Genomic DNA, 57,219 nt, shown 5'->3' on the forward strand with positions numbered 1-57,219 from the left:
CAGAATTTGCCTGGCGGCGAGAGCGCGGTGGTCCCACCTGACCCCATGCCGAACTCAGAAGTGAAACGCCGCAGCGCCGATGGTAGTGTGGGGCTTCCCCATGCGAGAGTAGGGAACTGCCAGGCATTAAATAAACGACGGAGCCTCAGCGAAAGCTGGGGCTTTTTCGTGTCTGGCGTTTGGCGTCGGCGCCCGTCAGACCTCCTCAGGAACGATCTTTCAGCCATTGCACAATAAAATTCGCAATCTGTGGCGGATCGTTCAGGTTTAACAGTGGTACAGAAACGTCAAATGAACGATCGCTGGCTACGGCGATAACGTGCTCATCCAATAATATTTTTATTTCTTCTTCGCTACGATCGCGACATAAAACAATGCGCGGGATTGGCTCATCTTTAAATCCCTCCACCAGAATGAGATCCAACGAACGTGCATCCATTCGGCTTATCAGGAAATTAAAATCTATCGCCTCGTTATCGGGGGTTTCAGTCATTAACGCCCAGCGCTGCTGACTGGCGACTAATACCTGATCGGCTCCCGCTTTGCGTAATTCATAACTATCTTTGCCTGGTATATCCACATCCATATCATGATGAGTATGCTTAATCAGCCCTGGACGTACTCCTTGCTCTTTTAATAAAGGGATAAGCTGCTTAAGCAGGGTGGTTTTCCCGGTTCCGCTCCAGGCGGCGATGGCCAGTATGGGCAACATTCAGCTATTCCTCTCATAACGCGCTAATTCTTCCGGCGTATTGATATTAACGAAGGCTTGCTCGTCATCATTAAACAGCACCGCATGGCCGCCAACCTGTTGTAAAAAATACATCACCCTGCGTTCGCCGCTAGCCAGATAAAGAGCCAGTTCCGGCATGATCTGACGATGAATTAATGCCAGCGCGGGATGGTCGCGTTCATGCGAGCGAACCCAAACCGCAGGCGCCTGCCGCTTTTGCTGCCAGAGACGCATAACGTAATCATTGGGGATAAACGGGGTATCACAGGCGGAAAAGGCGAGCCACGGGCTATCAATTTGCTGAAACGCGCTCAGCATACCGGCAAGCGGTCCGGGATAATCAGGCAATACATCATTGATGGTTCGCAGTTTGCTCTGTTGATAAAGCGTCAGGTTACGGTTTGCGCTAATGCTTACATCCTGTACCTGCGGAGCCAGCCGCTGCCAGACATGCTGCCATAAGGGTTTTCCCTGCAGCAGTAGCTGTGCTTTATCTTGCCCACCCATACGGCTACTACGCCCTCCGGCCAGAATAACGCCGGATATTATTTCCCGCTGTTCGCTCACGCTTAAGCCCTCTCTTTTATTGTGGGAATATCCCTGCTAACGTAGTAGCCCGTGCATCATTATGGATAATGTTATGAAATACCATCGACTAAATGAACTACTGGAACTGCTGCAGCCGGCCTGGCAAAGCGAGCCGGATCTTAATCTGCTGCAATTTTTGCAAAAACTGGCGGAAGAGTCAGGTTTCGATGGCCCGTTGTCTACGTTAACCGATGATATTCTGATCTATCACCTGAAAATGCGAGGTGCAGATAAGCAGGAAGCGATTCCCGGCATTAAAAAAGATTATGAAGAAGATTTCAAAACGGCGCTGCTGCGCGCGCGCGGCATAATTAAAGATTAATCCTCCACGTCTTCTATCGTGCTGACCGATTAGTGTTATTCTTACCCGCTTCTGGCACTGAGCAGAGATGCACGATGGAAAATACCGCCTTTCACTTTCACACCCTCAATCCCGATACCATTGTTGATGCACTCTGGGATACCGGCTTGCGCGTCGATTCCGGGCTGACCGCGCTTAACAGCTACGAAAACCGAGTCTATCAGTTCTCCGATGAGGAGCGGCGGCGCTATGTGGTTAAATTCTATCGTCCGCAGCGCTGGAGTCGTGCACAGATTGAAGAAGAGCATCAGTTTGCGCTGGAGCTCCAGCAGGATGAGGTGCCGCTTGCTGCGCCGCTGATGCTCAACGGCAGCACATTACATCAGCATGATGGCTTCTGGTTTGCCGTATTTCCCAGCCTTGGTGGGCGGCAGTACGAAACGGATAATGACGATCAGCTTGAGAGCGTAGGGCGTATTCTGGGACGCATTCATCAAACCGGTGAGCGAAGGCTGTTTACGGCACGCCCTGAGATTGGGCTACAGGAATATATCGAGGAGCCGGCGCAAATCCTGCGACAGTGCCGGCTGGTTCCTTCTGCGCTGCAGGATGAATTAAATGCAGGCATTTCGGAGCTAAGCAAAACCTTACAGGCGTGTTGGCATACCAACTGGACGCCGCTACGCCTGCATGGCGACTGTCATCCAGGCAATATCCTGTGGCGTGACGGGCCGCTTTTCGTTGATTTAGACGATGCGCGTAATGGGCCTGCGATTCAGGATCTCTGGATGTTGATAAGCGGCGATCGTCAGCAGCAGCGTATCCAGTGGGATATTTTGCTGGAGGCGTATAACGAATACAAAAACTTTAATATTAATGAATTGTCATTAATTGAACCTTTACGCGCTATGCGCATGGTTTATTATCTGGCGTGGATTGTTCGTCGCTGGCAGGATCCTGCTTTTCCGCGGAGCTTTCCGTGGATGACGGAAGAAGATTTCTGGCGCAGACAAATTGCGTCCTTCAAAGAGCAAAATACCTTATTACAGCAACCGCCGCTGCGGTTAATGCCTGAATATTGATGTTTGATTAAGGAGAGAGTCTCAAAATGAAAAAATTATGGCTTGCGCTGGTAGGTCTCGTACTGGCGTTCAGTGCCTCAGCTGCGCAGTTCACCGATGGTCAGCAGTACGTTACGCTGGATAAGCCGGTAGCCGGTAAGCCCCAGGTAATGGAGTTTTTCTCCTTTTTCTGTCCTCACTGCTATCAGTTTGAGGAGATTTATCACGTTGGCGACGCCGTAAAGAAAACGCTACCGGAAGGCGTTAAAGTAACTAAATATCACGTTGATTTCCTTGGCGGCGACCTGGGTCCAATCGTGACGCACGCCTGGGCGGTAGCGATGGCGCTGGGCGTCGAAGATCGGGTCACTGCGCCTATCTTTGATGGTATCCAGAAAACGCAAACCATCACCGATCCTGCCAGCCTGAAAGACGCCTTTGTGAAAGCGGCTGGCATTAAGCCGGAAGATTATGATGCTGCCTGGAACAGCTTTGCGGTAAAAGCGCTGGTTGCGCAGCAGCAGAAAGCGGCAGCGGATGTTGATTTGCGCGGTGTACCGGCAATGTTTGTTAATGGCAAATATATGGTTAACAACGGCGGTCTGGATACCAGCTCAATGGATAATTTCGTTCAGCAATATGCCAACGTCGTAAAATTCCTTATCGAAAAGCAGTAAAAACGATCTAAAAAAGACGCCGGGTTATCCCGGCGTTTTTTTATACATGCAGTATACTTTCCCTCAATGTTTGCTGAAAAAATAAGCAGGAAGGGGCGGGTGCTTCCGGGGCTAAATTAATAAGGATTTAGCGATCAAAAAAAGATCGCGGATATTTATATCCACATTTGATCTATTTTGACTTTGCCGATGGTACGATCGTTTACTTGATCCAACACATTGATTAAAAAAGAGTAATTTTAAGCTGGTATTGTATATTTACGTAAATAACAATACGTTAGCATTTTTGCACACAAAGTTATCCACAGACAGCAGGCCAAATATCTATTATTGTTTTCTGAGCCATCCCTAAACTTCCGCCCAGGTTATTTCATATTTGTCCACATCATGTGGCATCCTTATGCCATACCAACGATCATCCTGGAACGTGTAACTTATGGCTCAAATCGCAGAAAACCCTTTGATTCTGGTAGATGGATCTTCCTACCTTTATCGCGCTTACCATGCTTTTCCGCCACTCACCAACAGTGCTGGAGAACCAACCGGAGCGATGTACGGCGTACTGAATATGCTGCGTAGTTTGCTGCTGCAGTATCAACCGAGCCATGTTGCTGTGGTCTTCGATGCGAAGGGCAAAACGTTCCGTGACGAACTATTTGAGTACTATAAATCTCACCGTCCGCCAATGCCGGACGATCTTCGTGCGCAAATCGAGCCTTTGCATAATATGGTTCGTGCGATGGGCTTGCCGCTGTTGGCGGTATCTGGCGTAGAGGCTGACGATGTTATCGGCACGCTGGCTCTACAGGCGGAGAAGCAGGGACGTGCGGTATTAATCAGTACCGGTGATAAAGATATGGCGCAGCTGGTTACGCCGAATATCACGCTTATCAATACGATGAACAACGCGATACTTGGGCCGGATGAGGTAAAAGAGAAGTTCGGTGTTCCGCCTGAGCTGATTATTGATTTTCTGGCCCTGATGGGCGACTCATCCGATAATATTCCGGGCGTACCGGGCATCGGTGAAAAAACCGCGCAGGCGCTGCTGCAGGGATTAGGCAGCATTACAACGCTGTATGAAAACCTGGATAAAATCGCCGATCTCAGCTTCCGTGGCGCAAAAACGATGGCGGCTAAGCTGGAGCAGAATAAAGAAGTTGCGCTGCTTTCCTATCAGTTAGCGACGATCAAAACGGATGTAGAGCTTGATATTGGCTGTGAACAGCTGACCGTTAACGAGCCGGATAGAGAAACGCTGCTTGGCTTGTTCCGCCATTATGAGTTCCGCCGCTGGATTACCGATCTGCAAGAGGGTAAATGGTTGCAGGGTCGGAAAAATAATCGCGGCGCGCAAAAGGCGCTGGCAGAAGAGGCGGCACCGCAGCCGGAAAGCGTCAGCGTGCTTTCTTCGGATGGCTACGTCACGATCCTTGATCAGCAAACGTTCGACAGCTGGCTGGATAAGCTGAAACAGAACTCACTCTTTGCCTTCGATCTGGAAACGGATTCGCTGGATACCTTAACCGCCAATATTATCGGTTTATCCTTTGCCGTAACGCCAGGCGAAGCCGCCTATCTGCCGGTTGCGCATGATTATCTGGACGCCCCCGATCAGCTGGATCGTAATGCGGTACTGGCACAGCTGAAACCGCTGCTGGAAGATAAAAGCGTATTGAAGGTGGGTCAAAACCTTAAGTTCGATCGTAGCGTCCTGAAAAACTATGACATCGAGCTGGCCGGGATTAAATTCGATACCATGCTCGAATCCTATATGCTGAATACCGTTGTAGGTAAGCACGATATGGATAGCCTGGCAGCGCGCTGGCTCAACCACAAAACGGTCACCTTTACTGAAATCGCCGGGAAAGGAAAAAACCAGCTGACCTTCAACCAGATCGCGCTGGAACAGGCGGCGCACTATGCGGCGGAAGATGCGGACGTCACGCTGCAGCTGCATTTAAAAATGTGGCCGGAGCTGGAAAAAGAGGCGGGGCCGAGAAAGGTATTTGAAGAGATCGAAATGCCGCTGCTAACGGTGATCTCGCGTATCGAGCGTAACGGCGTATTAATCGATCGGCACATTCTGGCTAAGCATTCGCAGGAGCTAACCGCTCGCCTGAAAGAGCTGGAAGAAAAAGCGCACGAACTGGCGGGCGAACCATTCAACCTCTCCTCAACTAAACAGCTGCAAACTATTCTGTTTGAGAAACAGGGCATCAAGCCCACCAGGAAAACGCCCGGCGGCGCGCCATCGACCAGTGAAGAAGTGTTGGCGGAACTGGCGCTGGATTATCCGTTGCCCAAAGTTATTCTGGAGCATCGCGGGCTCTCCAAGCTGAAATCAACCTATACCGATAAGCTGCCGCAGATGATTAATCCGCGTACGGGGCGGGTGCATACTTCTTATCAACAGGCGGTGACGGCAACAGGCCGTCTTTCCTCTACCGATCCAAACCTGCAGAATATTCCGGTGCGTAACGACGAGGGTCGGCGTATTCGTCAGGCCTTTATCGCGCCTGCGGGCTGCCGTATCGTCGCGGCTGACTATTCACAGATCGAGCTGCGCATCATGGCGCATCTGTCTCAGGATAAAGGGCTGCTGGCCGCCTTTGCGGAAGGTCAGGATATTCACCGGGCCACGGCCGCAGAAGTATTTGGCGTCAGCGTTGATAAAGTTACCAACGAGCAGCGCCGCAGCGCGAAGGCGATCAACTTCGGTTTGATTTACGGTATGAGCGCATTTGGCCTGTCCCGACAGCTGAATATTGGTGCGGGCGAGGCGAAAGTGTATATGGACCGCTATTTTGAGCGCTATCCGGGCGTGCTGAAGTATATGGAAAACACGCGTCAGCAGGCTTCTGAGCAGGGCTATGTCGCTACGCTGGATGGACGTCGGCTGTGGCTGCCAGATATTAAATCCGCCAACGCGATTCGTCGTAAAGCGGCAGAACGCGCGGCGATTAACGCACCGATGCAGGGCACGGCGGCAGATATTATCAAACGGGCAATGATTGACGTCGATGCCTGGCTGCAGGAGCCCGATGCGCCGCAGGTCACTATGATTATGCAGGTTCACGATGAACTGGTGTTTGAAATCAGGGAGCAGGACGTGGAAAAGGCCAGCGTGAAAATCCGTCAGCTAATGGAAAACAGCATGAAACTGGATGTCCCGTTGCGCGTAGATATTGGCGTGGGTGATAACTGGGATCAGGCGCACTAAGCGTGTGGCGACGGGCTGGTGTTTTGGCGTAACGACGGCGCCAGTGGCCTGGCCCGTTTGCGCCATGCCGTTTGCTTAAATGCTAACGCTATGGCGCTTAAACACTTTTTTGGTAATTAAGCTACATATATGCGCTGTTTATGTGACGGCTGTTAAGAAAAAACGTCTGTTTTATGAAAATTAACTACAAAAAATCCTTTGTCGGTCAGAAAAAATCAGGTAAAGTTTACGGCGTAGGGTACAGAGGTAAGATGTTCTATCTTTCAGACCTTTTACTTCACGTAATCGGATTTGGCTGAATATTAGCCGCCCCAGTCATTTTGTGACTGGGGCGTTTTTTATTGGGCGCTCGATAAAATGGATGCGTAATCCGCTACGCATCCGTGAGGGTTATTCCCCATCTTCTGATAACGGCGCCTCATCCTGTGCGCTAAACCAGCTATCCAGCTTCAGCCGCAGTTTATCGACGCCAATTTTCTTCAGAGAAGAGAAAAGCTCTACCTGCACATCGCCCATAAAAGCCAGCGACGCTTCGCGCACCATATTCAGCTGACTTTTACGTGCGCCTGATGCCAGCTTATCGGCTTTGGTTAACAGTACCAGAACCGGTATTTGGCTCTGCACCGCCCATTCAATCATTTGCTGATCGAGATCTTTAAGCGGATGACGAATATCCATCAGCACCACCAGGCCTTTCAGGCACTCGCGTTTCTGCAAATATTCACCCAGCGCACGCTGCCATTTACGCTTCATCTCTTCCGGGACTTCAGCGTATCCATAACCCGGTAAATCGACCAGACGTATGCCTTCAGCAACCTGAAACAGGTTAATCAGCTGCGTACGGCCGGGCGTTTTACTGGTGCGCGCCAGGCTTTTTTGGTTAGTCAGCGTATTAAGGGCGCTGGATTTACCCGCATTAGAGCGGCCTGCAAATGCCACTTCAATCCCTACATCAGCCGGAAGGTGACGAATATCGGGGGCGCTGGTAACAAAATGGGTGACGTGATAATTCCAGCCAGACAAAATAGTGACTCCTGGAGAGTTCATTGAGTTGAATGGCGTGATTATACCCTTAAAGCGCGCAAAGCGCTTCCTGGTACGGTTGACTAAAAAATTTGTAAGATATTTGCCATAATTATTGCCAGTTATTGACGCTTTTAAGCGCCTTACAGATAGATATAATTATATAATTCAATTAGTTAAATAAATGACAATAAAAAACAGCATAAGAAATTATTTAGATACCTTGTTAGTTTTCCTTATTCGTCTAAAGTAATTCACAGAGTTTGGATGGCTCACTTCAGGATGAAGCGCTCAGGGATTAGTCAGGAAAACGCAGAGCTGGGAACAGGACAAGGTGCGTCGGAATGCGCCGTCACGGAAAAGGAAACGCTCAGGATGAGAGCGTAATGCACACGGAAAAACCGGGACGTTGACTGCTATAGGGATATAAAGGAAGGTTGTCCTTCTACGGAAGGTACGAAAAAAGGCGACAGGGTGACCTGCCGCCTTTTTTCTTTGTGCGCTTTCTGCTAGATTCCGCCGCAATTCTATACTAAAGAAAAACCCCGGATAAAAGATCATGAAACCTGCACGTAAGCCACAAAATAGCGCGGCGCCAAAAGTGAAACGCAAATCGCACGAAGATAAAAATCAGGAAGCGCGCGATCGTAAGCGCGATAAAAAGCGCCGCGGCCATGCAGCAGGTAGTCGCGCTAACCCCGTCATGCCGCAGAACGGCAAAAATAGCGCGGCTAAAGAAAAAGATCCGCGTATCGGCAGTAAAAAACCGGTGCCGTTATTAAAAGAAGGCGTAGCGGTCGCGAAGCCGATCAAAAAAGCACCCGTTGAGCAGAAGCCCTTAATGGAGCCGACAGATGAACTGGCGATGCTGGAAAATGATGAGCGCCTTGACGGGCTGCTGGATCGCCTGGAAAACGGCGAAGTCTTGTCGGCAGAAGATCAGGCGTGGCTCGATCAGACGCTGGATCGTATTGATGTTCTGATGGAGCAGCTCGGTATTGGCCTCGATGATGACGAAGAAGATGAAGCAGATGAAGATATGTATCGTCTGTTAAAAGGCGAGAAATAAGCTCGCTGGCTTAAATTGACGGGAACGGGCGCAGGCTTCTCTCCCGTCAGTTGGGTATTCGATTATGTTTTGGCCTGGATCAATCATCGCCATTTTATTAGCGTGTTATCTGTTTTGGCTGTTTGTTAAACTACGCCGCCTGACGCAGCTGAAATCCCGGTTGCGCCGTGCTACCGCTAACCGGCAGCGCCAGGCCTCCTTGCCCTTGACGCGGCCCGTAAGGCGCCGTAAATGGAAGGAGTAAACATGTCAATGCCGTTAACCGAGTGGGATCAGGCCCTGATCGAGAAATATAACTATGCCGGGCCGCGCTATACTTCTTATCCCACCGCGCTGGAGTTTACCGCAGGCTGGAGCGAAGCGGCATTTCAGCAGGCTGCTCAGCGCTATCCCACGCGTCCCCTTTCTCTTTATATTCATATTCCTTTCTGCCACCGCCTTTGTTATTTCTGCGGCTGCAACAAGCAGGTAACGCGCCAGCTGCATAAGGGCGATCGTTATCTGGATGTGCTGGAGCAGGAAATTCGCCAGCGCGCTGCGCTATTTCGCGACAGAAGCGTTACCCAGATGCACTGGGGTGGCGGAACGCCGACCTGGTTAAGCAAGGCGCAGCTGAGTCGCTTAATGGCGGTGCTGCGAGAATGCTTTCATTTCAACAGCGAAATGGAAATCTCCATTGAGGTTGACCCGCGCGAGTTAGAATTAGATGTCCTCGATCATCTGCGGGCGCTGGGCTTTAACCGCCTGAGTATGGGAGTGCAGGACTTTAATAAAGTGGTGCAGGAGCGCGTCAATCGCGTTCAGGATGAGGCCTTTATTTTTGCGTTGATCGAGCGGGCCCGTAAACTGGGTTTTACCTCCAGCAACATCGATCTTATTTACGGTTTGCCGATGCAAACGCCGGAAAGCTTCGACTATACGCTGCAGAAAGTCGCCACCTTACGGCCCGATCGCCTGAGCGTATTTAACTATGCGCACTTGCCAACGCTGTTTGCCGCGCAGCGAAAAATCAAAGATGAAGAGTTGCCCAGCCCGGCGCAAAAGCTGATTATCCTGCAGCAAACCATCGCCACCCTGACCGCGCAGGGATATCAATATATTGGCATGGATCATTTTGCCCGGCCGGACGATGAGCTGGCTATCGCCCAGCGCAATGGGAAACTCCATCGCAATTTCCAGGGCTATACCACGCAGGGCGAGACCGATCTGCTGGGAATGGGCGTCTCGGCTATCAGTATGCTTGGCGACTGCTACGCACAGAATCAAAAAGAGCTAAAGGCCTGGTATGCCAGCGTAGAGCAGCAGGGCAACGCTTTATGGCGTGGGTTGACGCTAAGCCAGGATGACTGCCTGCGCCGCGACGTTATTAAATCGCTTATCTGCAACTTTTCGCTCTCTTTTCGCGATACAGAAGCCGCCAGCGGCATAATATTTACTGATTATTTTGCTGAAGATTTGGCTTTGCTTGCGCCACTGGCCGCAGATGGGCTGGTGGAGATACAAAAGGATGGCATAGAGGTTACGCCGAAAGGACGTTTGCTGATTCGTAATATCTGCATGTGTTTTGATGTGTATATGCGGCACAGGGCACGGCAGCAGCAGTTTTCCCGCGTGATCTAACTATGCGGAACAGCAAAAAGGCCGGTGCATACCGGCCTTTTTATTAACTGAAAAAATTAACCATTACGGCACATAGCACCGCCGCTAAAGCGGTTTGCGGTGAATGGCCGATAGCTGCATCACCTGCAGCGCTCAACGAAACCAACAGCGATTCGAGCATGATAAGCCTCCCGATAACCGTTCAAAATGATACTGAACGGCATCGAGGTGTAAAGAGCAAAGCGCGAAAAATCGTGCAAAAAACACGCTTTTTTCGCTTATTCCATTCCCAGCTCTTTCAGCTTACGCGTTAACGTATTGCGTCCCCAGCCGAGTAAGCGCGCCGCCTCCTGCTTGTGTCCTTGCGTATGGCGTAGCGCCGTGGTCAGCAAGGTGCGCTCCATCTCCGGCTGCGCTTCAGACAGCAGATTTTGATGACCGGAACGCAGCGCCCGATCGGCCCACTGGGCTAACAGCGTGGCCCAGCTGTCGGGCAGTGACTGTACCGCCGTATCGCTGGTGGCGCTTTCAAACAGCTCAGGCGGCAGATCCTGGATCAGCACTTCCTGACCTGCGGCCATCACCGTTAGCCAGCGGCAGGTATTCTCCAGCTGACGCACGTTACCGGACCAGTGCAAACGCGTCAGCGCCGCTTCGGCCTCAGGATGCAGGATCTTGGCTTCCACGCCCAGCTCACGCGCGGCAACCTGCAGGAAATAACGTGCCAGCCGGGGAATATCCTCACGTCGCTCACGCAGCGGCGGCAAATGTACGCGGATCACATTCAGACGATGGAACAGATCCTCCCTGAATTTCCCTTCCTGCACGCGCAGCTCCAGATTCTGGTGCGTTGCCGCAATGATACGCACATCGACTTTTACCGGCGCATAGCCGCCGACGCGATAAAACTGCCCGTCCGCCAGCACACGCAGCAGACGGGTTTGTACATCCAGCGGCATGTCGCCGATTTCATCCAGAAACAGCGTACCGCCGTCCGCCTGTTCAAAGCGGCCCTGACGGATTTGATTCGCACCGGTAAAAGCGCCTTTTTCATGGCCGAACAGTTCAGACTCAATCAGGTCTTTAGGGATCGCCGCCATGTTCAGGGCAATAAAAGGGGCCTTCGCGCGGGGGCTGTGGCGGTGTAATGCATGCGCCACCAGCTCTTTGCCGGTACCGGACTCGCCATTAATCAGCACGCTAATCGAAGATCGCGAAAGCCGTCCGATAATACGGAATACATCCTGCATCGTCGGGGCTTCGCCAATAATATCGGTAGTCGGGCCGCTGACCGGCCTGTCGCGCGGCTGCTGCTGTTCCTGATAATGGCTGATCGCGCGTTCAACCAGGGCGACGGCCTCATCAATATCAAACGGTTTGGGTAAATAATCGAAAGCGCCCTGCTGATAAGCGCTCACCGCCGCATCCAGATCGGAATGAGCAGTCATAATGATGACCGGCAGCATCGGATGCCGCTGTTTAATTTGTTTTAGTAACGCCAGGCCATCCATTCCGGGCATACGAATATCTGACAGTAAAACGTCCGGGGTTTTGCTTGCCAGCGCTTCCAACACTTCATTGGCGTTGTCAAAGGTGGCACAGCTTAATCCAGCTCCGGTAAGTGCGCGTTCAAGTACCCAGCGGATGGAGCTATCGTCATCGACGATCCAAACTATCCCTCGTTGCATAGAAACCTCTACTTACGAATCGGCAGGTAAATCGAAAATTCGGTATGGCCTGGCCAACTGCTAAATTCTATTTTTCCGGAATGCTGATCGATCAGGCTGCGGGCAATGGAAAGCCCTAATCCCGTGCCGCCCTCTCTTCCGCTAACCATTGGATAAAACAGCGTATCCTGTAGCTGCGTAGGAATACCCGGCCCGTCATCTTCCACGTCAATCCGCGCCACCAGCCGGTAACGGGTGCCGTGCAGCGTAAGCTGGAAAGCGGTGCGGGTGCGCAAGGTAATAGTGCCGCCTTCCTCGCCCAGCGCCTGTAGCGCATTACGCACCACATTCAGTAAAACCTGTTCTATCTGGTCAGGATCGTGAGGCAGTTCCGGCAGGCTGGGATCGTAATCGCGTACCAGAGAGACATGCTCCGGCAGCTCCATATTGACCAGATTAACCACGCGCTCCGCAACCTGATGAATACTTTGCGTTACGTGCATACCGGGCTGCTGCGGCCCTAACAGACGGTCCACCAGATTACGCAGCCGATCGGCCTGTTCAATAATGACTTTGGTATATTCCGTCAGCGAGGGATCGGGTAACGCTTTAGCTAACAGCTGTGCTGCGCCACGCAGCCCGCCAAGCGGGTTTTTAATCTCATGGGCCAGACCACGTACCAGATCGCGGGCCGCAACCTGCTGCGCATGTTGGATCTGTTCCTGGCTGAGGCGGCGTTGATTATCCATCGGCGCCATTTCCAACAGGATAAGACCATCCGGCAGCCGCTGCGCCGTCAATGACATAATATGGGCGCGTCCATCCACCACCAGCGTAACTTCACTGTCGGTAAACCCCTGACCAGCGGCCAGGCTTTCCTGCATAACGGTGATATTCAGAGAGAAATAACCCATCAGCTCTGGCAGCGGCGTGCCGAAAAGCTTACGGGAACTTTGCGCTAACAGCTGCTGTGCCGCTGGGTTGGCATAATGAATAACCAGCTCGTTATCAACCAGCAGAATACTGTTAATCAGGGAATTGAGAATCTGCCCGGCATCGGGCAACAGGCCAGTTGCCATACAGCGTTCTCCTGCACCAAATTAGTGCATTATAGTTTCAGGTTTGATAACGCGACATTCCGACCGTTGGCGAGGTGGAGAAAAAAGCCCATCCGAAGATGGGCTGAAAGTTTCCACGGCAACAAAAAACTCAAACCAATTAAACGCTGTAGTAAAGCTCAAATTCTACCGGATGCGGCGTCATGCGCACGCGTTCCATTTCAGCCTTACGCAGTTCGATATAAGCGTCGATGGCATCATCAGTAAACACGCCGCCACGGGTCAGGAACTCGCGGTCTTCGTTCAGCGCGTTCAGCGCTTCTTCCAGCGAACCGGCCACTTTTGGAATTTCAGCTTCTTCTTCCGGCGGCAGGTCATACAGGTTTTTATCCATGGCATCGCCAGGGTGGATCTTGTTGATGATGCCGTCCAGGCCAGCCATCAGCAGCGCGGCGAACGCCAGGTACGGGTTAGCTGCCGGATCCGGGAAGCGAGCTTCGATACGGCGTGCTTTCGGGCTGGAGACCACCGGAATACGGATCGATGCTGAGCGGTTACGCGCAGAGTAAGCCAGCATAACCGGCGCTTCGTAACCCGGAACCAGACGTTTATAAGAGTTGGTGGTCGGGTTAGCCAGGGCGTTGATCGCTTTAGCGTGTTTGATTACGCCGCCAATGTAGAACAGCGCGGTTTCAGACAGGCCGCCGTATTTGTCGCCTGCGAACAGGTTAGTGCCGCCTTTCGACAGAGACATATGGCAGTGCATGCCAGAACCGTTATCGCCAAACATCGGCTTCGGCATAAAGGTCGCGGTTTTGCCCCAGGCATGCGCCACGTTATGCACCACATATTTGTAGATCTGAATTTCGTCCGCTTTCTTCACCATGGTGTTAAAGCGGGTCGCCACTTCGTTCTGACCTGCGGTAGCGACTTCGTGGTGATGCGCTTCAACAACCAGGCCCATCTGCTCCATGGTCAAACACATAGCAGAACGGATGTCCTGGGCGGAGTCAACCGGCGGTACCGGGAAATAGCCGCCTTTCAGGCCCGGACGGTGGCCTTTGTTGCCGCCTTCGTATTCTTTGCCGGTGTTCCAGGCCGCTTCAATATCATCGATAGCAACGTGAGAGCCGGAGGTGCTGCTGCCAAAACGGATGTCGTCGAACAGGAAGAATTCAGGTTCAGGTCCAAACAGAACGGTATCAGCGATGCCGGAAGAGCGCAGGAAATCTTCAGCGCGCTTGGCGATAGAGCGCGGGTCGCGGTCATAGCCCTGCATGGTGCCTGGCTCAAGGATGTCACAACGGATGATCAGCGTTGAATCTTCGAAGAACGGATCCAGTACTGCTGTGGTCGGGTCCGGCATCAGCACCATGTCTGATTCATTAATGCCTTTCCAGCCGCCGATGGAGGAACCATCGAACATTTTGCCGTCTTCGAAGAAGTCTGCGTTAACCTGATGCGCGGGGATGGTCACATGTTGTTCTTTACCTTTGGTATCGGTAAAACGCAGGTCAACAAACTTCACTTCGTGTTCGTTCATCATCGAGAGAACGTGTTCAGCAGACATACTCAACTCTCCTGGTAATTGTCATTGTCGTCGTGGAAAGAGAACTTCATCCGGCCAGGCGCGTAAAGATGAGCGTACAGCGGGCACCAAAGTTCTCAGACAAGCTATCAACCGTTGTGGAAACTGTCGTTTTGGCTTAAACAGATTAAAGCGAATTTTGTGCCAACTTTTTTATTCGGGCCAAAAAGCGCTATTATAGGTGCTCTCGTCAAACGAGGGATGCACCATGATGGGTATCGCGCACCATTATAGTGCAATGGAGTAGAGTTTGGGCACTGTTATGGTGCAGTTGATCAAGCGGGTGCATTTTTTTGCACTGAAAGCGGTGTTTAAGGCAAGCCTTGCAGCATTCTTTCTTTGATATTTGTGATCCTGTTCAGTCCTTCGATTAATCCGTGTACAATAGCGCGCTATTTCTAATGCCTGAGGCAAAGCTGTGATCGAAAATTTGCGTAACATCGCCATTATTGCGCACGTTGACCATGGGAAAACCACCCTGGTTGATAAACTGTTGCAACAGTCTGGTACTTTTGATACCCGTACTGAAGCAACTGAGCGTGTAATGGACTCCAACGATTTGGAGAAAGAGCGTGGGATTACCATCCTCGCGAAAAATACCGCCATCAAATGGAACGACTATCGTATCAACATCGTTGATACCCCAGGACACGCCGACTTCGGTGGTGAAGTTGAGCGCGTTATGTCCATGGTTGATTCAGTGCTGCTGGTTGTCGACGCGATGGACGGCCCCATGCCGCAGACGCGTTTCGTGACCAAAAAAGCCTTTGCTCATGGCCTGAAGCCGATTGTGGTTATCAACAAAATCGACCGTCCGGGCGCGCGTCCTGACTGGGTTGTTGATCAGGTGTTTGACCTGTTCGTAAACCTGGACGCTACCGACGAGCAGCTTGATTTCCCGATTATTTACGCTTCTGCGCTGCAGGGTATTGCTGGCGTTGAACATACCGATATGGCTGACGACATGACCCCGCTGTACCAGGCGATTGTTGAACATGTTCCGGCTCCGAATGTTGACCTGGACGGCCCGCTGCAGATGCAAATCTCTCAGCTGGACTACAACAACTACATGGGCGTAATCGGTATTGGCCGCATCAAACGCGGTAAAGTGAAGCCGAACCAGCAGGTTACGGTTGTCGATAGCGAAGGCAAAACGCGTAACGCGAAAGTCGGCAAGGTGCTGGGTCACCTCGGCCTGGAGCGTATCGATACCGATCTGGCTGAAGCGGGCGACATCATCGCTATCACCGGTCTTGGCGAGCTGAATATCTCCGATACGATTTGCGATACGCAGAACGTAGAAGCGCTGCCGGCGCTGAGCGTGGATGAGCCGACCGTAACCATGTTCTTTAACGTCAACACTTCTCCGTTCTGCGGTAAAGAAGGTAAATACGTTACTTCACGTCAGATCCTGGATCGTCTGAAGAAAGAGCTGGTACATAACGTTGCGCTGCGCGTTGAAGAAACCGAAGATGCGGATGCTTTCCGTGTTTCTGGCCGTGGCGAGCTGCACCTCTCCGTACTGATCGAAAACATGCGTCGTGAAGGCTTTGAGCTGGCGGTATCCCGTCCGAAAGTTATCTTCCGCGAAGTTGACGGCCGTAAGCAGGAACCGTTTGAAAACGTGACGCTGGATATTGAAGAACAGCATCAGGGCGCGGTTATGCAGGCGATGGGCGAACGTAAAGCCGACATGAAAAACATGGATCCGGATGGCAAAGGCCGCGTACGTCTTGACTACGTGATCCCAAGCCGTGGTCTGATCGGTTTCCGTAACGAATTCATGACTATGACTTCCGGTACCGGTCTGCTGTACTCCACCTTCAGCCATTACGACGACGTGCGTCCGGGCGAAGTGGGCCAGCGTCAGAACGGCGTGTTGATCTCCAATGGCCAGGGCAAGGCAGTTGCCTTTGCGCTCTTTGGTCTGCAGGATCGCGGCAAGCTGTTCCTGGGTCACGGTGCGGAAGTTTACGAAGGACAGATTATCGGCATTCACAGCCGTTCTAATGACCTGACCGTAAACTGTCTGACCGGTAAAAAACTGACCAACATGCGTGCATCCGGTACGGACGAAGCGACAACGCTGGTACCGCCGATCAAGATGACGCTGGAGCAGGCGATCGAGTTTATCGACGATGACGAACTGGTTGAAGTAACGCCGACCTCCGTACGTATTCGTAAACGTCACCTGACGGAAAACGATCGTAAACGTGCTTCACGCGGCAGCAAAGACGTTTAAGTAATTTCTGCTACGCATAAAAGCCCTGCCTGTAAAGGCAGGGCTTTTTTATATCTGACGCGCGCGAAAACCCACCTCCCATCCCAATAAGCAAAAAAGCTAACATCCTGGTTAATGAGAAATAGCCTTCACCCGCCTGCCAGCAGCATTAGCAGTACCAGGCCTGTCGACTGGAGCCGCGCCAGCGCTTTTGCGGGCGTTCAACTCTGCAATAATTTTTACAAAACGCTGCTCATTTAGCTTATAGAACAGTCCCATGGTGATGGCCGCAATAATGGCCAGACCGCATGGCCAGATAAAAATAAGCTGGCGCAGGCCGACCAGCGTGGCCTCGCTTTGTACCACATTAGGGATATAACCTATCTGGGTCAGCATAATGCCGGGCAGAAAGCCCGCCAGGGCGGCTGAGATTTTGCGCGAAAAGGTGTAGCCAGTGTAGACCGAGCCTTCGGCCCGCACGCCGGTTTTCCACTCGCCATAATCCACGGTATCCGGTACCAGCGCCCAGTTCAGGCTGTTGACGAAGGCGGTGCCGAAAAAGGCCATACAGGAGAAAAGAACGAATGAAACCGAACTGCTTCCCCAACCGTAATTGAGCAGATCGCCCGCTGCCCACAGCAGCAGCCCGCCCAGGTAAACCCGCTTTTTACCGAAGCGTTTAACCGCAGCGGGCACCATCAGTACGCCAATCAGAATGCAGCCCATACTGAAGAAGCCCATCCAGGAGAGCAGATGGATATCCTGCAAAACGTACTGCGTGTAATAGACCTGAATAGCGAGCTTGATATTAAACGCTGCCAGGGTGCAAAGATTGGCGATGCACAGCACCAGTAACGGCGGGTTGCGGAAGATAGCGCAGAATGACCGGGCAATGCCGGGCTTATGCCCTTCGGGCATGATCTCCACATAACGTTCTTTTACGCCGCTATAGCACCGCCACATACAGAATAACCCACAGATAGCGAATAACATGGCGGCAACCAGATAACCCAGCGACGGGTTATCCAGAAACAGCGTCTGAATGGGGATAAAGCCCACGGTACAGAGCAGCAGACCGAGCGTTGCTCCTCCCTGACGCCATGCCGCAAGCTGCGCGCGCTCATGGGGATTTTTCGTGATGGCTGGCACCATCGCGCCGTAAGAGCAGTTCATCAGGCTATAAAACAGCCCGAACAGCATAAAGAGCAGCATACTTAATGCCATCTTGAGCGTTAGCCCTAAACCGGTATCTAAAAACTGGGCGGTAGCCACCAGGGCCACTGGTACGGAGGCGTAAAAAATAAAGGGCCGGAATTTGCCTTTCGGACCGATACGGCGGCGAGAGTCGATCACCACGCCGGTCAGCATATCGGTAAAGGCGGTAAAGAATTTGGCGACCAGAAAAATCACGCCGCCGTAAAACGCCGGAAGCTCAAGAATATCCGTGTAAAACTTCAGCAAATAGAGCGTGCCGATGCACAGCATCAGATTTGAGCCGAAGTCGCCCATGCCATAGGCGAATTTCTCGCGCCAGCTTAGCTTTAGCGTCAGTGGATTTTGGATGTTGGATTCGGTCATGACAGGTCCTTATTGTTATGACCCGCCTGTTTCCCGGAAAACGGGTTTCCGAAGCCTGCCACAGGCGGGGTAGCGTAGAGAGGTGACTCAGGCCGACTGTGGCGGATTATGCTTGCGGCTCTCTATTTCACCGACGATCCGCACATACATTTTTTCGTTCAGATTGTAGAAACAGCCCATGGCCACGATGGTGATCACCGCCAGCACGCCCGGCCAGATAAAAATAAGCTGACGTAACCCCTCGATAGTGCTTTCCGACTGGGCAATGTTCGGTACATAGCCAATCTGGGTAAGCATCCAGCCGGGAAAGAACCCTGCCAGCGCCTGAGAGACTTTACGGAAGAAAGTGAAGCCGGTGTATACCGTCCCTTCTGAACGCACGCCGGTTCGCCACTCGCCATACTCTACGGTATCGGAAACCAGCGCCCAGTTCAGGCTGTTCACAAAGGCCGAGCCAAAGAAGGCGAGGCAGGAGAAAAGCACAAAGCTCACCGAGCTATCGCCCAGGGTGTAGTTGAGCAGATCGCCGATTACCCAAATCAGCAGTCCACCGATATAGACGGTCTTCTTACCGAAGCGACGTACGGCGATGGGCATCAAAAATACGCCGATAAAAATGCAGCCCATGCTGAAGAAGCCCATCCAGGAAAGCAGCATAGGATCGTTAAGTACGTACTGGGTGTAGTAGACCTGGATAGCCAGCTTGACGTTAAAAGCCCCCAGCGTACAGAGATTGGCGATGCAGAGAATAAACAGCGGACGATTGCCGCCAATGGCCCTGAATGACTGAAGCAGCCCCGGTTTCTGGCCCGGCTTAACGGGCTGAACTTCCACATAACGCTCTTTCACCCCGGCGTAGCACCACCACATAAAAAACAGCCCAAAAAGCGAGAAGAGCATTGCCGCCAAGATATAGCCCAGCTGGGGATTGTTATCTATCATATTCATCATCGGCACAAAGCCCACGGTACACAGCAGCAGGCCGAGCGTTGCGCCACCCTGACGCCACGCCGCCAGCGAAGCCCTCTCGTGCGGGTTTTTTGTAATGGCGGGCACCATTGCGCCATACGAGCAGTTCATTATGCTGAAAAACAGGCCATACAGCATAAACAGCGCCGTCGCCATAACGGTTTTGCCGGTGATGCTGAAGTCGGTGCCAACGAAGTTAGCCACGGCCAGCAGCGTGACCGGAAAGGCAGCATAAAGCACGAAGGGCCGGAATTTCCCCTTCGGACCAATTTTACGACGTGAATCAAGCATGATGCCGGTGCCCATATCGGTAAAGGCGGTAAAGAATTTGGCAATCAGAAAGATGACCCCGCCCCAGGTACCCGGCAGGCCCAGCACATCGGTATAAAATTTCAGCAGGTACAGGGTGCCGATATCCAGCAGAATATTGGAGCCGAGATCGCCCATACCGTAGGCGAGTTTTTCTTTAAACGGCAGGCGTAGCGTCGCCGGATCGGATGTATGGTGACTCATTATCTTTTCCTCTTCTGCCCGCAGATTCCCTGCGAGCGAGCCTTATCAGATGTGACGTAATGATCCAAACAACGCGGCCCAGTCACTGTCGGCGCGATAAAAGACCGGGGGTTTCCCGATGGGTGCCTCCACCGTCAGCTCGCCGCCGCCGCAATGCTGCTCGCCCGTCCAGGCATTTATCCAGCTATCCTGCGGTAGATAGAGCGCCCACTCCCGGCAATCTTCTGCGTACACCGGGGCGACCAGCAGATCCCGGCCGAACAGGTACTGATATTTCAACCTGTAGGTATGGGCGTCATCTTCATAATGCAGAAACAGCGGGCGCATAACCGGCAGCCCGGTTCTGGCATTCTGCGCCACCGCCTGCTTGATGTAGGGTTTAAGAGTGGTAAAGACGGTAGTCATACGGGCAAAGTGGGCGATGGTCTCCGCATCGCTATCAAACTGCCAGTTGTCGCCTGGTCGGTTCCCTTCGTGGGTGCGCATCATCGGGGTGAAGGCGCTGAAGTCGCACCAGCGCAGCAGCAGTTCTTTGCTGCGCTGCATGCCAAATAACGTGGTATAGCCGCCGATATCGCTGTGATGCAGGCCGTGACCGGTCATCGCCAGTGAGAGCGCCGCCGGGACCACCGAGGCCAGGCCGTCATCCAGACTCCAGTCTACGTTCTGGTCGCCGGCCCACATCATCACTGAATATTTTTGGCTGCCGGTGGAGCCTGCGCGCATAAAAAAGAGGATCTCGCCGAGCTTGCCGCTCTCCTCCAGCGCTTCGTAGTTGCACTTCGCCCACAGAGCTGGCCAGGCGTTGTGCATAATCTCTGCGCTGACGCCGTTATACAGCCTGGTGTCGGTCGGCAGATATTCGCCGAAATCCGCCATCCAGCCGTTGCATCCCAGTTCGATCAGGTTCTTTTTAATCACCTCTTTGAACCAGGCGTATGCTTCCGGGTTAGTCAGATCGACCACGCCGCCGTAAAACTCGCCGAACTCCACCAGATAGTCTTGTCCTGCCGCGTCTTTTGCCAGATAGCCGTGGCGTGCGGCCTCTTCACAAAGATCGCGGTCGCTGGCGACATAAGGATTGATATAGGAGAGGAACTGCACCCCTTCGCGATTCCACTGCCGGATGCGGTTTTTCAGATCGGGATAGAGCTCGCTGTTCCACTTCCAGTTCCACATCACACGCTTGCCGAAAGAGGTCATGCGGATACCGGACCAGTCCTGCGCCCAGACGCCGTTAACCTTCACTCCGCCGTTGCGCATGGTATCCAGTTTCTGTTGGCAAACCTCGGTGCCGCCCTGAATACCGAGCGTTACGCCGTCGTATACCCACTCCGGCAGCTCCGGCTGGCGGCCCAGCATCCCGGTGAGTTTTTCCAGTAAATCAATATAGGTTTCTGCACATTCGAAGCGCAGCGTGGCGTTATCTTCCCAGATAGCCAGTTCATGATAATCCGGCGCGCTGAAGTCGAAATTCATGTAGCAGCTGTTATCCACATGGCAGTAATACTTCTGGGTGCTGACGAACGTGGGCTGTGGAAAGAAGGTCCAGTAATAATCGCCGCCCGCGTTTTCTTTGCAATCGGCCTGCCAGGTGACGTAGGTCTGCTTGTTACGTCCCACGCCCTGTTCGCTGGTCCATAACGGGAAAGGCTTACCGCGCAGATCGAAGTAAGAAAACTGTTCGCCGCAGCCGTAAATATGATCTTCTGGCTGCGCCGCCAGCCGCAGCCAGATACGATTGTGGCTGGTGCTATCGTTCTTCACGTCGATCGCCAGGCGGCCATCGGCATCAACTCTGATGGTAAGCATGGCGTTTACCGCGTCGCCACGGGTAAAAAAGATGTCCCAGCCAGCGCCCTGTTGCGTTACCGAAGCTGTAGTAAGCGCAATCTTTTCGTTCAACCGATCTTTAATACTGAAGTTGCCGCGAAACATATCAATATCGGCTTCGCCTGCGCCTATCCACAGACAGGGGGCTTCTGCGCTGTGCCGCAGAATCAGACGCTGTTGCCAGCAGAGGGTAAATCCGTCCTGCAACAGAATAAGCTCTGGCGCAGATAAGTCAGATTGTAATGAAGTCATGATGATCTCCGTAGATGTAGGGTAATTCGGTTATTTTTTTCTTTTATTCGCCGCCGATTGCCAGCCACAGACGGTGCGTCTCCTGCGGAGCAAGAGAAATCAAATCTTGCGTCGAGTTAAACGCATTGGGCGGGCAGCTCATGGGCTCTACGGCCAGTCCGGTACGCGCTAATTTTTCGCCGCTATAAACCTGTATCCAGGGTTGGGTAGAGCAGAGAAAAACGGACATCTTCTGCTGCGGACTGGTCAGCACCACCTTCCACGGCCTCTCTGAGGAGGGGGCTTTAAAGGTGTGATCGATCCGCGACGCACCGAGAGTTCGCGGCGAGCGATAATCCAGTCCCGCTTCGCTGGTGGCGAGAAGATGCCGGGGGTTCAGCTGTGCATCCACGCAGAACGCCTGCTCAGCAGGGAGCCGTAGCGTACAGGTATCCACCGTTTCCAGATTGCAGGTTAAATAAGGGTGAATACCTGCACCGTAAGGTGCAGGCCGGTCACCGATGTTTTGCGTGGTGATGGTAATCTCCAGGCCTGACGCTGCATCAAGCCGGTAAACCGTTTCGCAAACCAATGCGAAGGGATAACCATAGGACGGCGGTAGAAATGCCGTCAGCGTCACCGCTGAAGCGGAACGGGCGCGAATTTGCCAGTCGCGCCAGGCTAACAGCCCATGTATGGCGGCGTGAGTTGCCCGATCGTTTAACGGAAGCAGGTACTCAACGTCTTGATACTGATAACAGCCGTTGGCAATGCGGTTAGGCCAGGGTACCAGCACTTTTCCCTGATGGGCTGGCGGCATCGTTTCCGGATGGTGGGGGACGACCAAATGTCGCCCGCTGCGGGTTAATTCAGCCAGCCCTGCGCCCACAGAGACGATTTTCGCCTGGTAGCGACCTGCGGTGAGTTCGATGGTTATTCCACTGCTGTGCATGTCCGGTGTCCTTGCGAGACGCTATTTCGCATTGCTGTCGAGAAGCCCGGCGGCCACGGCCGGAGCCAGGCCCGGAGCCAGCGGAAGCCGGGGGATGACCAGACAGTGCAGCAGGTGATAAATATCCTGTTTGCCGTCCCAAACCTTCGTCGTCACTTCGTTATGAGGATCCAGCTCCTGCCACCAGGAACCATTTTCATAGTCCATCAGGTACTTCATGCAGTAGTCCCACCATTTTTGATACCAGGCTTCATATTGCGCATCCCCCGTGACGGTATAGAGGGCGTAAGCGGTTCCCATCGCTTCCACGATGGGCCAGCGCACGCGTTCGCGGACAATAGGCGTTCCGTCCCAGTCTACGGAATAGACAAACCCATCCGCGCCGTCCGGTGCCCAGGCATCACGGATGGTAGCGTAGAACAGGCCTTTAGCATCCTCCAGCAGCCAGTCGGGCGGCGTCTCAAAGCGGGCCTCCAGCGCGGCGCGCAGATGCAGCATCAGGCGGCCCCATTCAATCCAGTGCCCCGGTGTGCCGCCATAGGCGCGAAAACGGTGTGCAGGATTCTCTTTGTTGTAATCGCGCATCGGGTTCCAGCTGGTGTCAAAGTGTTCATTAACGCGATAGTCACCTTTACGGGCGACGTCGTGAATAATCACTGAAGCGATACGCAGTGCCCGCTCGAGCCATTTGCGTTCGGAGGTGACGTCGTAGACGATCAGAAAAGCTTCCACCGCATGCATATTGGCGTTGCCGCCACGATAATCTTCCGTCTTGCTGAAGGCTTCATCCCAGGACTCCAGACACATCTGCTCCTGCTCGCTCCAGAAATACTTTTCAATCACCTCAATAGCGTAATCAAGCAGCGGCCGCGCGTCGGGATGACCGGTAGTAACCGCGCTGGCCGCCCCGAGCAGGACAAAGAAGTGCTGATAGCCCTGTTTGGAGGCATCCACCACGCCTTCATCGTTTACGCAGGCATACCAGCCGCCATACTGCTTATCACGCAGCGCGTCGTTCAGGGTAGTGATGCCATGCTCGACCAACGCGTACGCGCCAGGACGCCCCATGCAGGCAGCGACGGAATAGACATGCAGCATGCGCGCGGTGATCCACAGGTGCGTGCCCATATCTGCCCGTACCTGGCCGTTATTGCCCAGCCAGCCAAAACCTGTTGGTACCGCCGCGTTTTTGCCGAAGTTGAAAATTCGGTCGGTTTCCTGCTCAAGCCAGCGATTGTGGCTCAGGGTGTTAAACCATTTCATCGTTTTCTCTCCTCAACGGCGGGCCATCATTTCATCCACAATCTCGCCTAAACGCTGCAACTTAGGCACCGAGAGATCGCGCAGCATCATCTCTGTATCTGGCAGACCAATCACCGAGGACCAGACGGCGCGTCCGGCCAAAAAGCCGCTGGCGCCTGCGGTCATGGCAACGCTCACGGCGCGCGGGAAAAGTTTTTCATCTACGCCGGAAGAGAGGATGACCCAGGGCATATTGATGTGCTCGTTCAGGCGTCGGCATGCGCTGAGCAGCGCCTGCTGCAAGCCTTTCCCGGCCAGCGGCATCTCTACCTTGTAGAGATCGGCCCCGCTATCGCCCAGCTCTTTTGCGGCATGAATAATCGCCTCTTCGCGATCGAACGCGTCGCCGTGACGCGGCGGACGCACCACTGGCTCGATAATGCTGACCAGACCGTTGCTGTGGCATAGCTGGTTAAACGCCCTGACCATTTCAAGGCGCTGCTGCGGATCTTCATCGCTGCGCCAGAGCACCAGCAGCTTGAGCGCCTTGCCGCCGTCGCGCTTTACCTGCTGCGGGTCAACGTGTTGGTCAATCACCACGCTATCTACCGGAATGCCGTTGCCGGGAATAAACGCATCCGCCGCAACAATCATCGCGCAGTTGCTGGCGATCGCCTTCTGCTCAACGACCTGGCGATAGCAAAACTGCTGATCGACGAGGATCGCCGAGGCATAGGGCGAAAGAATACGGGCGGCGTTCACTTTAAAATCCGTTAATACCCCATCGGTAACGGGCGTGGTTGCGCCTGCGGCGGCAAACATTAAGCGCATGGCTTCCCGCTGATCGACCGCCAGCATGGCGAAACCGCCGGAAGGGCGAGTAATGTCTTTAATGGTGTAGCGATTCATGCTTAATCCTTTTTACCTGATCTACGTTAATGAGACAGCCCGGCACAGGTGCGTACCTGCTCAAGAATTGCGCTCCAGTCTTCGCGTCCCCGCCCGGCGGCGCGCGCCTGGTTATAAACTTCGCGAGAGGCGGCCCCCAGCGGCATTGGGACATGCAGTTGATTCGCCACATCCAGCGCAATGCCAAGATCTTTGTGAGCAAGGTCGATCATAAAGGCCGGAGAAAGATCGCCTTTCAGCACTTTATTCGGCCAGGAGGTGGTGAAGTGGCCTTTGCCCGCCGGGGTGCCGCTCATTACTTTCAACGCCACGTCGAACGACAGGCCGAGCGCTTCGCACAGGACGGCGGCTTCGGCGGAGAGGGCGTTCAAAGCGATGCTCATATAGTTGTTGATAAGCTTGACGCGAATACCCATGCCTGGGCCGCCAGCGTTTACCAACTCGCTGCCCATCGCCATCAGAATGGGCGTGGCGCGTTCCACCTGCTCCGATGTACCGCCTGCCAACAGCAGCAGGGTTCCGGCAATGGCGTGATCGGAGGTGCGGCCCACGGGAACATCCATCATGCTGAAGCCGCGCTGTTTCATATCGTGAATTAGGGCGTCGGTTTGCAGAGGGTGAATAGTGGACATATCGATAACCAGCGCCTGAGGGGATAACCCGTCACAAACCCCTTGTTCACCCAGCAACACCGAGCGAACCAGATCGCCGTTGGGCAGCATGGTGATAACAAACTCGGCATCAACGGCGGCCTGGGCTGGCGTGACCGCTGCCGTGGCTCCTTTTTCCACCAGTTGCTGTACCGCTGTCGGGTTAATATCAAATACCTTTAGCTGATGACCGTCCCGTAACAGATTGCTCCCCATCGGCGCGCCCATCTGGCCCAGCCCTATAAATGCAATGACCGCCATACCTTCTCCTCAAACGTGGTTCAGTGTTTCATTCTGTCAATAATTGAGCGTTTATGTCTATTGTTTGATCGTATTTGTAATTTAAAGTCAAAAAATTGACAGGTGTCACTTTTTAAACAATTCATAAAATTAAAATGAGGGAAACAGAAAAAAGGTAAGGAACAGCTATGACTCGCATCGCTTGTATAGGCATCACCGTGTTGGATCGCATCTGGTATCTTAATGATTTACCGCAGGAAGGAGGCAAGTACGTAGCGAAAAACTACACCGAGGTGGGGGGAGGCCCGGCGGCGACGGCGGCGGTGGCGGCAGCAAAACTGGGCGCTGCCGTTGATTTTATTGGTAGAGTGGGTGATGACGAGACCGGAAGTACCCTACTGACGGAGCTGGCATTCCTGGGCGTCAATACTCGCTATACCCGCGTGGTGAAAGGCGCGCGATCCTCACAGTCGGCGGTGCTGGTGGATGGTCACGGCGAACGCATTATTGCTAACTATCCCAGCCCGGATCTGCCTGCTGACGCCAGCTGGTTGTCCGATATCGACTTCAGCCAGTGGGATGCAGTGCTGGCGGATGTGCGCTGGCACGATGGGGCAAAATGCGCCTTTACCCTGGCTCGACAAGCGGGCGTACCGACTATCCTTGATGCAGACGTGACGCCGCAGGCGATCGGCGATCTGGTGGCATTGAGCGACCATGCCGCCTTCTCTGCGCCTGGCTTACAGCGCCTGACCGGGCTATATGAGCCAGCCGCCGCGCTAAAAGAAGCACAAATGCTCACCCGTGGCCATGTGTATGTCACGCAGGGAGCGCAGGGCTGTTTTTGGCTGGAAGAGGGCACGTTAAATCATCAGCCCGGATTTAGCGTCGATGTGGTGGATACTACCGGTGCGGGCGATGTTTTTCACGGCGCGCTGGCGATAAGTCTTGCCCAGCAGCACACCAGGGCAGAGGCGGTTCGCTTCGCCAGTGCTGTCGCCGCGCTGAAGTGTACTCGTGCTGGTGGGCGCGCCGGTATCCCCGACGGTGACCAAATCCGCTCTTTTATGTCACTTTTTGTATAAAATATGAAACCAGTTGGATTTTAGAGGAAAGCCAATGAGCGTTACCGAACTGACCGGTAATCCACGACACGATCGGCTGCTGACGCTGATTGCCGAGCGTGGCTATATGAATATTGATGAGCTGGCGCAGCTGCTGGATGTTTCCACACAGACGGTACGGCGCGATATTCGTAAACTGAGCGATCAGGGATTGATTACGCGTCATCACGGTGGGGCCGGGCGCGCCTCTAGCGTAGTGAATACCGCTTTTGAGCAGCGGGAGGTCTCCTTGACGCAGGAGAAGCGGGCGATTGCCGAAGCGATTGCTGACTATATTCCCGATGGCTGCACCATCTTTATTACTATCGGCACTACCGTCGAGCATGTGGCGCGAGCGCTGCTCAATCATAACCATCTACGCATCATCACCAACAGTCTGCGGGTTGCGCACATTCTTTATAAAAACCCCCGTTTTGAGGTTATGGTGCCTGGCGGAACGCTGCGCGCACATAACGGCGGAATTATTGGCCCCGCCGCGACAGCCTTTGTTTCAGGGTTTCGGGCGGACTATCTGGTCACCAGCATGGGGGCGATTGAGGGTGACGGCACATTGCTGGAATTTGACGTTAACGAGGCCAGCGTAGTGAAAACCATGATGGCCTATTCACGCCATATATTACTGGCCGCCGATCATACGAAATACCATGCATCCGCTGCCGTAGAGATTGGCAATGTGTCGCAAACCACGGCGTTATTTACTGACGCGCTGCCGGGACCGGCGCTACAGCATCTGCTGAAGTCCAGCCAGGTTGAAATTGTGCCTGTCACGACGTCAGCCAGTGAGGAATTAACCGAAACATAATCACGCTTTTCTGGCCGGTCAGACGATATTTTACCCGAAGCGGTTTTCTCGCGTTGTGTGCACATGATGCGTAATGCCGCATAGTCAAAGCTATGCTTTCCCGCTAAAGTTACTCCTCTATAACGGAAGGAGATGGCTATGCTGTATATCTTTGATTTAGGTAACGTCATTGTAGATATAGATTTTAGCCGGGTAACAGGCGTCTGGAGCGAACTGAGCCGCGTCCCGCTGGCGACATTAAAAAGCCGCTTTCAGATGGGCGAAAATTTTGCACAGCATGAGCGTGGCGAAATAAGCGATGAGCAATTTGCGGCCAGGCTCTGCGCCGAGCTGGATGTAGCGCTCAGCTATGAACAGTTTACGGCGGGCTGGCAGGCGCTGTTTGTCGGCCTGCGTTCTGAAGTTATTGCCCTGATGCAGCAGCTACGCAGCCGCGGCGAACGGGTGGTTATCCTGTCCAATACCAACCGACTGCATTGCGACTATTGGCCGTCGCAGTACCCGGAAGTGCGGCAGGCCGCCGATAAGCTTTATCTTTCGCAGGATTTAGGCATGCGCAAACCGGAAGCGCGCATTTTTCAGCGGGTGCTGCAAGAGGAAGGCTTTAGCGCCGACAACGCCGTATTCTTTGACGATAATCTGGAAAACATCGAGGCGGCGCGACAGTTGGGTATTACCGCCGTGCATGTTACCGATGCGCAGGTGGTGCCTGACTGGTTTGCTCACCGTGGTTAACTAATGGCGCCGCTTTCTTTACGTCCACGTATCCGCGCAGCGGGCGCCTGGTTCAAACTTCTCTGGCAGCGTATTGAACATGATGGCATGACGACTGAGGCGGGCAACCTGGCCTTTGTCTCCTTGCTGGCTCTGGTGCCGCTGGTGGCGGTGGTCTTTTCGTTGTTTGCCGCCTTTCCGGTGTTCTCCGAAATCAGCGTGCAGCTAAAGCACTTTATTTTCAATAATTTCGTCCCGGCAGCGGGCAATGTGGTGCAGGATTATCTCGATCGGTTTGTCGCCAACGTCAATAAAATGACCATCGTGGGCGCGGTTGGGCTGATTGTCACCTCGCTGCTGCTGATGCATTCCATCGACAGCGCGCTGAATGCCATCTGGCGCAGCCAGAAAAAACGCCCGTTGGTTTACTCTTTTGCCGTCTACTGGATGATCCTGACGCTGGGACCGCTGCTGGCCGGGGCCAGCCTGGCGATTAGTACCTGGCTTTTGTCGCTAAGATGGGTGGCCGTCAGCGGGATGACCGGGCTTATCGATCAGGCGCTGCGTATTTTCCCGCTCCTGCTTTCATGGCTGGCTTTCTGGCTGTTGTACAGTCTGGTGCCAACAACGCGGGTGCCGCAGCGTGACGCATTAATCGGGGCGCTGGTGGCAGGCTTGCTCTTTGAGCTGGGTAAAAAAGCGTTTGCGCTTTACATCACCACGTTCCCTTCTTACCAGCTGATTTATGGCGTGCTGGCAGTGATCCCGATCCTGTTTCTGTGGGTTTACTGGACGTGGTGTATCGTATTATTAGGGGCGGAGATAACCGTCACGCTGGGCGAGTATCGTCAGCGACAACAACAAGAAAAAGGCAGTGAGGAAGCATGATTGCATTAATTCAGCGGGTGCTGAGCGCCAGCGTTACGGTGGCCGACGAAACGGTGGGAAAGATTGGTCCCGGTTTGTTGATATTGCTGGGCGTGGAAAAAGAGGATGATGAACAGAAAGCGCAGCGCCTGTGCGAACGCGCGCTGGGCTATCGTATTTTTAGCGATGAAAACGGCAAAATGAACCTCAATGTCCAGCAGGCCGGCGGCAGCGTGTTAGTGGTTTCACAGTTTACGCTGGCCGCTGATACGCAAAAGGGAATGCGGCCCAGCTTTTCCCGCGGCGCTGAACCGCAGGAGGCGGAGCGCCTGTATCACTACTTCAGCGACTGCTGCCGACAAAAAAATCTGCCCGTGGAGAACGGGCGTTTTGCCGCAGATATGCAGGTCGCCTTAGTGAATGATGGACCGGTGACCTTCTGGCTACAGGTATGATGCCGGTAGCAGCAGCAGCCAGGAACAACCACGCCCACGCCGAACGAGAGAATCATTTTATGTATCATCTACGAGTGCCGGAAACTGCCGAAGAGCTGGAGATGTATTACCAGTTCCGCTGGGAAATGTTACGTAAGCCGCTGCGTCAGCCGCAGGGTTCAGAGCGGGACGCCTGGGATGCCATGGCGCATCATCAAATGGTGGTGGATGAGCAGGGTAAGCCTGTCGCCGCCGGTCGTCTTTATATCAATGCGGACAATGAAGCCTCTATTCGCTTTCTGGCGGTGCATCCCACGGTACAGGGCAAAGGATTAGGAACGCTGGTGGCGATGACGCTGGAATCGGTTGCCCGTCAGGAAGGCGTTAAGCGGGTGGTTTGTAGCGCGCGTGAGGATGCGGTCGAGTTCTTTGCCAAGCTGGGCTATGTCAACCAGGGGGAAATTACCGCGCCGCTCACTACGCCGGTACGCCACTTTTTAATGATTAAGCCGGTTATCACGCTGGATGACATCCTGCATCGTGCTGACTGGTGCGGGCAGCTGCAGCAGGCCTGGTATGAGCATATTCCGCTCAGTGAGAAAATGGGCGTGCGTATCACCCAGTATACCGGCCAGAAATTTATGACCACCATGCCGGAAACCGGCAATCAGAATCCGCACCATACGCTGTTCGCGGGCAGCCTGTTTTCCCTGGCCACGCTGACCGGCTGGGGATTGATCTGGCTGCTGCTGCGCGAGCGCCATTTAGGCGGCACTATTATTCTGGCCGATGCCCATATTCGCTACAGCCAGCCCATCAGCGGCAAGCCCAGCGCCGCCGCCGATCTCGGTTCGCTAAGCGGCGATCTCGATCGGCTGGCGCGCGGACGTAAAGCGCGAGTGCAGCTGGAGGTGGAGCTGTTCGGCAATGATGCGTGCGGGGCGGTATTTAACGGCGTCTATATCGTACTGCCCGCCGATCCCGACGGGCCGCTAGAGCCTCATGGATGATTGCTGACTTCACCCTGAACCATAGATTGTTGCAGGGTTTTCCCGTCTGAAGTCAGCGTTAATGTGCCGTTAGCGCTGTTTTTTAACGGCATTGCTGCCGCCAGGCTCGCATTCAGCTTCAGCTGTAGCGTGGCCTGACCGGTTAGCGGCGGCGCTGGCCAACCCCAGTTTTGCAGCACATCCGCCGGTACGGACCGGCCGTTCAGCGTTAACGACAGATTGCGCGCCGGCGTTTGATCCAGCGTTGCCAGACCTTCCAGCATACCTTTATCCGCAAACGCGCTCATTTCCGTCACCGCAATCTGTTCGGCATCGGCATTTAACGTCAGCGAAGGATGGCGAATATCGGTACGGTTGAAGGTAGCTTCCGCCGCATTCAGGTTAAGAGCGCCCTGCCAGATACCCCATTGACGATGACGCGCCAGCAGCAGGTCGGAACCACTGATGTCCAGCGCGGTTATCTGCAACGGATACTGAGGGTTTACATCGATAATCAGGTTGCGGTTGCCGCTTAGCTTTTTCACCAGTACGCCGTCAAGCCAGGCCGGCAGCGTTGCCATCCAGCGGTCGCGCCAGTTTTCCGGCAGCGTATATTCCAGCCCGGCCAATACCAGCTCATCCAGCGTAAGTTGCTTCGTCTGACGTTGCCAGTTGCCCTGCGCACGGATTAAGCCGTTAACCCAGCGTGAGCTAAAGCGCGCGTCCGCAATGCCTTGCGGAGAAAAGTCGAGATTCAGAATCGGATCGTTTAACGTCAGCTGACCGTTGATAAAGCTGTCGGCATTCAGAGCCAGCGAGCCGTCGTTGCTTTGCCAGTCGCCATTGCTTAGCGTCAGGTTTTTTAGCAGTAAATCGAGATCGGTTACTGCCCAGTCCGGCCCCTGCAGACGAGCGCCAGTCATATCCACGCGCGAAAAATGCACCGAAGGCAGGCTACGTAGCGGCTGTAAGAATGCGCTAAGCGATTTGTCCGTTTGCAGACGAATATCATTCAGGCGCAGCGCGGACACTTCCCATTTACCCTGTGCGTCACGTTGGGCGCTGCCGGTCACGGAGCCGCGCGCCAGATCGGCACCGAAATTATTAATCACCAGCTGCCGATCGCTTATTCTTCCCTGAACCAGGGCATTGGTAACCTCCAGCCCATGTAGCGTCACGCTGTTCGCACTGGCCTGAAAGCTGGCGTTATCACCTAAAATATTGCCCGCGCGCGGCTGCCAGGGAATTACGCCGCCGTTTAACGCTAGCGTGTTGATTGTCTGCCGGGGGCTATTCAGCGTCATATTGCGCAGCTGAAGGCGATCGGCCTGTAACGGCCAGGCCATATTCGTCGGCATATTGGCGACATTCAGCGTACCGTCCTGCAGCTCAATACGGGTAAAGTGCAGCGCATCGCTAAACAAAGAGAGCGTCAAACCGAGGTTAACGGTTTTTGCCACCATCACGGCGGGCTGGCCATCATGACCAAAACTCACATTACGTAAGGCCAGCAGCCCCGGACTGGAAAAGTTATGCTCTATTTTGCTGACGGAAAGATGCCAGGCCGTATCATCGCTTATTCGTCTGCTGGCCCATTCCGCGCCCCAGCGGGTTTGCAGCAAAAGATAGATCGCTACCAGCGTTAGCAGCAGTAGCAACAACAGCGAAAGCGTTAACTTTCCGACAAGTTTCATTTGCATCCTTCCGTATGAATTTCCGCTATCGCCTGTTATGCCCTAATTACTGGCATAGCTCAACCGCCTGGTTGTAAAGCCGGAATAAATACGCTGCAGAAGGCGGGTCACGGCCCGCCCCGCAAGGTTTACTTCTCGTGAGGGAAAAACAGATTCAGCACAATGGCGGTAATGCCGCCTGCGGCGATACCGGAAGAGAGCAGGGTTTTTAACCATTCCGGCGCAAACTGCAGGATCAGCGGCTGCTGCGACACGCCCAGACCCACCGCCAGCGAGAGCGCCATAATCATAATTGCCCGACGATTTAACGGTTCACGCGAGACAATACGCACCCCGGATGCGGCGATAGTGCCAAACATCACGATAGTCGCACCGCCCAACACCGGCTCCGGAATATGCTGTACAAAGCCGCTTACCGCAGGAAACAGGCCAAGCACAATCAGCATCAGCGCCACGACAAAGCCCACGTAACGGCTGGCGACGCCGGTCAGCTGGATAACGCCATTATTCTGGCCGAAACAGGAGTTAGGGAAGGTGTTAAACAGCGCGGAGACAAAAGAGTTAAGGCCGTTAGCCAGTACGCCGCCTTTCAGACGCTTCATATAAAGCGGCCCGCTAACCGGCTGCTCTGAGACGTCAGAGGTGGCGGTAATATCGCCGATGGTTTCCAGCGAGGTCACCATAAATACCAGCATCAGCGGAATAAGCAGGTTCCAGTCAAAGCCCAGGCCGTAATAGAGCGGCATCGGAACGGCCACCAGCGCGCTGTTTGACGGAGCGCTGTTTTCCGGCAGCATATCCAGCGCCCACGCCAGTAAATATCCCACGGCCATCGCAATCACCAGCGAGGCGACGCGCAGATAAGGGTTACGCTGACGGTTAAGAATAACGATCACCGCCAGCACCGCGCCTGCCAGCAACAGGTTTTTCGGCGCGCCGAAGGTGTGATCGTTCATCGCGGCAAAGCCACCGCCGATAGAGGTTAAGCCAACCTGAATCAGCGACAGGCCAATAATCATCACGACGATGCCGGAAACCAGTGGGGTGATAATACGGCGCGCCAGATGCAGCACGCGGGAAATAACCATCTCCGTACAGGAGGCGATCATTAGCGTGCCAAATAAAGCGGCCATCATCGTAGGCACATCGGCGCCGCCATTTTTTAACGCCAGGCCACCCATAATCAGCGGGCTAACAAAGTTAAAGCTGGTGCCCTGAATAGAAAGCAGCCCCGATCCTACCGGACCCCAGGTTTTAATTTGCAATATCGACGCGACGCCAGAGGCAAACAGCGACATGCTGATAATGTGTTGCGTATCCTGGGCGGGCAGGCCAAGCGCCTGACAAATCAGCAGAGCGGGGGTAATAACCGCCACGAACATAGCCAGCAGATGCTGACAGGCGGCAAAGAGCGTTTGCGGCAGCGGCGGGCGATCTTCCAGGCGATAAATAAGTTCGCTCTTCGGCGTCACGCCGGTAGCGGACGGGGCGATTTCATTAGGGTTGGCGGACATGATTAGGGTTCCCTGAGAAACAAAGTGGCGATTGTAATTCACTGCATCGCAAAAGCAATCGTTTGCTAAGCGGGTTTTACCTTAACGGGTTTATTTATTCTGGATCGGAAAAGAAAAAACAGACGTCAGGCGTTGGTGTAGCGATCGGTTTCCGGCAGCCAGCGTTCAATCAGCGCCTGCGCCTGTTGCGGATAGTGCTGGTGAATATGGCGCGCAATGCGTTGTACCTCAGGGATTAGCGCCTGATCGCGCAGCAGGTCAGCCACTTTAAACTCAGCGTTGCCGGTTTGCCGCGTACCCAGCAGTTCACCTGGCCCACGAATTTCCAGATCGCACTGGGCGATAACGAAACCGTCATTGCTGTCACGCAGCACCTGCAGGCGCTTTTGCGCCGTTTTGCTCAGCGGGGATTTATAGAGCAGTACACAGTGAGAGGCGACCGCGCCCCGGCCTACGCGTCCACGCAGCTGATGCAGCTGGGCAAGTCCCAGCCGTTCCGGGTTTTCGATAATCATCAGGCTGGCATTAGGAACATCCACGCCCACCTCAATGACCGTGGTGGCGATCAGCAGCTGAAGCGCTCCCTGTTTGAAAGCCTGCATAACGTCCTGCTTTTCCTGCGGCTTCATGCGGCCATGAACCAGACCTACCTGTAAATCGGGCAGCGCCAGCTTTAACTCTTCCCAGGTTGCTTCCGCCGCCTGCGCTTCCAGCAGATCGGACTCTTCAATCAGCGTGCATACCCAGTAAGCCTGGCGGCCTTCCGTCTGGCAGGCGTTTTTTACCCGCTCAATAATTTCTGCGCGCCGTGAGTCGGGGATCGCGACCGTGGTAACCGGCGTGCGTCCCGGAGGAAGTTCATCAATAACCGACGTATCCAGATCGGCATAGGCGGTCATCGCCAGCGTACGCGGGATCGGCGTCGCGGTCATGATTAACTGATGAGGATGGAAACCCTGCTCCTCGCCTTTTTCCCACAGGGCCAGGCGCTGGTGGACGCCGAAGCGGTGCTGTTCATCAATAATCACCAGCGCCAGGCCGTTAAACTGCACCTGTTCCTGGAAAATAGCGTGCGTGCCTACCACCATAGCAACCTGGCCGCTGGCAATCGCTTCCTGCTGAGCCAGCCGGGCTTTACCCTTCTGTTTGCCCGCCAGCCAGCCAACCTCAAGGCCCAGCGGCGCAAACCACTGGCGAAAATTGTTAGCATGCTGCTCGGCCAGTAACTCGGTCGGCGCCATCAGCGCAACCTGTTTACCGTGAGCGATAACATTCAACGCAGCCAGGGCGGCAACCAGCGTTTTGCCAGAGCCTACGTCGCCCTGAACCAGCCGCATCATGGGATAATCGTGGGTAAGATCCTGCTCAATCTCTTTAACCACCCGCTGCTGAGCGACGGTAGGTTTAAACGGCAACGCCGCCAGCAGCCGATCGCTTAGCGTATGACGCGGCGACATCGCCAGCGCATGATAGCGTTGGGCGCCAGCGCGCACCGCCAGCATACTCAGGTTATGGGCCAGCAGCTCTTCAAGGATTAGACGGCGCTGGGCCGGATGGCGTCCGCTTTCCAGATCGGCCAGCTGTATATCCGGCGGTGGACGATGCAGCGTGCGCAGCGCATCAGGCAGGCTAAGCAGGCCGCCGCTTAATTCCGCTGGCAGCAGCTCGGCAATCGGGCAGGTATCCAGTAGGTTAAGCGCCTGATCGGTCAGGCTACGCAGCGTGGCCTGACGAATCCCTTCCGTAGTGGGATAAACCGGGGTTAGCGTTTCCTGCAGCTCGGTAACGCTGTGCTCACCCTGAATGCGATATTCAGGATGGATCATCTCTGCGCCGCGCTGGCCCCGTTTGATCTCGCCGTAAGCCGTAACGCGTGCGCCGGGCGACAGCCCGTTTTTCATTCCGGCATTAAAGTTGAAAAAGCGCAGCGTTACCACGCCAGAGCCATCGCTAATCTGGCTGACCAGCATACGGCGGCGGCCAAAAGTTACGTCGGTATGCAGCACTTCGCCTTCAACCGTCGCCCAGATACCGGGCAACAGATCGTTAATACGGTAAAGCTGCGTGCGATCTTCATATCGCAGCGGCAGGTGCAGCAACAAATCCTGCACGGTATGCAGCCCGATCTTTGCCAGCTTTCCGGCCTGGCTGGCGCCTATGCCGGAAAGGGTGCTGAGCGGAACGGCATCCAGCAGGCGGCCTTTCATCGTTTAGCCGTTGACTGCATTGCGGCCCACCACCCGGCATCGGCAATCACTTCGCCGTTGTCGTCGATGGTAGGACGGGGCAGGCCTTTCTGTTTAGCCACGCGCGCCAATACCGGATAACCGCCTTCAAACAACAGGCGCTGCTGTTCTGAGTGCGGCAGCGTGCTGATGTCGCGCTGGTACATACCGGCGTTTTGCCGCTGGCGCTGCGCCTCATAAAGGATCAGCGCGGAGGCGACCGAAACGTTCAGTGACTGCACCATGCCTGCCATCGGAATAATAATGTCCCGATCGGCCAGCGCCAGCGCTTCCTGAGTGATGCCGGTTTTTTCCTGGCCCATCAGAATGCAGGTCGGGCGCGTATAGTCGATTTCACGAAAGTCGACGGCTTTGGCGGAAAGGTTGGTCGCCAGGATCTGCATATCCTGCTGCTTCAGATGGGTTACCGCATCAGCAATCGTACGGTGGGTTTTAACCTGCACCCAGCTATTGCTGCCGGCGGCAGAAGAAACCACGGTACGCATCCGGTTGGCGGGCCAGATTGCGTGGACTTCATGGACGCCCACCGCGTCCGCCGTACGAATAATGGCGGACACGTTGTGGGGTTTATGTACCTGCTCCATACATACGGTGAGATCGTGCTGGCGCGCGGCCAGCATCTCGCGTATACGAGCAAAACGTTGAGCATTCATGCGTTAGTTTCGGTTACGGTGAACTTTGATGACGTCCGGCATTACACGAATTTTGCGCATAATATTCGCCAAATGAACGCGATCGCGGGCCGTCAAACGAATAAAGGCGCTGTAAACGCGGCCGTCACGTTCTTCCGTGTTCAGGCTTTGAATATTCGATTTGGCCGTGTTAATCGCCGCCGTCAGGTTCGCCAGCGCGCCCTGATGATTAAACATATCGACTTTAATCTCAGCGACAAACTCCTGCTCGGTCACCTTATCCCATTCCACCGCCATAAATTTTTCGGGCTCTTTCTGATAGCCACGAATGTTACGGCACGACTCATGGTGAACCACCAGGCCCTTACCGGGACTGACGTGCGCCACAATCGGGTCGCCAGGAATCGGACGACAGCACTTCGCAAAGGTAATCAGCACGCCATCGGCGCCTTTAATCGGCAGCTTGCTGCGTGACGTGGCGCTGGTGGAAAGGCCGCCCGCCGTATCCAGCAGGTTTTTCGCTACCACGACGCTCATCGCGTTGCCCAGACCGATTTCCGCCAGCAGATCGTCCAGCGACGCCAGCTTCATCCGCTCCAGCTCTTGCTCAATGCTGGCCGGTGAAATCTCAGCCAGTTTACGGCTGCCGCCCAGCGCATGATTAAGCAGGCGACGTCCCAGGCTCACCGAGTCTTCGCGCTTGAGGTTTTTCAGCAGCTGACGGATCTTGGCGCGCGCTTTTGAACTGACGACAAAGTTAAGCCAGGCGGCATTGGGCCGGGCGCCGGGAGCGGTAATAATTTCCACCGTCTGGCCGCTGGCCAACGGCTGTGAAAGGGGATAGGGCTGCCGATCGACGCGTGCGCCCACGCAGGCATGACCAATATCGGTATGCACCGCATAGGCGAAGTCCACCGGCGTAGCGCCAGCGGGCAGTTCGACAATACGCCCTTCCGGCGTAAAAACGTAAATCTCATCCGGGAACAGATCGGATTTCACGCTTTCGATAAACTCAAAGGAGCTACCGGCGCTTTGCTGCAGTTCCAGCAGGCTTTGCAGCCAGCGCTGCGCACGAATCTGTGCGGTGGTGCCGCTCTCGCCCTGCTCTTTCTCTTTATAAGCCCAGTGCGCCGCAACCCCCATCTCCGCCATCTGATCCATATCTTCCGTACGGATCTGTACCTCAACCGGCACGCCATGTGGGCCAATCATTGAGGTATGCAGCGACTGATAGCCGTTCGCTTTCGGGATGGCGATATAATCCTTCACCCGGCCCGGACGCGGCTTATACAGGCTATGCATCTGACCCAGCACGCGATAGCAGGTATCCACATCGCGGACGATCACGCGAAACGCGTAAATATCCATAATGGAGTGGAAGCGCTGCTCTTTCAGATGCATTTTGCAGTAAATGGAATAGAGGTGTTTTTCGCGGCCAAATACGCGGCAGGAAATACCGGCCTCCTGCAAACGTCCTTCAATCTCCGCGAGGATTTTCTGGATCATCTCCTTACGGTTACCGCGCGCGGCCTTCACCACTTCTTTAATTACGCGATAACGGTTGGGATAGAGCGCTTCGAAGCCCAGCTCTTCCAGCTCGGTTTTCAGATGATGAATACCCAGGCGGTGCGCCAGCGGGCTATAGATTTCCAGCGTTTCACGCGCAATGCGCCGCCGTTTATCTGGCCGCAGCGAACCCAACGTGCGCATATTATGCGTACGGTCGGCCAGCTTGATCAGGATGACGCGAATATCCTGCACCATCGCCATGATCATCTTGCGGAAGTTCTCCGCCTGCGCCTCTTTTTTATCACGGAACTTCAGCTTATCCAGCTTGGATACGCCTTCAACCAGTTCGGCAACGCTTTTACCGAACAGCTGTTCCATGTCCTGATAGGTGGCGGGCGTGTCTTCAATCACGTCATGCAGCAGCGCGGCCATGAGCGTTTCATAGTCGAGCTTCATTTCCGCCAGGATACAGGCGACGGCGACGGGATGAGTGATATAGGGCTCACCGCTGGAGCGAGTCTGCCCCTCGTGAGCATCACGTGCGACAAGGTAAGCTTGCTTGAGGCGCTTAATCTGCTCCTCAGGCAAGTATTTTTCAATCAGCTGATTGAGACTTTCAAAAAGATACAAGGGCGAGCCTTCCGGCTAATTAACGACGACCTTCAGCGATAGCGGTAACAGCCTGCAACTCGGCGGCTTCTTGCTCATGCTGCTCCTGGCGCTCACGGACATCAAGGATCTGATTGGTGATCAGGCCTTCTTCGATTTCGCGCAGAGCGATAACGGTCGGTTTATCGTTCTCTTCCGGTACCAGCGGATCTTTACCGCTCACCTGCATCTGACGTGCGCGACGTGCAGCGACCAGAACCAGGTCAAAACGGTTACCAATTTTTTCTACTGCGTCCTGAACGGTTACGCGTGCCATAAATGTGCTACTCCACAGGTGAAGAAATGACTGGGCATAATACTGAAAGTGACTTCAGTCTGCCAATAGTTTGCTGATTAATGCATCATGCCGGGCTTTTTGACGGCCCATACGCAGACGCTCAGCGCGAATAATGGTTTTCAGATCCGACAGCGCCAGATCAAAATCATCATTAACGATTAAATAGTCGTACTCGGCATAGTGGCTCATTTCCGCAACGGCCTGAGCCATGCGGCGAGCGATAACCTCTTCGCTATCCTGACCACGACCGCGTAAGCGGCGATCCAGCTCCTCTTTCGAGGGCGGTAAAACAAAGATACTGCGCGCCGTGGGCAATTTCTGCCGAATCTGCTGCGCGCCCTGCCAGTCAATATCCAGGAAGACATCAACGCCGGTCGCCAGCACTTGATCAATGGCCTCGCGCGAAGTGCCGTAATAGTTACCAAACACTTCAGCATGCTCAAGAAAAGCATCCTGCTCAATCATCGCTTCAAAGCCTTGTTTAGAAACGAAGTAATAGTGCTCGCCGTGCTGCTCGCCGGGGCGCATTTCGCGCGTCGTATGCGAAATGGATACCTGTGTATCGTAGAGCGGCTGCGTTTTCAGCATAGCCTGAATCAGACTGGATTTGCCTGCGCCGCTGGGGGCGGAAATAATATAAAGCGTGCCTTGAGCCATGATAGTTCTTGAAGTGTGTAAAAGAGCGGAGTCTGTTTCCTGCACAGTATACACGGCTTGCCGCCGCCATGCAGCGTTTGCTCCGTTCCGCTGTGGTTTTTCTTCTTTTCTGGAAAGTAAACCGCGTGAGGCGTGGTGGTTTGCACGCTTTGCAAAAAAATTCGCGCATGGTTTTCCAGTTTAGCTCCGTGCTTCTCGCCGCGTCGCCTTTAATACGTTCTACTGCAGCGGCTGAGAACAAGGAGGAACTATGTCAGGAAAGACGGCCTTATGGTTGCTGTGTCTGTTTGCCGGGGCGGCGCAGGCGCTATGTCCACGCTGGACGCCGGTGCGGGCAACGGAAGAAATAGCTCATCTCCAGCGGCAGCTACGCAGCTGGGATAAAGCCTACTATCGTGATGGCCAGACGTTGATTGATGACGCGCTGTACGACAGCCTGCAACAACGGTTACGGCAATGGCAGCACTGTTTCCAGCCCACGGCGGCGCCAGATCGCCCGGCCTGGGCCGATAACGGTACGGCCAGTCATCCTGTTGCGCATACGGGCGTAAAAAAACTACCGGATAAGCTGGCGGTGGCGTACTGGATGCAAGGCAAAGGGCCGCTATGGATACAGCCGAAAGTTGATGGCGTCGCGGTGACGTTAGTTTATCGCCAGGGAGAACTGGTTGCGTTGATTAGCCGTGGCGATGGCCTTAAGGGGCAGAACTGGCTGGACAAAGCCGCTTATATTCCCGCACTTCCGCAACAAATCCCTGATAAAAGGCCCGTATTGGTATTACAGGGCGAACTGTTTTTAACCGTGACCGATCATCGGCAGGCGACAGATGGCGGAAGTAACGCGCGCGCTCAGGTAGCGGGCGCGCTAATGCGGCGACAGCCTTCGCCATTACTTTCACAGCTGGGTATCTTTATCTGGGCATGGCCCGATGGACCGCAAACTATGGCGCTGCGGCAAACGGCGCTTAAGCAGTTAGGCTTTGGTTTAGCCAGCGCCTGGACGCAGCCGGTAATTAATGAAGAAGAGGTTGCGCTGTGGCGCGCGCGTTGGTTCCGCTCGCCGCTGCCCTTTGTGACCGATGGCGTGGTGATTCATCAGGCGCGTCGTTCAGCCGGTAAGCAATGGCTGCCTGGCAGTAACGAAGAGGTCGCCGCCTGGAAATATAACCCACCGGTTATCAGCAGCGAAGTGCAGTCCATTGATTTTCCGATAGGGCGCACCGGGAAAATCGCGGTGGTGCTTAATGTCGCGCCCGTGCAGCTGGATGATAAAACCGTGCGTCGTGTCAGCCTGGGCTCTTTAGCGCGATGGCAGGCGTTGGATATTGTACCGGGCGATCAGGTGGCGATTGGTCTGGCAGGACAGGGTATTCCGCACCTTGAAAAGGTGATCTGGCGGGTTATACAGCGCAATCGACCTAAGCCACCCGACCCGCAAAATTATCATAGCCTGAGCTGCTTTTATAACAGCGCGGACTGCCGAAAACAGTTTCTTTCCCGTCTGAGTTGGCTAAGCCAGCGGGAGGTTCTCGATCTACCGGGGATTCAGCGCAGCACCTGGCAGCGCCTGCTTCAGCATCCTGATTTTTTGCATCTCTTTTCCTGGCTCAATATGGATAGCGAGCAGCTTTCAGCTTTGCCGGGCATAACTCCACTGCGGGCCAGGCAAATCGTGCATTATTTTAACCGGGTGCGGCATCAGCCTTTTCGCCGTTGGGTAAAGGCGCTTGGCGTTCCTTTACCTGCCGCCGCGCTCAATGCGCTACCGGATAATAATTGGGCTCAGCTGCTGGCGCGCAGCCTGCAAAGCTGGCAGCAGTTGCCTGGCGTAGGCGCGACTCTGGCACAGCGAATTGATGCCTGGCTAAAGGATCAACAGGTAAGAGAACTGGTTGATTTTATTCAGCAATGGCAAGCTGCACAAAAAGAAGAGCCATCGGCCTCGTCACCCTATCCCGATTCGCTGGCATCGCCGGAAAATAAGGCTATTACTGCTCCGGATGCGGATAGTTAAAAACAGGCAGCCCCAGTCGGAAACGCAGCGCTAACAAACGGGAAAGAAAGCCGAACAGTAAGGTAATAAGGATTACCGTTTCATGCGATAGCGGCGTTTTTAACAGCAAAATATAGAGCCAGCCTGCGGCAAAGGCGATCCCGGCATATAGCTCTTTCTGGAACACCAGCGGAATGCGATTGCAAAACATATCGCGCAGCACACCGCCGAATACACCGGTAATTACCGCGCTAATGGCGGCAATAACAGAGGCGTGTCCCATATCAAGCGCAACCTGAGCGCCAATAATGGAGAAAACCACTAATCCTAACGCATCCAGAACCAGAAAGACCTTGCGAAGATGAGTCATCAGAGGGGCAACAACCGTGGTGACTACGGCTGCGGCGGCGACAATCATGATGTATTCAGGATGTTTTACCCAGCCGAGCGGGTAGTGACCTAACAGCATGTCACGCACCGAACCGCCGCCAATGGCGGTTACCGATGCAATAATAATAACGCCAAAAAGATCCATTTTTCGTCGTCCGGCCGCAAGCGCGCCGGTCATCGCTTCGGCAGTAATGCCAATGATATAGAGTACGGTCAGTAACATAGCCAGCTCCAGGAAAACGGTGGCAAGCCTACAGCGCTTCTCTGAGTGTAGACGAGTGAAAATTTCTAAGGCATCCGCGTCCGGATTAGCTCTGTTTATGCGAAGCGGGAAACTGGTGAGCAAAAAACAATAAAAAAAGCGCGCTATAGCAGCGCGCTTAATAAAAATACCTGTTTACAGGTACTTATCCACCCATCAACAGCTTTTATTATTGTATTAATTTTTTTGTAATTTTTAACGTCACGGCAGGACGTATCTTACACAGCACAATTGGTTTGAGTTCGGGCGCCAGCGGATCCTGGCTACTCTGTAACGGCAGGTCCCTTATCAGGCCACCAGCGGCAATTTTTACCGTAAGCGCCCGTTTTCCTTTAATAAATCCCGGAAATTCTGTCCCTGAGAAGTAATAAAGGCAACAGATAGCGCTTCAATAAAGTCATTCAGCTCTGGCTGATGGAATAACTCGCTAATATGGTGACTGTTAAAACAGAAAACGACCACAACGGCCACGCCAATAAAAATTTCAGCTAGTATAAAAACCTGTTTCAGATAAAGTTTTTCGCTATATATCTGAACTGGATAACCTAAAATTAGCAAGCATATCAACCCGTGAAAAAATAACCAAAGTAATGGTCAGTAAAGTACACTGTTTCGGCTCGATCGCCCTGACAAGCAGCTAACTGTAAAATGCCAGGCACAATCGTTGTTGCTGATGAAACGACTGACCATTTTATGCCATTAATTGCTTTTTATTTCAATTGCATAATGCGTTATTGATGGTAAAAAATCGGTGTTGGCATAAGAGCGCCCTGACTATTATTCTTCTAATTTTTATAGCAGGGAAAGCAACTTTTATTATAAGGCAATAGCATGATAATCATCTCTGAAACAAGGAAGCCCATGCTGACCCCGCCAGGATTTTATCACGTCCACCATGCTTTGTGGCGTGGTGATATTAAAATCCTGCGGATATAAAATAAGATCGGTGCCAGCCGGATGGCCTGATAATAAAACGAATTCCGTTACTGCTTTCATTAATCCTTCGGTAGTCTCAAATTCAGCTAACAGTATTTTATGTGCGAAATTAATAAACTCTTGCTCGGTAAAGTCTTGTAGAGATATGCGTTCCATAGGAAATTCCTGGAATGTCTGATTATTAGAAATTGCTGTGTGCAGGAAAACTTATAACTTTTTTCCTCTTAAGAAGCACCATAAGAAATATCCGAAACTGCGGTTATAGTAATAAATGGATGTAAAAAATGAATGGATCAAAAAAAATAAAATCAACAAATGATAAATAAGCTGATGCTGACTTTATACCTTTATCAGCACGCTCAGAAATGTAAATTATTAACTTATTGATAAATAATTCTTTATCTGGCTGTTATTAAGAATTATCCGATTCAGAATAGATTAAATAAATTTATAAAACTCAACTTTTCCAAACGGAAACAGGTAAGCTTTCTGCATTGTTATCTCACACTAAATTTTTATTAGATCCGAACGTAGCTAAACGGGCTTTCGCTAAGGCTGCCCAGGAGCAAACGGCATTGCGTAACATTGTCGTCAGTACAGCGCAAAATTGCCGTCACTGCCGTTTACCGAGACGACCTGAGATTACGCCAGCAGGATAAGGGAGTCCGTTATCGCTGCTGACTATTCCGGTAAAACAGCACTACGCGGCTGCCTGTTTTCTGTACAGCGCAGAATAACCGGTGTCGGGGAAGTTCTCGCTGGCGCTACTGCATTCAGGTCGTTACCAGATGATAAAGCTGCTGCAGGTTCTGCTGTAATAATGCTAATTCCTGCTGAAATTTTTCATCCGAGGTAAACGGCTGACGGAAATGCGTCAGCAGCACCTGCGCGCCTTCCTGATTGGGAACAATCCGCATCGGCATATAAATTTCCTTACCGAAACCATTGTCAATCCAGTAATCCATAACCCCATAGCTATTGTGCCCGGAAAAGCGGACCTTTAACGTTCCATCCGTTCCTTTGGCTTTCCAGTAACTCCCTTCTGCCTGTAACGGTACCTCACCGAATTGGGAAACCCAGTTTGGAAAATATTCTGGCTTCCAGATAGTTTCATAGAGATCCAGCCAATGACGTGTAATGGTCAGACTCAGCGTGTGTGATGGCAACATATTACCTCCGGAGTTGGGCCTGAAATGATTTAAGCATTGCGCAACGCGTAAGGGAATGGGGCATCGGCGTAAAACCATGTGCAAAAAATGATACCGCTCGCCAGAGGCAATGCTTAATCTGCAAACGGTTAGTTTTTCATCAGTGATAAGATAATGTGTGATCAACAAGCGTAGTAGCAGAGCTCACCACCGGCGCAGTTGCCGGCCTTTTTCACCTGCTATGAACACGAAATTCAAAGTGAAGCCTTTCGCGGCTGTATGTTTATGAACGCCGTTCTGGAGTTTGGTCATCGCTTGCAGACGTTACTGGAGATAAACCGTAACCTGCGTGAAGCGCTTATGCGCTGCTCAGCCAGATAGTCAGCCAATGGGTTAACGTTGAGAGCGTCCGGCTCCTGGCCTGAACATTTAATATGTTAAACGATGGCGCCATTATGTCTGAAGTGGCATGGGGTAAGTATATCCCTGTTCGCCCGCTCAACAGGCATGATCCACCGCCAAAACGTTACTGAATGCTGAAGGTATTAACTTTTAACCTTCCTTTACTGAAAATATGCGCCATTCATTTATTATCGCTTAAGTGAAAACGCAGCTTTAATGAGCGGTTTATGTTATCCGCATGTGGCTATATGAGTAACTGATGTTGCGTTGTTTTATATTATAGCTTTACTGAAGAGGTAAGCCTTAAAAATATCGTGCTTGTTGGTATTATGCGTGAGAAGAGGGTTTATTTACCTGTGGTTTTTACTATTTTATTATTTTCTAAACGGTAGTTTCTACCATTATAAATAATGAACAGTACCTGGTTGTATTTAATCCTTTTCACAGAAAAAAGCAGTTTTTTATCTATGCATTTTTCATTGTTTTTTATATCATCGAAGCATCTTCTGTCATACTTTTCTTCTTTTTTATAACCTTCACCAAAATCCCAAAAATTCACCGTGAAACTTCCATAGGATGCAGGCTTAGGGATACCATAATCTTTTTTAAGCATATCTTTATTTTCAAGCCACTAGTTTAATTTCCCTTTGTCCGTAAAAGGGAAGTTTCGGACTAAAACAGAGCTAAAATTTTGATCCTCATGAACAGCAACTATCTCTACCGGTCGCAGAGAAAGCCATGAGAGGTAACCCAGCAGAGCGCATCCTGACAGTAATAGCACGCATATTATTTTATTTTTTATCCGCATGGCGCTCTCCAGTAATTTCTACGGTTGCTTACATATTAGTCATAAAGGGTCTAAAGCCGAACTGGTTGTATCTTTGAAGCACAAACCAGATTCGAAAAAAGCGAAATTGGCTGAAAGAAAATTTTAATATATCAGAGCTATCCAGGCCAAAGTGATCCTGTACTTTGTAATGAACAACCGCACGATAGCATTTATTATCGATGTGTAGGGATCTAATGGTGATATGGGTCGCCCAGGTATCATGAACGGTAATGCCCATTCCGTTAAAACTATCCTGAAATCTGTCAAATTTAGGTAGTTTTCCATCCAAAATAGTTTTGCTTAGTTCTTTTTGTTGTTCTAAGGGAAAGTATCTATCCACCCAATCAATATAATATTCAAGCGTATTTTTTATTAGGGTTAACGTACTGTTTTTCGAGGTGTCATTCAATATTAACTGGGTTTCGGGTAAGTCACCGCAAAGCATATCATTTGCGCCATAATCATCCATTTGCTTTTGGGTGGTGAATATTGTGCAGGGAAACGGTAGTGCAGCTGCCATGATACATTCCTTGTGTCGTCCGTTATGCTCTTCCTTCAGAAATAGTACGCTGTGAATAGCGGCTGTGTAAATATCGAACAACTCCAGAGGCAGGTCACTTTGGCTGGGGTATAAACATCGTAATTGCGTTATTACTCATAACGTCTGAACTCTCCTGGTGCTTTCAACGTTATCCATTCCACAAAGCTACGATGTTTAGCCACCGAATGCATATTTTACTTTCCGAACCATCCCCTTCTGCAACAACAGTTCGCTTTTCAGATAGTTGCTTACTTTTGCCTGCCGCGCCATTCTCGCCAGATTTCTTCCAGGCCCTCACGGTAAGTCGTGACGGTGAACTCCGGGAAGCGATGTTTAAATTTTGTCGATTCAAACAGGTTGTCATATTCATACCGCGGCAGTAGCTCACGCATTTCACGGGCACCCTTAGAAAAAAGGCCCGCGACGGTCAGAGCCAGCTTACTGACGACGGAATATTCAGCTGCTTTGCCGGACACCTCACAGGCCAGCGAAACAAACTGTTTGTAGGTGAGCCGATCATCGCAGCAGGGCAGATGCCAGCTCTGGCCGAAAGCATCCGGAGTATTACCGATAACAGCAAGGGCACGACTGGCGTCGGGCGTCCAGATGAGCGTACGTAGTTTGTCGTCACGCACCGGTACACGTGGCCGTTTGTCTGCCTTCAGCTTGTCGATGATTAGCGCGTTGGTGAAACTCTGCGTCCTCGCCGGCCCGTAGAACTCTGGTGCGCGCCCGATGACCACAGGAATGGCCTTGCGTTTCATCTCTTCAAGCACCATGTTCGTCATCAATTCACGCACCTTTCCTTTCCGCCCGCCGGGAGCGAAGCGCGTTTCTTCTGTCTGTGGATTGTCGTTCTGAGGATACATATAGGTGTTGTCAAAATAGACAAATTTAGCTCCCGCCGTTCGGGTTGCATCGAGCGCATTTTTCAGCATCGTCGGGAATTGCTGCTCCCACAATGTCGAGTCCGCCGGCAAGCCAGCAGTAAAATAGACCAAACTGCTTCCTTTCACCGCTTCCCGTGTTTGTTCCGCGTCAAGCAGATTTGCCGCTACAGTAATATCGCTGTTATTAACCTTTCGCGGGCTGCGGCTTACCAGTCGCAGGTCATCGGTGTATGAGCGTTTCAGCTCACGGGCAAGCTCTTGTGCAATCTGTCCATTAGCGCCCAGAATCGTTTGCATCTCAGTTCCTCACTTTCGAATCCTGACGCAAGGCATATGTTTCCGGCGCGCGTCGTAAACCATAAAAGTTTACGGACATGGCGGGATGTTGTACGCCCTTGCATCGTAAGTAGCCCCCAGCTCTGCTCTTGCGGGGGCTATCTGATAATGGCTTTCAAGGGGTCACGGCTGACGCGAGTTTGTGGTCAGCACATCAGCTATTCACAAACGCCAGCAGGTCGGCATTGACCTGGTCAGCATGCGTGGTTGGGATGCCATGCGGCGCCCCTTTGTAGGTATTCAGCGTACCGTTCCTGACCAGGCTTGCCGAAAGCAAACCTGAATCATGGTAGGGAACGACCTGATCGTCATCCCCATGGATCACCAGTACCGGGATGGAAATACTTTTGAGATCTTCGGTGAAATCAGTCTGTGAAAAGGCAACGATTCCGTCATAGTGCGCTTTGGCTCCCCCCATCATTCCCTGGCGCCACCAGTTCCAAATCACTGCCTCCGACGGGCTGGCTGCTGGGCGGTTGTAACCATAGAAGGGACCTGCGGGAATATCGTAATAGAACTGCGCCTGATTAGCGGCCAGCTGTGCCTGGAAGTCATCAAACACCGACTTAGGTGTACCTTGCGGATTATCTTCAGTTTTTATCATCAGCGGCGGGACGGCGCTAATCAGCACGGCTTTGGAAACTTTATCTTCGCCGTGGCGAGCAATGTAACGTACGACCTCGCCGCCGCCGGTTGAATGCCCCACGTGCATTGCGCTCTGGATGCCTAAATGCTGAACCACCGCTGCAACTTCGTCGGCATAATGGTCCATATCATGCCCGTTCCACACCTGGCTGGAACGTCCGTGACCACGTCTGTCATGTGCGACGACCCTGAACCCCTTGTTCACAAAGAACAGCATCTGGGTGTCCCAGTCATCGCTGGACAGTGGCCAGCCGTGGTGGAAGAAAATCACTTTTCCATTTTCAGGTCCCCAGTCCTTATAGAAAATATCAACGCCGTCGTTGGTTGTTACGTAACCCATATCGTTTCTCCGGTTCAGTAAGTTTTCAAAGGGAGAGGCTTGTCCTGCGTATGGCTCGCGGCCCTGAACGCCTGGCAGGAGGATAAACGCCAGTGTTTGCGGGCTGCTCCGGCAACGATTTTCTGTTGATCGCTTAAAAAGTATAAGTTTAAAGTTAACTTTAAGGTCAATAGGGGGAAACGGAATGAAAATTGGTGAACTGGCAAAAGCTACGGGAGTTACGCCCTCCCGTATTCGCTTTTATGAAGCAGAAGGTCTGATTACTCCTCCTCCGCGTCAGGGAAATGGGTATCGTCATTATTCTTCAGAAGTGGCAGGCTTGCTGAAGATTATCGATAACGCGCAGCGCGCGGGCTTTTCACTGGAGCAAATTCGCCGCTTTCTACCGCAACAACAGAAAAAGTGGGATCACGAGAGGCTTATCCAGTCGCTGAAGACGCGTGTATCGGAGATCGAACTGATGCAGAAGCAACTTGAAGAGAGTAGGAAAGAACTGCTGAATTTGATCGCCAGCATTACGAATCGGCCCGATGGGATTTCATGTGAAGATAACACGCAGCGCCTGATAGGGCAGATGCAAGTCCTTGAGCCGGTAAAAGGGAACGGTAAAAATAGGTTCAGAAGCAAACAGCCTGCTTAAAACACCCTCCGATTAAGCAAGCTGAATAGGAGATAGCGGAATGGGTGCCGGATGTTGAGACAGGCTTAAGCGTATGTATTTAAACCTGAATAAGTACCCTTTGAATTTGTGCTGTAGTGATACGAGACGAGACTATCTAAAAAAAGGCCATGATTTACAATGGCCTTTTTATCCTGACGATACTTAGTGAGACAACGCGAGATCGCGTGAAACTTTACTCGATATTCTGAATCTGCTCGCGCATTTGCTCAATAAGCACCTTCAGCTCAATCGCTGAAGCGGTCACATCGGCATTAATCGATTTTGACCCCAGCGTATTCGATTCACGGTTAAATTCCTGCATCATGAAGTCAAGACGGCGGCCAACGGCCTCTTTCTTTTTCAGGATGTTATAGGTTTCTTTAACGTGCGCTTCGAGACGATCAAGCTCCTCGGCAACGTCAATGCGCTGAGCCATCATCACCAGCTCCTGCTCAACGCGATTGTTATCCAGCTGTAGCTCAGCCTCTTCCAGTTTGGTCACCAGGCGATCGCGTTGCCATTTCAGAATGTCCGGCATCCAGGCGCGTACTTTTTTCACTTCGGCGCTAACGCCCTCAAGACGCTGCTCAATCATGCCTTTCAGTGCGGCACCTTCGCTTTCACGCGCGGTGATAAAATCATCAATCGCCAGTTCCAGCGCGGCTATCAGCTCCGCGTTAATCGCATCTAAATCCTGCTCCTGAGCGGACATCACGCCAGGCCAGCGTAAAATATCGACCGGATCAATCGCGCCATCGGCGTTTTGCTGTTTCACCCACTGCGCGGCTTCCAGTAACTGTTTTGCCAGCGGTTGATTCAGAATTAAGGCGCTTTGCGCGCTCGGATCGGCATCGAAGCGTAAATTGCACTCAATCTTCCCGCGCGTCAGGCGATTACGCAGACGTTCACGTATAACCGGCTCCAGGCTGCGGAACTGTTCCGGCAGGCGGATGTAAGTTTCAAGATAGCGCTGGTTCACGGAACGAAGCTCCCAGGCTGCGCTGCCCCATTCGCCTTTGGTTTCACGCCGGGCGTAGGCGGTCATGCTGCGGATCATTTTGCGTACCCGTATTCAGGAAAGATGGGGGAATTATAGCGACGCGGGCCTTTCCTTAACAGGTATAAGCGCCGGTTAACGAAAATAGCCGGTGATAATGGCGGGCGATAAAAAGATTAATATCGGTTAGCGCGCGCTGAAAAAGCATGTTCGGTAGGCAGGCAAGGCTGAAAACCGTATAATGCGCAGCCAATATTAGCAAGCCGGAGAAAAACCATGCGTCCAGCAGGCCGTCTCACACAGCAGGTGCGTCCCGTTACCCTGACTCGTCACTACACCAAACATGCAGAAGGTTCTGTACTGGTTGAATTCGGCGATACCAAAGTGCTTTGTAACGCGACCGTAGAAGAGGGCGTGCCGCGCTTCCTTAAAGGTCAGGGGCAGGGCTGGATTACCGCCGAATACGGCATGCTGCCGCGCTCAACCCACAGCCGCAACGCGCGCGAAGCCGCGAAGGGCAAACAGGGCGGGCGCACGCTTGAGATCCAGCGTCTGATTGCGCGTTCGCTGCGCGCCGCCGTCGATCTCAAAGCGCTGGGTGAATATACCATTACGCTCGATTGCGATGTGCTGCAGGCTGACGGCGGTACCCGTACGGCTTCCATTACCGGTGCCTGCGTGGCGCTGGCGGATGCGCTGAATGCGCTGGTAGCTGCCGGTAAGCTGGCGAAAAACCCGATGAAAGGCATGGTGGCGGCGATCTCCGTGGGCATTGTTAACGGCGAAGCGCTATGCGATCTGGAATATGTCGAAGACTCTGCGGCTGAAACCGATATGAATGTGGTGATGATGGAAGATGGCCGCATGATCGAGGTACAGGGCACGGCCGAAGGCGAACCCTTCAGCCATGAAGAGCTGCTGACGCTGCTGGCATTAGCGCGAGACGGCATCGATACCTTGATTCAGGCGCAGAAGGCGGCGCTAAACAGCTAATTATTTCAGGCGACCAGAGAGTCGCCTTTTTTATCGTTAAATTTTGAGGAGAGTTAAAGATGAAAGCCTGGCAGCGTGAGTTTATTGAGTTTGCTTTAAACAAACAGGTATTAAAATTTGGCGAATTTACCCTGAAGTCGGGGCGTAAAAGCCCTTACTTCTTTAATGCCGGCCTGTTTAATACCGGACGCGATTTGGCGCTGCTGGGCCGTTTTTACGCGCAGGCGCTGGTTGATTCCGGCGTCGATTTCGATCTGCTGTTTGGCCCGGCTTACAAAGGGATCCCCATCGCCACGACCACCGCCGTTGCGCTCGCTGACCATCATCAGCGCGACGTTCCCTACTGTTTTAACCGTAAGGAAGCGAAAGATCACGGCGAGGGCGGCACGTTAGTCGGCAGCCCGCTGCAGGGGCGCGTTATGCTGGTAGACGATGTGATTACCGCTGGCACCGCCATTCGTGAGTCGATGGAGATTATTGCGGCTAACGGCGCAAGCCTGGCCGGCGTGCTGATTTCACTCGATCGTCAGGAGCGTGGACGCGGCGAAATATCTGCGATTCAGGAAGTGGAGCGCGATTATCAGTGCCACGTTACCGCGATTATCACGCTAAGCGATTTGATCGAATACCTTGAGGAAAAGCCTGAGATGGCCGATCACCTGGCTGCGGTGCGTAACTATCGTCAAAGCTACGGTATTTAAACTTCCATGATACCGCGTCGCCGGGCTTACGCTGACCCGGCGGTCTTCGTGCTCTGTGCGCTACACCAGCTGCGCCGCCAGCAGCGGCCAGCGTACGTCAAACTCCTGCGTAGGCAGATAGCGGAACTCTGAGCGCACAAAGCGCGACAGCATCCCCTCACAGAAAGCCAGCAGCTGGCTGGCAAGCAGCGTTTCGTCGGTGGCGAAGCCTTCCCCTTCACGCATTCTGCGCTCGCGCATGACCTGCCTCAGCTGGGCTTCGATACGCTCGAAAAGCTGGTTAATGCGACCCTGTAGACGATCCTGCTCGAACATTAGCGCATGGCCGGTGAGAATACGCGTCAGGCCAGGATTAAGCTCGCCAAAACCCAGGATCAGCTGCACGATCATACGCAGACGCGTCATGGTCTCTTTTTCATCTTTCAGAATAGCGTTGATGCGTGTGATCAGGCTGTCTTCAATAAATTCGATCAGGCTGTCAAACATCCGCGTTTTGCTGGGAAAGTGACGGTAAAGCGCGGCTTCAGAAACACCTACCGTGGCGGCCAGCTTAGCGGTAGTAATGCGCTGACTCCCGTCGCTGGACTCCAGCATCTGCGCCAGAGCCTGCAGGATTTCATCGCGACGATTCCTTTTCGCGCTCTTTTTTTCTGCCATGACGTTATAAACCCCTGAGATTTATCATAAACGGGCAAAGGCCCACGCAACATCCGTGAGAAGGCGTCTCACGGTGCTGAAAAATAAACAATTTGGGTTGCGGAGGATGTTGCTGTGCGTTTAATTCCGGCCGGAGTGACCGAAACCGCCTTCACCACGCGCGCTGGCGTCAAAATCTTCAACCAGATTAAATTCTGCCTGCACGACCGGCACGAAAACCAGCTGAGCAATGCGTTCGCCAGGCTGGATAGTAAAGCTCTCCTGGCCGCGGTTCCATACGGAAACCATCAGCTGACCCTGGTAATCAGAATCAATCAGCCCAACCAGATTGCCCAGTACGATGCCATGCTTATGACCAAGGCCAGAACGCGGCAGAATAACGGCGGCCAGAGAGGGATCGGCAATATGAATCGCCAGGCCGGTTGGCAGCAGCGTTGTGGCGCCAGGCGCCAGTTCCTGCGGGGCATCAAGACAGGCGCGCAAATCCAGACCTGCGGAGCCGGAGGTGGCATAGGTTGGCAGAGGAAATTCTTTGCCTACGCGCGCATCAATAATCTTAACGTCGATTTTTTTCATCATAACGGCTGACAATCTCGTCTAATAACTGCTGGCCAAGGAGAGTTTTATCTGCGAGAGGCAAAACTTTTTCTCCCTCCTGCCAGAAAAGGTGAAGAGCATTAGTATCGCTGTTGAAACCTTGCCCGGATTTGGATACATCGTTGGCGCAGATAAGGTCCAGATTTTTCCGCACACGTTTTTGTTGGGCGTATTCTTCCACATTACGGGTTTCAGCAGCAAACCCTACAACATACGGACGCCGTTTGAGCATAGCGCCGACGCCTGCGACAATATCGGGGTTTTTTACCATTTTCAGCGTGATCTCATCACCCTGTTTTTTGATTTTGTCTGGCGCTATCTCTGCTGCGCGGTAGTCTGCCACGGCTGCGCTGCCAATGAAAATATCTTGCTGCGTAATATGCAACATTACCGTCTTTTCCATCTCTAGCGCGCTGGTGACGTCAATACGCGTTACTCCTGCAGGCGTAGCCAGCGCTACCGGGCCGGCAACCAGCGTTACGTTGGCACCGCGCGCGGCGGCGGCGGCGGCAATGGCGAAGCCCATCTTGCCGGAACTGTGATTGGTAATATAACGCACCGGGTCAAGCGCTTCGCGCGTCGGGCCGGCGGTAATCATAATGTTGAGGCGTTGCAGATCGTTGACGGACATTGACCAGGCTACGGCGCGATCGACAATCGCCAGCGGGTCGAGCATGCGGCCCGGTCCAATATCGCCGCACGCCTGGCTGCCGCTGTCCGGCCCCCAGATCAAAATGCCGCGTCCGGTAAGGCGCAGCAGGTTTTCCTGCGTGGGCAGGGCGCGGTACATTTGCTGGTTCATTGCAGGCACCACGGCAATGGGCGCGGCGGTCGCCAGACAGAGCGTGGTAACCAGATCGTTAGCCATGCCCGCCGCTACGCGCGCAATGAGATCGGCCGTGGCGGGCGCCAGAATTACCAGATCGGCCCATTTCCCCAGTTCAATATGACCCATTGCGGCTTCTGCCGCCGGGTCGAGCAGATCATCATAAACCGGATAACCGGAAACCGCCTGAAGCGTCAGCGGAGTGATAAAGGCTTTGGCGGCCTCGGTCATGACTACGCGTACTTCGGCGCCGCGCTCGCGCAGGCGCCGCACCAGCTCAGGCGTTTTGTAAGCCGCAATGCCGCCGCTGACGCCCAATACAATATGTTTACCGGTTAATCCCATCATATTCGCTTCTGCCCTTATTGACCTTCTGACGAGCCAGGTCTGTCACAATGGCGCGATTTTAACACATTCTTACGGTCACGCCGTTTAGCATCCCGCCACCTTTGCGAGCCGTCTCGAAAAGTTAAATTTAGCCGCTGGTTGTATCGCGCCGACAGGCGCAAAGTAAAGGCCGGATAGCGAAAACAGCCAGCAGGAGAGGCGCGTGTTAAAACCCAGGGAAAAGTTAGCGAAAATGGGCGCGCCAGCGCTAAGCGATGCGGAGTTACTGGCCATTTTTTTACGCACAGGAGCGTGCGGCAAGCCGGTCATGGCGCTGGCGCATGAGCTGCTGGAAACGTTTGGCTCGCTCTATCTGCTAATGAGCGCTGAAAAGAGCGCGTTCAAAGCGATTAAAGGCGTAGGCGATGCCAAACTGGCGCAGCTGCATGCGGTAGCGGAGCTGGGGCGACGTTTTTTCCATGCGCGGCTGGCGCGTGAAAACGTGCTGGAAAATCCTCAGCTGACGCAGCAGTATCTGCAAAGCGTACTGGCGCATCAGGAGCGCGAAATTTTTATGGCTATCTTTCTGGATAATCAGCATCGGGTGCTGCAGGCGCAGCAGATGTTTACCGGCACGATTGCCAGCGTGGAGGTGCATCCGCGTGAAATTGTGCGTGTGGCGCTAAAGCTTAATGCGGCGGCGCTGATTCTGGCGCACAATCACCCTTCCGGTCGCGCGGAGCCGAGCGCCGCCGATCGGGATATTACCCAGCATATTAAGCAGGCCTGTCTGCTGATGAATATTCGCGTGCTCGACCATTTAGTGATTGGCAGGGGAGAATACGTTTCTTTCGCCGAGCGCGGCTGGCTTTAAGCGCAAAAATTGCCTTTTTTCTGTGCTATTTCGGCGATCCATGGGGATCTTTATCTGTTCGGGACTTGAGCGTTGGCAAGACAAGGCGTATACTACGCCACCTTTGAGAATCTCGGGTTTGGCGTTTAGGCCTGCTCAGCGGGTTCACATGGAACTCGCCTGGATGGGCTACAAGCCTGACGAGGCGGCCAAGACCTAGTTTTTAAAGCTCGAGCTGATTTGATTTTTGGAGAATTGACATGTCACGAGTCTGCCAAGTAACTGGCAAGCGTCCGGTGACCGGTAACAACCGTTCCCACGCAATGAACGCGACGAAACGCCGTTTCCTGCCGAACCTGCACTCTCACCGTTTTTGGGTTGAGAGCGAGAAACGTTTCGTTACTCTGCGTGTATCTGCTAAAGGTATGCGTGTAATTGATAAGAAGGGCATCGATACGGTTCTGGCCGATCTGCGTGCCCGTGGTGAGAAGTACTAAGGAACTGAATCATGGCTAAAGGTATTCGTGAGAAGATCAAGCTGGTTTCCTCTGCTGGTACAGGTCACTTCTATACCACCACGAAGAACAAACGTACTAAACCGGAAAAACTGGAACTGAAAAAGTTCGACCCGGTTGTACGCCAGCACGTGATGTACAAAGAAGCTAAAATTAAATAATTGCGGCTTCCACGAAAAACCCGGCTTCGGCCGGGTTTTTTGTTTTTATGAAACCGTAAAACGTGAGGAGCTGTCATGCCTGAATTACCTGAGGTAGAAACCAGCCGTCGCGGCATTGAACCGCACCTGGTAGGAGAAACCATTCTGTACGCAGTGGTGCGTAATCCGCGTTTACGCTGGCCCGTATCACAGGAGATTCATGCACTGAGCGACCGGCCGGTGCTGAGCGTGCAGCGTCGCGCAAAATACCTGCTGCTGGAGCTGCCTGAAGGTTGGATTATTATTCACCTTGGCATGTCGGGCAGCCTGCGCGTGCTGCCGGAAGCGATCCCGGCGGCGAAGCACGATCATGTCGATCTGGTGATGAGCAACGGCAAAGTGCTGCGCTATACCGATCCGCGTCGCTTTGGCGCCTGGCTGTGGAGTAACGATCTGCAGGGGAGCAATGTACTGGCGCACCTTGGCCCGGAGCCGTTAAGCGAACAGTTTAATACCGACTACCTGTTTGAAAAGTCGCGCGGGAAACGTACCGCGATTAAACCCTGGCTGATGGATAATAAGCTGGTGGTGGGCGTGGGCAACATCTACGCCAGCGAGTCGCTGTTTGCGGCCGGGATCTTGCCCGATCGTCCAGCCATGTCGCTGACGTATGAAGAAGTCGCGCTGCTGGTAAAGGTGATTAAGGCGGTATTACTGCGTTCAATCGAGCAGGGCGGCACCACGCTGCGTGATTTCCTGCAGAGTGACGGCAAGCCGGGCTACTTTGCTCAGGAGCTACAGGTGTATGGCCGCGCCGGTGAACCGTGCCGCGTGTGTGGCACGCTGATTGAAAGCGCTAAGCACGGACAGCGCAGCACCTTTTTCTGCCGTAGCTGTCAGAAATAACGTCAGTCGGCCTGGCCTGCGAGCTTTGCCATCAGCGCCTGATAGATCGACTCCGGCAGAAAAGCTTTTACTTCGCCACCGTGGCGGGCGACTTCTTTTACCAGTGAAGAAGAGATAAAAGAGTACTCTTCCGCAGGCATCAGAAAAACGCTTTCCAGCGACGGCAAAAGGTGGCGATTCATATGCGCCAGCTGCATTTCATACTCAAAATCAGATACCGCTCGCAGGCCGCGCACCAGCACGTTGGCCTGGCGATCGCGGGCGAAATTCGCCATCAGATC

55 protein-coding genes, 1 rRNA gene and 1 pseudogene (1 of these 57 only partly in view) are annotated in these 57,219 nt (G+C 53.2%); 23 read left to right on the forward strand and 34 right to left on the reverse strand.

Annotated elements, in window-relative coordinates; genetic code table 11:
- Positions 1-9 precede the first annotated feature (9 nt).
- Positions 10-125 (forward strand): 5S ribosomal RNA (gene rrf, locus COO59_RS15275).
- Between the two features lie 80 nt (positions 126-205).
- Here rrf and mobB read toward each other — a convergent pair.
- Positions 206-712 (reverse strand): molybdopterin-guanine dinucleotide biosynthesis protein MobB, encoded by a 507-nt coding sequence (mobB, locus tag COO59_RS15280; RefSeq protein WP_103060628.1) that lies wholly within the window; start codon positions 710-712, stop codon positions 206-208.
- Positions 713-1,300, reverse strand: a complete 588-nt coding sequence (gene mobA, locus COO59_RS15285; protein WP_103060629.1) for a molybdenum cofactor guanylyltransferase MobA — start codon at positions 1,298-1,300, stop codon at positions 713-715.
- A gap of 73 nt (positions 1,301-1,373) precedes the next feature.
- Between mobA and COO59_RS15290 the strand changes: the two genes are divergently transcribed.
- From COO59_RS15290 to spfP, 5 genes are all read left to right on the forward strand, one after another.
- A complete protein-coding gene (locus COO59_RS15290; protein WP_103060630.1) occupies positions 1,374-1,643 on the forward strand; it encodes a YihD family protein in 270 nt (89 codons plus the stop codon).
- 74 nt (positions 1,644-1,717) lie between these two features.
- The gene (locus COO59_RS15295) at positions 1,718-2,704 is read left to right on the forward strand and encodes a serine/threonine protein kinase (protein ID WP_103060631.1); all 987 of its coding nucleotides are present in this window, start codon (positions 1,718-1,720) and stop codon (positions 2,702-2,704) included.
- A 26-nt stretch (positions 2,705-2,730) separates the two neighbouring features.
- Positions 2,731-3,360 carry a thiol:disulfide interchange protein DsbA gene (gene dsbA, locus COO59_RS15300; RefSeq protein ID WP_103060632.1) on the forward strand — a complete coding sequence of 210 codons (630 nt, stop codon included), beginning with the start codon at positions 2,731-2,733 and terminating at the stop codon, positions 3,358-3,360.
- Positions 3,361-3,796: 436 nt separating this feature from the next.
- Positions 3,797-6,583: a DNA polymerase I gene (gene polA / locus COO59_RS15305; RefSeq protein WP_103060633.1), complete on the forward strand. Its 2,787-nt coding sequence runs from the start codon at positions 3,797-3,799 to the stop codon at positions 6,581-6,583.
- A gap of 251 nt (positions 6,584-6,834) precedes the next feature.
- Positions 6,835-6,882, forward strand: coding sequence for a small protein SpfP (spfP, locus tag COO59_RS21745; protein WP_071892919.1), 48 nt, complete (start codon positions 6,835-6,837; stop codon positions 6,880-6,882).
- Positions 6,883-6,973: 91 nt separating this feature from the next.
- Here spfP and yihA read toward each other — a convergent pair whose 3' ends face one another.
- Positions 6,974-7,630: a ribosome biogenesis GTP-binding protein YihA/YsxC gene (gene yihA, locus COO59_RS15310; RefSeq protein ID WP_103060634.1), complete on the reverse strand. Its 657-nt coding sequence runs from the start codon at positions 7,628-7,630 to the stop codon at positions 6,974-6,976.
- A gap of 532 nt (positions 7,631-8,162) precedes the next feature.
- Between yihA and yihI the strand changes: the two genes are divergently transcribed.
- Positions 8,163-8,675, forward strand: coding sequence for a Der GTPase-activating protein YihI (yihI, locus tag COO59_RS15320; RefSeq protein ID WP_103060636.1), 513 nt, complete (start codon positions 8,163-8,165; stop codon positions 8,673-8,675).
- A 246-nt stretch (positions 8,676-8,921) separates the two neighbouring features.
- Complete coding sequence (hemN, locus tag COO59_RS15330; protein WP_103060637.1) at positions 8,922-10,295, forward strand: oxygen-independent coproporphyrinogen III oxidase; 1,374 nt, start codon at positions 8,922-8,924, stop codon at positions 10,293-10,295.
- Positions 10,296-10,338: 43 nt separating this feature from the next.
- On the opposite strand, the gene COO59_RS20945 is transcribed toward hemN, so the two are convergent.
- From COO59_RS20945 to glnA, 4 genes are all read right to left on the reverse strand, one after another.
- Positions 10,339-10,455, reverse strand: coding sequence for a YshB family small membrane protein (locus COO59_RS20945; RefSeq protein ID WP_165786525.1), 117 nt, complete (start codon positions 10,453-10,455; stop codon positions 10,339-10,341).
- 97 nt (positions 10,456-10,552) lie between these two features.
- Complete coding sequence (glnG, locus tag COO59_RS15335) at positions 10,553-11,962, reverse strand: nitrogen regulation protein NR(I) (RefSeq protein WP_103060638.1); 1,410 nt, start codon at positions 11,960-11,962, stop codon at positions 10,553-10,555.
- A gap of 8 nt (positions 11,963-11,970) precedes the next feature.
- Positions 11,971-13,020 carry a nitrogen regulation protein NR(II) gene (gene glnL / locus COO59_RS15340; protein ID WP_103060639.1) on the reverse strand — a complete coding sequence of 350 codons (1,050 nt, stop codon included), beginning with the start codon at positions 13,018-13,020 and terminating at the stop codon, positions 11,971-11,973.
- Between the two features lie 139 nt (positions 13,021-13,159).
- Entirely contained in the window at positions 13,160-14,569 is a 1,410-nt protein-coding gene (gene glnA, locus COO59_RS15345) for a glutamate--ammonia ligase (protein ID WP_103060640.1), read from the reverse strand.
- Positions 14,570-15,005: 436 nt separating this feature from the next.
- Between glnA and typA the strand changes: the two genes are divergently transcribed.
- Complete coding sequence (gene typA / locus COO59_RS15350; protein WP_103060641.1) at positions 15,006-16,829, forward strand: ribosome-dependent GTPase TypA; 1,824 nt, start codon at positions 15,006-15,008, stop codon at positions 16,827-16,829.
- Between the two features lie 111 nt (positions 16,830-16,940).
- On the opposite strand, the gene COO59_RS15355 is transcribed toward typA, so the two are convergent.
- The 7 genes from COO59_RS15355 to yihU form a co-directional block, all read right to left on the reverse strand.
- Positions 16,941-18,386, reverse strand: coding sequence for an MFS transporter (locus COO59_RS15355; RefSeq protein ID WP_103060642.1), 1,446 nt, complete (start codon positions 18,384-18,386; stop codon positions 16,941-16,943).
- 87 nt (positions 18,387-18,473) lie between these two features.
- Complete coding sequence (locus COO59_RS15360; RefSeq protein ID WP_103060643.1) at positions 18,474-19,868, reverse strand: MFS transporter; 1,395 nt, start codon at positions 19,866-19,868, stop codon at positions 18,474-18,476.
- A gap of 45 nt (positions 19,869-19,913) precedes the next feature.
- Positions 19,914-21,953, reverse strand: a complete 2,040-nt coding sequence (locus COO59_RS15365) for an alpha-glucosidase (RefSeq protein ID WP_103060644.1) — start codon at positions 21,951-21,953, stop codon at positions 19,914-19,916.
- Between the two features lie 43 nt (positions 21,954-21,996).
- Positions 21,997-22,884 carry an aldose-1-epimerase gene (locus tag COO59_RS15370; protein WP_103060645.1) on the reverse strand — a complete coding sequence of 296 codons (888 nt, stop codon included), beginning with the start codon at positions 22,882-22,884 and terminating at the stop codon, positions 21,997-21,999.
- Between the two features lie 21 nt (positions 22,885-22,905).
- Positions 22,906-24,147: a sulfoquinovose isomerase gene (gene yihS / locus COO59_RS15375; RefSeq protein ID WP_103060646.1), complete on the reverse strand. Its 1,242-nt coding sequence runs from the start codon at positions 24,145-24,147 to the stop codon at positions 22,906-22,908.
- A 12-nt stretch (positions 24,148-24,159) separates the two neighbouring features.
- The gene (yihT, locus tag COO59_RS15380) at positions 24,160-25,035 is read right to left on the reverse strand and encodes a sulfofructosephosphate aldolase (protein WP_103060647.1); all 876 of its coding nucleotides are present in this window, start codon (positions 25,033-25,035) and stop codon (positions 24,160-24,162) included.
- 26 nt (positions 25,036-25,061) lie between these two features.
- Positions 25,062-25,946 (reverse strand): sulfolactaldehyde 3-reductase, encoded by an 885-nt coding sequence (gene yihU, locus COO59_RS15385; RefSeq protein ID WP_103060648.1) that lies wholly within the window; start codon positions 25,944-25,946, stop codon positions 25,062-25,064.
- Positions 25,947-26,113: 167 nt separating this feature from the next.
- Here yihU and COO59_RS15390 point away from each other — a divergent pair, with 167 nt between their 5' ends.
- The 6 genes from COO59_RS15390 (at position 26,114) to fabY (ending at position 30,876) form a co-directional block, all read left to right on the forward strand.
- Entirely contained in the window at positions 26,114-27,010 is an 897-nt protein-coding gene (locus COO59_RS15390) for a sugar kinase (protein ID WP_103060649.1), read from the forward strand.
- A 34-nt stretch (positions 27,011-27,044) separates the two neighbouring features.
- A complete protein-coding gene (locus COO59_RS15395) occupies positions 27,045-27,851 on the forward strand; it encodes a DeoR/GlpR family DNA-binding transcription regulator (protein WP_103060650.1) in 807 nt (268 codons plus the stop codon).
- A gap of 138 nt (positions 27,852-27,989) precedes the next feature.
- Positions 27,990-28,586, forward strand: a complete 597-nt coding sequence (gene yihX / locus COO59_RS15400; protein WP_103060651.1) for a glucose-1-phosphatase — start codon at positions 27,990-27,992, stop codon at positions 28,584-28,586.
- 3 nt (positions 28,587-28,589) lie between these two features.
- Positions 28,590-29,453: a virulence factor BrkB family protein gene (locus tag COO59_RS15405; protein ID WP_103060652.1), complete on the forward strand. Its 864-nt coding sequence runs from the start codon at positions 28,590-28,592 to the stop codon at positions 29,451-29,453.
- Positions 29,450-29,887 carry a D-aminoacyl-tRNA deacylase gene (gene dtd, locus COO59_RS15410; protein ID WP_103060653.1) on the forward strand — a complete coding sequence of 146 codons (438 nt, stop codon included), beginning with the start codon at positions 29,450-29,452 and terminating at the stop codon, positions 29,885-29,887. Before COO59_RS15405 ends, dtd begins: the two co-directional genes overlap by 4 nt.
- Before the next feature lie 59 nt (positions 29,888-29,946).
- Complete coding sequence (gene fabY / locus COO59_RS15415; protein ID WP_103060654.1) at positions 29,947-30,876, forward strand: fatty acid biosynthesis protein FabY; 930 nt, start codon at positions 29,947-29,949, stop codon at positions 30,874-30,876.
- Here fabY and COO59_RS15420 read toward each other — a convergent pair.
- The 7 genes from COO59_RS15420 to gmk form a co-directional block, all read right to left on the reverse strand.
- Positions 30,867-32,549: an AsmA family protein gene (locus COO59_RS15420; protein WP_103060655.1), complete on the reverse strand. Its 1,683-nt coding sequence runs from the start codon at positions 32,547-32,549 to the stop codon at positions 30,867-30,869. The genes fabY and COO59_RS15420 overlap by 10 nt on opposite strands.
- A 128-nt stretch (positions 32,550-32,677) precedes the next feature.
- Complete coding sequence (locus COO59_RS15425; RefSeq protein ID WP_103060656.1) at positions 32,678-34,063, reverse strand: nucleobase:cation symporter-2 family protein; 1,386 nt, start codon at positions 34,061-34,063, stop codon at positions 32,678-32,680.
- 125 nt (positions 34,064-34,188) lie between these two features.
- Entirely contained in the window at positions 34,189-36,270 is a 2,082-nt protein-coding gene (gene recG / locus COO59_RS15430) for an ATP-dependent DNA helicase RecG (RefSeq protein ID WP_103060657.1), read from the reverse strand.
- Entirely contained in the window at positions 36,267-36,962 is a 696-nt protein-coding gene (gene trmH, locus COO59_RS15435) for a tRNA (guanosine(18)-2'-O)-methyltransferase TrmH (protein WP_103060658.1), read from the reverse strand. The genes recG and trmH overlap by 4 nt, the downstream gene beginning before the upstream one ends.
- 3 nt (positions 36,963-36,965) lie before the next feature.
- Entirely contained in the window at positions 36,966-39,080 is a 2,115-nt protein-coding gene (gene spoT, locus COO59_RS15440; RefSeq protein WP_103060659.1) for a bifunctional GTP diphosphokinase/guanosine-3',5'-bis pyrophosphate 3'-pyrophosphohydrolase, read from the reverse strand.
- 19 nt (positions 39,081-39,099) lie between these two features.
- Complete coding sequence (rpoZ, locus tag COO59_RS15445; RefSeq protein WP_085069262.1) at positions 39,100-39,375, reverse strand: DNA-directed RNA polymerase subunit omega; 276 nt, start codon at positions 39,373-39,375, stop codon at positions 39,100-39,102.
- 54 nt (positions 39,376-39,429) lie between these two features.
- Positions 39,430-40,053 (reverse strand): guanylate kinase, encoded by a 624-nt coding sequence (gene gmk, locus COO59_RS15450; RefSeq protein ID WP_103060660.1) that lies wholly within the window; start codon positions 40,051-40,053, stop codon positions 39,430-39,432.
- Positions 40,054-40,303: 250 nt separating this feature from the next.
- Between gmk and ligB the strand changes: the two genes are divergently transcribed.
- Complete coding sequence (gene ligB, locus COO59_RS15455; protein ID WP_103060661.1) at positions 40,304-42,067, forward strand: NAD-dependent DNA ligase LigB; 1,764 nt, start codon at positions 40,304-40,306, stop codon at positions 42,065-42,067.
- Here the strand turns inward: ligB and COO59_RS15460 are convergent.
- The 8 genes and pseudogenes from COO59_RS15460 to COO59_RS15495 form a co-directional block, all read right to left on the reverse strand.
- The gene (locus COO59_RS15460; protein WP_103060662.1) at positions 42,042-42,659 is read right to left on the reverse strand and encodes a trimeric intracellular cation channel family protein; all 618 of its coding nucleotides are present in this window, start codon (positions 42,657-42,659) and stop codon (positions 42,042-42,044) included. The two genes, ligB and COO59_RS15460, sit on opposite strands and share 26 nt — an antisense overlap.
- 348 nt (positions 42,660-43,007) lie before the next feature.
- Entirely contained in the window at positions 43,008-43,265 is a 258-nt protein-coding gene (locus tag COO59_RS21665) for an oligosaccharide flippase family protein (RefSeq protein WP_121494944.1), read from the reverse strand.
- 249 nt (positions 43,266-43,514) lie between these two features.
- Positions 43,515-43,790: a bacteriocin immunity protein gene (locus COO59_RS15470; protein WP_103060664.1), complete on the reverse strand. Its 276-nt coding sequence runs from the start codon at positions 43,788-43,790 to the stop codon at positions 43,515-43,517.
- Between the two features lie 617 nt (positions 43,791-44,407).
- Positions 44,408-44,803 carry a polyketide cyclase gene (locus COO59_RS15475; RefSeq protein WP_103060665.1) on the reverse strand — a complete coding sequence of 132 codons (396 nt, stop codon included), beginning with the start codon at positions 44,801-44,803 and terminating at the stop codon, positions 44,408-44,410.
- 727 nt (positions 44,804-45,530) lie between these two features.
- A pseudogene (locus tag COO59_RS15480) lies at positions 45,531-45,992 on the reverse strand (DUF943 family protein).
- Positions 45,993-46,020: 28 nt separating this feature from the next.
- Positions 46,021-46,533 (reverse strand): YPO3983 family protein, encoded by a 513-nt coding sequence (locus tag COO59_RS15485; RefSeq protein ID WP_103060666.1) that lies wholly within the window; start codon positions 46,531-46,533, stop codon positions 46,021-46,023.
- A 269-nt stretch (positions 46,534-46,802) separates the two neighbouring features.
- Positions 46,803-47,741: an NAD-dependent epimerase/dehydratase family protein gene (locus COO59_RS15490; protein ID WP_103060667.1), complete on the reverse strand. Its 939-nt coding sequence runs from the start codon at positions 47,739-47,741 to the stop codon at positions 46,803-46,805.
- A 193-nt stretch (positions 47,742-47,934) separates the two neighbouring features.
- On the reverse strand, positions 47,935-48,765 hold the full coding sequence (locus COO59_RS15495) for an alpha/beta fold hydrolase (protein ID WP_103060668.1): 831 nt from the start codon (positions 48,763-48,765) through the stop codon (positions 47,935-47,937).
- Between the two features lie 184 nt (positions 48,766-48,949).
- Here COO59_RS15495 and COO59_RS15500 point away from each other — a divergent pair, with 184 nt between their 5' ends.
- Entirely contained in the window at positions 48,950-49,405 is a 456-nt protein-coding gene (locus COO59_RS15500; protein ID WP_103060669.1) for a MerR family transcriptional regulator, read from the forward strand.
- 214 nt (positions 49,406-49,619) lie between these two features.
- Here COO59_RS15500 and COO59_RS15505 read toward each other — a convergent pair whose 3' ends face one another.
- The gene (locus COO59_RS15505; RefSeq protein ID WP_103060670.1) at positions 49,620-50,483 is read right to left on the reverse strand and encodes a YicC/YloC family endoribonuclease; all 864 of its coding nucleotides are present in this window, start codon (positions 50,481-50,483) and stop codon (positions 49,620-49,622) included.
- Between the two features lie 216 nt (positions 50,484-50,699).
- On the opposite strand from COO59_RS15505, the gene rph reads away from it, so the two are divergent.
- Positions 50,700-51,416, forward strand: coding sequence for a ribonuclease PH (gene rph / locus COO59_RS15510; RefSeq protein WP_103060671.1), 717 nt, complete (start codon positions 50,700-50,702; stop codon positions 51,414-51,416).
- 59 nt (positions 51,417-51,475) lie between these two features.
- Positions 51,476-52,117, forward strand: coding sequence for an orotate phosphoribosyltransferase (pyrE, locus tag COO59_RS15515; protein WP_103060672.1), 642 nt, complete (start codon positions 51,476-51,478; stop codon positions 52,115-52,117).
- Positions 52,118-52,177: 60 nt separating this feature from the next.
- Here the strand turns inward: pyrE and slmA are convergent, their stop codons facing one another.
- The 3 genes from slmA to coaBC form a co-directional block, all read right to left on the reverse strand.
- A complete protein-coding gene (slmA, locus tag COO59_RS15520) occupies positions 52,178-52,774 on the reverse strand; it encodes a nucleoid occlusion factor SlmA (RefSeq protein ID WP_103060673.1) in 597 nt (198 codons plus the stop codon).
- Positions 52,775-52,894: 120 nt separating this feature from the next.
- Entirely contained in the window at positions 52,895-53,353 is a 459-nt protein-coding gene (gene dut / locus COO59_RS15525) for a dUTP diphosphatase (RefSeq protein ID WP_165786526.1), read from the reverse strand.
- Positions 53,331-54,545 carry a bifunctional phosphopantothenoylcysteine decarboxylase/phosphopantothenate--cysteine ligase CoaBC gene (coaBC, locus tag COO59_RS15530; RefSeq protein WP_103060675.1) on the reverse strand — a complete coding sequence of 405 codons (1,215 nt, stop codon included), beginning with the start codon at positions 54,543-54,545 and terminating at the stop codon, positions 53,331-53,333. The genes dut and coaBC overlap by 23 nt, the downstream gene beginning before the upstream one ends.
- Before the next feature lie 202 nt (positions 54,546-54,747).
- On the opposite strand from coaBC, the gene radC reads away from it, so the two are divergent.
- The 4 genes from radC to mutM all read left to right on the forward strand — a co-directional run bounded on the left by radC (position 54,748) and on the right by mutM (position 56,938).
- Positions 54,748-55,398 carry a RadC family protein gene (gene radC, locus COO59_RS15535; protein WP_276308275.1) on the forward strand — a complete coding sequence of 217 codons (651 nt, stop codon included), beginning with the start codon at positions 54,748-54,750 and terminating at the stop codon, positions 55,396-55,398.
- A gap of 239 nt (positions 55,399-55,637) precedes the next feature.
- Positions 55,638-55,874: a 50S ribosomal protein L28 gene (gene rpmB / locus COO59_RS15540; protein WP_038629143.1), complete on the forward strand. Its 237-nt coding sequence runs from the start codon at positions 55,638-55,640 to the stop codon at positions 55,872-55,874.
- 11 nt (positions 55,875-55,885) lie between these two features.
- Positions 55,886-56,053: a 50S ribosomal protein L33 gene (gene rpmG / locus COO59_RS15545; protein WP_013094893.1), complete on the forward strand. Its 168-nt coding sequence runs from the start codon at positions 55,886-55,888 to the stop codon at positions 56,051-56,053.
- Positions 56,054-56,128: 75 nt separating this feature from the next.
- Positions 56,129-56,938 (forward strand): bifunctional DNA-formamidopyrimidine glycosylase/DNA-(apurinic or apyrimidinic site) lyase, encoded by an 810-nt coding sequence (mutM, locus tag COO59_RS15550; RefSeq protein ID WP_103060676.1) that lies wholly within the window; start codon positions 56,129-56,131, stop codon positions 56,936-56,938.
- Positions 56,939-56,940: 2 nt separating this feature from the next.
- On the opposite strand, the gene coaD is transcribed toward mutM, so the two are convergent.
- Positions 56,941-57,219, reverse strand: partial view of a pantetheine-phosphate adenylyltransferase gene (gene coaD, locus COO59_RS15555; protein WP_103060677.1) — the 3' portion only. 213 nt of this gene lie beyond the right edge of the window; the window shows 279 of its 492 coding nt (coding positions 214-492); its start codon lies off the right edge, out of view; its stop codon occupies positions 56,941-56,943.

The organism is Mixta theicola, from assembly GCF_002895925.1.
GTDB classification, from domain to species: Bacteria; Pseudomonadota; Gammaproteobacteria; order Enterobacterales; family Enterobacteriaceae; genus Mixta; species Mixta theicola.

Bases quoted from the DNA above. Each gene is read 5' to 3' on its own strand.
- mobB (WP_103060628.1), bottom strand. From the start codon at position 712: ATGTTGCCCATACTGGCCATCGCCGCCTGGAGCGGAACCGGGAAAACC.
- dut (WP_165786526.1), bottom strand. From the start codon at position 53,353: ATGATGAAAAAAATCGACGTTAAGATTATTGATGCGCGCGTAGGCAAA.
- COO59_RS20945 (WP_165786525.1), bottom strand. From the start codon at position 10,455: ATGCTCGAATCGCTGTTGGTTTCGTTGAGCGCTGCAGGTGATGCAGCT.
- rpmG (WP_013094893.1), top strand. From the start codon at position 55,886: ATGGCTAAAGGTATTCGTGAGAAGATCAAGCTGGTTTCCTCTGCTGGT.
- rpmB (WP_038629143.1), top strand. From the start codon at position 55,638: ATGTCACGAGTCTGCCAAGTAACTGGCAAGCGTCCGGTGACCGGTAAC.
- recG (WP_103060657.1), bottom strand. From the start codon at position 36,270: ATGAAAGGCCGCCTGCTGGATGCCGTTCCGCTCAGCACCCTTTCCGGC.
- hemN (WP_103060637.1), top strand. From the start codon at position 8,922: ATGTCAATGCCGTTAACCGAGTGGGATCAGGCCCTGATCGAGAAATAT.
- COO59_RS15490 (WP_103060667.1), bottom strand. From the start codon at position 47,741: ATGCAAACGATTCTGGGCGCTAATGGACAGATTGCACAAGAGCTTGCC.
- COO59_RS15395 (WP_103060650.1), top strand. From the start codon at position 27,045: ATGAGCGTTACCGAACTGACCGGTAATCCACGACACGATCGGCTGCTG.
- mutM (WP_103060676.1), top strand. From the start codon at position 56,129: ATGCCTGAATTACCTGAGGTAGAAACCAGCCGTCGCGGCATTGAACCG.
- dsbA (WP_103060632.1), top strand. From the start codon at position 2,731: ATGAAAAAATTATGGCTTGCGCTGGTAGGTCTCGTACTGGCGTTCAGT.
- fabY (WP_103060654.1), top strand. From the start codon at position 29,947: ATGTATCATCTACGAGTGCCGGAAACTGCCGAAGAGCTGGAGATGTAT.
- COO59_RS15470 (WP_103060664.1), bottom strand. From the start codon at position 43,790: ATGGAACGCATATCTCTACAAGACTTTACCGAGCAAGAGTTTATTAAT.
- polA (WP_103060633.1), top strand. From the start codon at position 3,797: ATGGCTCAAATCGCAGAAAACCCTTTGATTCTGGTAGATGGATCTTCC.
- trmH (WP_103060658.1), bottom strand. From the start codon at position 36,962: ATGAATGCTCAACGTTTTGCTCGTATACGCGAGATGCTGGCCGCGCGC.
- pyrE (WP_103060672.1), top strand. From the start codon at position 51,476: ATGAAAGCCTGGCAGCGTGAGTTTATTGAGTTTGCTTTAAACAAACAG.
- COO59_RS15360 (WP_103060643.1), bottom strand. From the start codon at position 19,868: ATGAGTCACCATACATCCGATCCGGCGACGCTACGCCTGCCGTTTAAA.
- COO59_RS15370 (WP_103060645.1), bottom strand. From the start codon at position 22,884: ATGCACAGCAGTGGAATAACCATCGAACTCACCGCAGGTCGCTACCAG.
- COO59_RS15365 (WP_103060644.1), bottom strand. From the start codon at position 21,953: ATGACTTCATTACAATCTGACTTATCTGCGCCAGAGCTTATTCTGTTG.
- ligB (WP_103060661.1), top strand. From the start codon at position 40,304: ATGTCAGGAAAGACGGCCTTATGGTTGCTGTGTCTGTTTGCCGGGGCG.
- yihX (WP_103060651.1), top strand. From the start codon at position 27,990: ATGCTGTATATCTTTGATTTAGGTAACGTCATTGTAGATATAGATTTT.
- glnL (WP_103060639.1), bottom strand. From the start codon at position 13,020: ATGGCAACTGGCCTGTTGCCCGATGCCGGGCAGATTCTCAATTCCCTG.
- yihA (WP_103060634.1), bottom strand. From the start codon at position 7,630: ATGAACTCTCCAGGAGTCACTATTTTGTCTGGCTGGAATTATCACGTC.
- COO59_RS15355 (WP_103060642.1), bottom strand. From the start codon at position 18,386: ATGACCGAATCCAACATCCAAAATCCACTGACGCTAAAGCTAAGCTGG.
- COO59_RS15485 (WP_103060666.1), bottom strand. From the start codon at position 46,533: ATGGCAGCTGCACTACCGTTTCCCTGCACAATATTCACCACCCAAAAG.
- coaBC (WP_103060675.1), bottom strand. From the start codon at position 54,545: ATGATGGGATTAACCGGTAAACATATTGTATTGGGCGTCAGCGGCGGC.
- COO59_RS15295 (WP_103060631.1), top strand. From the start codon at position 1,718: ATGGAAAATACCGCCTTTCACTTTCACACCCTCAATCCCGATACCATT.
- COO59_RS15405 (WP_103060652.1), top strand. From the start codon at position 28,590: ATGGCGCCGCTTTCTTTACGTCCACGTATCCGCGCAGCGGGCGCCTGG.
- gmk (WP_103060660.1), bottom strand. From the start codon at position 40,053: ATGGCTCAAGGCACGCTTTATATTATTTCCGCCCCCAGCGGCGCAGGC.
- COO59_RS15420 (WP_103060655.1), bottom strand. From the start codon at position 32,549: ATGAAACTTGTCGGAAAGTTAACGCTTTCGCTGTTGTTGCTACTGCTG.
- rpoZ (WP_085069262.1), bottom strand. From the start codon at position 39,375: ATGGCACGCGTAACCGTTCAGGACGCAGTAGAAAAAATTGGTAACCGT.
- COO59_RS15475 (WP_103060665.1), bottom strand. From the start codon at position 44,803: ATGTTGCCATCACACACGCTGAGTCTGACCATTACACGTCATTGGCTG.
- glnG (WP_103060638.1), bottom strand. From the start codon at position 11,962: ATGCAACGAGGGATAGTTTGGATCGTCGATGACGATAGCTCCATCCGC.
- yihU (WP_103060648.1), bottom strand. From the start codon at position 25,946: ATGGCGGTCATTGCATTTATAGGGCTGGGCCAGATGGGCGCGCCGATG.
- rph (WP_103060671.1), top strand. From the start codon at position 50,700: ATGCGTCCAGCAGGCCGTCTCACACAGCAGGTGCGTCCCGTTACCCTG.
- dtd (WP_103060653.1), top strand. From the start codon at position 29,450: ATGATTGCATTAATTCAGCGGGTGCTGAGCGCCAGCGTTACGGTGGCC.
- COO59_RS15495 (WP_103060668.1), bottom strand. From the start codon at position 48,765: ATGGGTTACGTAACAACCAACGACGGCGTTGATATTTTCTATAAGGAC.
- slmA (WP_103060673.1), bottom strand. From the start codon at position 52,774: ATGGCAGAAAAAAAGAGCGCGAAAAGGAATCGTCGCGATGAAATCCTG.
- glnA (WP_103060640.1), bottom strand. From the start codon at position 14,569: ATGTCTGCTGAACACGTTCTCTCGATGATGAACGAACACGAAGTGAAG.
- COO59_RS15460 (WP_103060662.1), bottom strand. From the start codon at position 42,659: ATGTTACTGACCGTACTCTATATCATTGGCATTACTGCCGAAGCGATG.
- COO59_RS15500 (WP_103060669.1), top strand. From the start codon at position 48,950: ATGAAAATTGGTGAACTGGCAAAAGCTACGGGAGTTACGCCCTCCCGT.
- COO59_RS15425 (WP_103060656.1), bottom strand. From the start codon at position 34,063: ATGTCCGCCAACCCTAATGAAATCGCCCCGTCCGCTACCGGCGTGACG.
- COO59_RS15290 (WP_103060630.1), top strand. From the start codon at position 1,374: ATGAAATACCATCGACTAAATGAACTACTGGAACTGCTGCAGCCGGCC.
- COO59_RS15390 (WP_103060649.1), top strand. From the start codon at position 26,114: ATGACTCGCATCGCTTGTATAGGCATCACCGTGTTGGATCGCATCTGG.
- yihT (WP_103060647.1), bottom strand. From the start codon at position 25,035: ATGAATCGCTACACCATTAAAGACATTACTCGCCCTTCCGGCGGTTTC.
- yihS (WP_103060646.1), bottom strand. From the start codon at position 24,147: ATGAAATGGTTTAACACCCTGAGCCACAATCGCTGGCTTGAGCAGGAA.
- COO59_RS15505 (WP_103060670.1), bottom strand. From the start codon at position 50,483: ATGATCCGCAGCATGACCGCCTACGCCCGGCGTGAAACCAAAGGCGAA.